Source organism: Microlunatus aurantiacus, from assembly GCF_039536605.1.
GTDB classification, from domain to species: domain Bacteria; phylum Actinomycetota; class Actinomycetes; order Propionibacteriales; family Propionibacteriaceae; genus Microlunatus; species Microlunatus aurantiacus.
Genome location: NZ_BAAAYX010000009.1, coordinates 159510 through 216732, shown reverse-complemented (window position 1 = coordinate 216732; position 57223 = coordinate 159510). Strand labels below are relative to the sequence as shown.

General features: G+C 72.1%; 55 protein-coding genes and 1 tRNA gene (1 of these 56 running past the window's edge). 25 read left to right on the top strand and 31 right to left on the bottom strand.

The window, feature by feature from the left end; genetic code table 11:
* From ABD714_RS12590 to ABD714_RS12550, 9 genes are all read right to left on the bottom strand, one after another.
* Positions 1-787 carry the 5' portion of an FAD-binding oxidoreductase gene (locus ABD714_RS12590; protein ID WP_344812699.1) on the bottom strand. 614 nt of this gene lie to the left of the window's left edge, so only the first 787 of its 1401 coding nucleotides appear in the window; its start codon is at positions 785-787; the stop codon falls past the left edge of the window.
* 140 nt (positions 788-927) lie between these two features.
* On the bottom strand, positions 928-2040 hold the full coding sequence (locus ABD714_RS12585) for an FAD-dependent monooxygenase (protein WP_344812698.1): 1113 nt from the start codon (positions 2038-2040) through the stop codon (positions 928-930).
* Positions 2041-2050: 10 nt separating this feature from the next.
* Positions 2051-4120 carry a LodA/GoxA family CTQ-dependent oxidase gene (locus ABD714_RS12580; protein WP_344812697.1) on the bottom strand — a complete coding sequence of 690 codons (2070 nt, stop codon included), beginning with the start codon at positions 4118-4120 and terminating at the stop codon, positions 2051-2053.
* A gap of 61 nt (positions 4121-4181) precedes the next feature.
* A complete protein-coding gene (locus tag ABD714_RS12575) occupies positions 4182-5141 on the bottom strand; it encodes a ferritin-like domain-containing protein (protein ID WP_344812696.1) in 960 nt (319 codons plus the stop codon).
* A gap of 262 nt (positions 5142-5403) precedes the next feature.
* Positions 5404-6024 carry a GNAT family N-acetyltransferase gene (locus tag ABD714_RS12570; protein WP_344812695.1) on the bottom strand — a complete coding sequence of 207 codons (621 nt, stop codon included), beginning with the start codon at positions 6022-6024 and terminating at the stop codon, positions 5404-5406.
* Positions 6025-6034: 10 nt separating this feature from the next.
* Entirely contained in the window at positions 6035-7000 is a 966-nt protein-coding gene (locus ABD714_RS12565) for a glycoside hydrolase family 130 protein (protein WP_344812694.1), read from the bottom strand.
* Entirely contained in the window at positions 6972-7982 is a 1011-nt protein-coding gene (locus ABD714_RS12560; RefSeq protein ID WP_344812693.1) for a glycosyltransferase family 4 protein, read from the bottom strand. Before ABD714_RS12560 ends, ABD714_RS12565 begins: the two co-directional genes overlap by 29 nt.
* A 19-nt stretch (positions 7983-8001) precedes the next feature.
* Positions 8002-10254: a glycosyltransferase gene (locus ABD714_RS12555; protein ID WP_344812692.1), complete on the bottom strand. Its 2253-nt coding sequence runs from the start codon at positions 10252-10254 to the stop codon at positions 8002-8004.
* Positions 10255-10470: 216 nt separating this feature from the next.
* Positions 10471-10543 (bottom strand) — tRNA-Ala (locus ABD714_RS12550).
* A gap of 235 nt (positions 10544-10778) precedes the next feature.
* On the opposite strand from ABD714_RS12550, the gene ABD714_RS12545 reads away from it, so the two are divergent.
* The 5 genes from ABD714_RS12545 to ABD714_RS12525 all read left to right on the top strand — a co-directional run bounded on the left by ABD714_RS12545 (position 10779) and on the right by ABD714_RS12525 (position 17123).
* Positions 10779-11198: a DUF5318 family protein gene (locus ABD714_RS12545; protein ID WP_344812691.1), complete on the top strand. Its 420-nt coding sequence runs from the start codon at positions 10779-10781 to the stop codon at positions 11196-11198.
* Positions 11191-13389, top strand: coding sequence for a transglycosylase domain-containing protein (locus ABD714_RS12540; RefSeq protein WP_344812690.1), 2199 nt, complete (start codon positions 11191-11193; stop codon positions 13387-13389). The genes ABD714_RS12545 and ABD714_RS12540 overlap by 8 nt, the downstream gene beginning before the upstream one ends.
* A 32-nt stretch (positions 13390-13421) precedes the next feature.
* A complete protein-coding gene (locus ABD714_RS12535) occupies positions 13422-15092 on the top strand; it encodes a glycosyltransferase family 87 protein (RefSeq protein WP_344812689.1) in 1671 nt (556 codons plus the stop codon).
* Entirely contained in the window at positions 15089-16225 is a 1137-nt protein-coding gene (locus tag ABD714_RS12530; protein ID WP_344812688.1) for a hypothetical protein, read from the top strand. The genes ABD714_RS12535 and ABD714_RS12530 overlap by 4 nt, the downstream gene beginning before the upstream one ends.
* 94 nt (positions 16226-16319) lie before the next feature.
* Positions 16320-17123, top strand: coding sequence for a tyrosine-protein phosphatase (locus ABD714_RS12525; protein ID WP_344812775.1), 804 nt, complete (start codon positions 16320-16322; stop codon positions 17121-17123).
* Positions 17124-17126: 3 nt separating this feature from the next.
* On the opposite strand, the gene ABD714_RS12520 is transcribed toward ABD714_RS12525, so the two are convergent.
* On the bottom strand, positions 17127-18194 hold the full coding sequence (locus ABD714_RS12520) for an alanine racemase (RefSeq protein WP_344812687.1): 1068 nt from the start codon (positions 18192-18194) through the stop codon (positions 17127-17129).
* Positions 18191-19303, bottom strand: a complete 1113-nt coding sequence (locus ABD714_RS12515; RefSeq protein ID WP_344812774.1) for a lipid II:glycine glycyltransferase FemX — start codon at positions 19301-19303, stop codon at positions 18191-18193. Before ABD714_RS12515 ends, ABD714_RS12520 begins: the two co-directional genes overlap by 4 nt.
* 183 nt (positions 19304-19486) lie before the next feature.
* Here ABD714_RS12515 and uraD point away from each other — a divergent pair, with 183 nt between their 5' ends.
* On the top strand, positions 19487-19987 hold the full coding sequence (gene uraD, locus ABD714_RS12510; protein WP_344812686.1) for a 2-oxo-4-hydroxy-4-carboxy-5-ureidoimidazoline decarboxylase: 501 nt from the start codon (positions 19487-19489) through the stop codon (positions 19985-19987).
* 367 nt (positions 19988-20354) lie between these two features.
* Here the strand turns inward: uraD and pucL are convergent, their stop codons facing one another.
* Positions 20355-21260: a factor-independent urate hydroxylase gene (gene pucL, locus ABD714_RS12505; protein ID WP_344812685.1), complete on the bottom strand. Its 906-nt coding sequence runs from the start codon at positions 21258-21260 to the stop codon at positions 20355-20357.
* A 34-nt stretch (positions 21261-21294) separates the two neighbouring features.
* The gene (locus tag ABD714_RS12500; RefSeq protein ID WP_344812684.1) at positions 21295-22431 is read right to left on the bottom strand and encodes an EamA family transporter; all 1137 of its coding nucleotides are present in this window, start codon (positions 22429-22431) and stop codon (positions 21295-21297) included.
* Positions 22432-22536: 105 nt separating this feature from the next.
* Between ABD714_RS12500 and ABD714_RS12495 the strand changes: the two genes are divergently transcribed.
* Positions 22537-23463: a LysR family transcriptional regulator gene (locus ABD714_RS12495; protein ID WP_344812683.1), complete on the top strand. Its 927-nt coding sequence runs from the start codon at positions 22537-22539 to the stop codon at positions 23461-23463.
* A gap of 123 nt (positions 23464-23586) precedes the next feature.
* On the opposite strand, the gene ABD714_RS12490 is transcribed toward ABD714_RS12495, so the two are convergent.
* Genes ABD714_RS12490 through ABD714_RS12465 form a run of 6 tightly spaced genes read right to left on the bottom strand, consistent with a single transcriptional unit; the run spans position 23587 to position 29444 of the window.
* Positions 23587-25260, bottom strand: a complete 1674-nt coding sequence (locus ABD714_RS12490; RefSeq protein ID WP_344812682.1) for an FAD-binding oxidoreductase — start codon at positions 25258-25260, stop codon at positions 23587-23589.
* Positions 25257-26003: a lysophospholipid acyltransferase family protein gene (locus tag ABD714_RS12485; RefSeq protein WP_425562392.1), complete on the bottom strand. Its 747-nt coding sequence runs from the start codon at positions 26001-26003 to the stop codon at positions 25257-25259. The genes ABD714_RS12490 and ABD714_RS12485 overlap by 4 nt, the downstream gene beginning before the upstream one ends.
* Positions 26004-26043: 40 nt before the next feature.
* Positions 26044-26811, bottom strand: coding sequence for an SDR family NAD(P)-dependent oxidoreductase (locus tag ABD714_RS12480; RefSeq protein WP_344812681.1), 768 nt, complete (start codon positions 26809-26811; stop codon positions 26044-26046).
* 52 nt (positions 26812-26863) lie between these two features.
* Complete coding sequence (locus ABD714_RS12475; RefSeq protein ID WP_344812680.1) at positions 26864-28246, bottom strand: sensor histidine kinase; 1383 nt, start codon at positions 28244-28246, stop codon at positions 26864-26866.
* Positions 28246-28956, bottom strand: coding sequence for a response regulator transcription factor (locus ABD714_RS12470; RefSeq protein ID WP_344812679.1), 711 nt, complete (start codon positions 28954-28956; stop codon positions 28246-28248). Before ABD714_RS12470 ends, ABD714_RS12475 begins: the two co-directional genes overlap by 1 nt.
* 26 nt (positions 28957-28982) lie before the next feature.
* The gene (locus ABD714_RS12465; RefSeq protein ID WP_344812678.1) at positions 28983-29444 is read right to left on the bottom strand and encodes a DUF2231 domain-containing protein; all 462 of its coding nucleotides are present in this window, start codon (positions 29442-29444) and stop codon (positions 28983-28985) included.
* A gap of 262 nt (positions 29445-29706) precedes the next feature.
* Between ABD714_RS12465 and ABD714_RS12460 the strand changes: the two genes are divergently transcribed.
* The 4 genes from ABD714_RS12460 to ABD714_RS12445 are packed head-to-tail and all read left to right on the top strand — an operon-like array spanning position 29707 to position 32915.
* Positions 29707-30189 (top strand): hypothetical protein, encoded by a 483-nt coding sequence (locus ABD714_RS12460; RefSeq protein WP_344812677.1) that lies wholly within the window; start codon positions 29707-29709, stop codon positions 30187-30189.
* Complete coding sequence (locus ABD714_RS12455) at positions 30186-31592, top strand: ferredoxin reductase family protein (protein WP_344812676.1); 1407 nt, start codon at positions 30186-30188, stop codon at positions 31590-31592. Before ABD714_RS12460 ends, ABD714_RS12455 begins: the two co-directional genes overlap by 4 nt.
* A gap of 4 nt (positions 31593-31596) precedes the next feature.
* Positions 31597-32109, top strand: coding sequence for an FMN-binding protein (locus tag ABD714_RS12450; protein WP_344812675.1), 513 nt, complete (start codon positions 31597-31599; stop codon positions 32107-32109).
* A complete protein-coding gene (locus tag ABD714_RS12445) occupies positions 32106-32915 on the top strand; it encodes an FAD:protein FMN transferase (protein WP_344812674.1) in 810 nt (269 codons plus the stop codon). The genes ABD714_RS12450 and ABD714_RS12445 overlap by 4 nt, the downstream gene beginning before the upstream one ends.
* A 59-nt stretch (positions 32916-32974) precedes the next feature.
* On the opposite strand, the gene ABD714_RS12440 is transcribed toward ABD714_RS12445, so the two are convergent.
* Both ABD714_RS12440 and ABD714_RS12435 read right to left on the bottom strand, forming a co-directional pair.
* On the bottom strand, positions 32975-33271 hold the full coding sequence (locus ABD714_RS12440) for a hypothetical protein (protein ID WP_344812673.1): 297 nt from the start codon (positions 33269-33271) through the stop codon (positions 32975-32977).
* A 13-nt stretch (positions 33272-33284) separates the two neighbouring features.
* Positions 33285-33710 (bottom strand): Hsp20/alpha crystallin family protein, encoded by a 426-nt coding sequence (locus ABD714_RS12435; protein ID WP_425562391.1) that lies wholly within the window; start codon positions 33708-33710, stop codon positions 33285-33287.
* Between the two features lie 151 nt (positions 33711-33861).
* Between ABD714_RS12435 and ABD714_RS12430 the strand changes: the two genes are divergently transcribed.
* Entirely contained in the window at positions 33862-34170 is a 309-nt protein-coding gene (locus ABD714_RS12430) for a MerR family transcriptional regulator (protein WP_344812672.1), read from the top strand.
* 131 nt (positions 34171-34301) lie between these two features.
* Entirely contained in the window at positions 34302-35483 is a 1182-nt protein-coding gene (gene lhgO / locus ABD714_RS12425; RefSeq protein ID WP_344812671.1) for an L-2-hydroxyglutarate oxidase, read from the top strand.
* A 104-nt stretch (positions 35484-35587) separates the two neighbouring features.
* Here the strand turns inward: lhgO and ABD714_RS12420 are convergent, their stop codons facing one another.
* The 4 genes from ABD714_RS12420 to pta are packed head-to-tail and all read right to left on the bottom strand — an operon-like array spanning position 35588 to position 40144.
* Complete coding sequence (locus tag ABD714_RS12420; protein WP_344812670.1) at positions 35588-36622, bottom strand: MFS transporter; 1035 nt, start codon at positions 36620-36622, stop codon at positions 35588-35590.
* On the bottom strand, positions 36598-36858 hold the full coding sequence (locus ABD714_RS12415) for a hypothetical protein (RefSeq protein ID WP_344812669.1): 261 nt from the start codon (positions 36856-36858) through the stop codon (positions 36598-36600). Before ABD714_RS12415 ends, ABD714_RS12420 begins: the two co-directional genes overlap by 25 nt.
* Positions 36855-38054, bottom strand: a complete 1200-nt coding sequence (locus tag ABD714_RS12410) for an acetate/propionate family kinase (protein ID WP_344812668.1) — start codon at positions 38052-38054, stop codon at positions 36855-36857. Before ABD714_RS12410 ends, ABD714_RS12415 begins: the two co-directional genes overlap by 4 nt.
* Complete coding sequence (pta, locus tag ABD714_RS12405) at positions 38051-40144, bottom strand: phosphate acetyltransferase (RefSeq protein WP_344812667.1); 2094 nt, start codon at positions 40142-40144, stop codon at positions 38051-38053. Before pta ends, ABD714_RS12410 begins: the two co-directional genes overlap by 4 nt.
* A gap of 134 nt (positions 40145-40278) precedes the next feature.
* Between pta and ABD714_RS12400 the strand changes: the two genes are divergently transcribed.
* Positions 40279-41958, top strand: a complete 1680-nt coding sequence (locus tag ABD714_RS12400; RefSeq protein WP_344812666.1) for a serine/threonine-protein kinase — start codon at positions 40279-40281, stop codon at positions 41956-41958.
* Between the two features lie 96 nt (positions 41959-42054).
* On the opposite strand, the gene ABD714_RS12395 is transcribed toward ABD714_RS12400, so the two are convergent.
* Positions 42055-42828 (bottom strand): TetR/AcrR family transcriptional regulator, encoded by a 774-nt coding sequence (locus tag ABD714_RS12395; protein ID WP_344812665.1) that lies wholly within the window; start codon positions 42826-42828, stop codon positions 42055-42057.
* A gap of 136 nt (positions 42829-42964) precedes the next feature.
* On the opposite strand from ABD714_RS12395, the gene ABD714_RS12390 reads away from it, so the two are divergent.
* The 9 genes from ABD714_RS12390 to mptB all read left to right on the top strand — a co-directional run bounded on the left by ABD714_RS12390 (position 42965) and on the right by mptB (position 52398).
* Positions 42965-43933, top strand: coding sequence for an ATP-binding cassette domain-containing protein (locus ABD714_RS12390; protein ID WP_344812664.1), 969 nt, complete (start codon positions 42965-42967; stop codon positions 43931-43933).
* Entirely contained in the window at positions 43930-44742 is an 813-nt protein-coding gene (locus tag ABD714_RS12385) for an ABC transporter permease (protein ID WP_344812663.1), read from the top strand. Before ABD714_RS12390 ends, ABD714_RS12385 begins: the two co-directional genes overlap by 4 nt.
* A 141-nt stretch (positions 44743-44883) precedes the next feature.
* Positions 44884-45747, top strand: coding sequence for an Fpg/Nei family DNA glycosylase (locus ABD714_RS12380; protein ID WP_344812662.1), 864 nt, complete (start codon positions 44884-44886; stop codon positions 45745-45747).
* 178 nt (positions 45748-45925) lie between these two features.
* Positions 45926-46234 (top strand): rhodanese-like domain-containing protein, encoded by a 309-nt coding sequence (locus ABD714_RS12375; RefSeq protein ID WP_344812661.1) that lies wholly within the window; start codon positions 45926-45928, stop codon positions 46232-46234.
* A gap of 278 nt (positions 46235-46512) precedes the next feature.
* Positions 46513-47859, top strand: a complete 1347-nt coding sequence (locus ABD714_RS12370; RefSeq protein WP_344812660.1) for a purine-cytosine permease family protein — start codon at positions 46513-46515, stop codon at positions 47857-47859.
* 35 nt (positions 47860-47894) lie between these two features.
* Positions 47895-49112: a lycopene cyclase family protein gene (locus tag ABD714_RS12365; RefSeq protein WP_344812659.1), complete on the top strand. Its 1218-nt coding sequence runs from the start codon at positions 47895-47897 to the stop codon at positions 49110-49112.
* Positions 49113-49133: 21 nt separating this feature from the next.
* The gene (locus ABD714_RS12360; protein WP_344812771.1) at positions 49134-49943 is read left to right on the top strand and encodes a glycerophosphodiester phosphodiesterase; all 810 of its coding nucleotides are present in this window, start codon (positions 49134-49136) and stop codon (positions 49941-49943) included.
* A gap of 17 nt (positions 49944-49960) precedes the next feature.
* On the top strand, positions 49961-50737 hold the full coding sequence (locus ABD714_RS12355) for a glycosyltransferase (protein ID WP_344812658.1): 777 nt from the start codon (positions 49961-49963) through the stop codon (positions 50735-50737).
* Positions 50734-52398 (top strand): polyprenol phosphomannose-dependent alpha 1,6 mannosyltransferase MptB, encoded by a 1665-nt coding sequence (gene mptB, locus ABD714_RS12350; protein ID WP_344812657.1) that lies wholly within the window; start codon positions 50734-50736, stop codon positions 52396-52398. Before ABD714_RS12355 ends, mptB begins: the two co-directional genes overlap by 4 nt.
* 21 nt (positions 52399-52419) lie before the next feature.
* On the opposite strand, the gene ABD714_RS12345 is transcribed toward mptB, so the two are convergent.
* Positions 52420-53466, bottom strand: a complete 1047-nt coding sequence (locus tag ABD714_RS12345; protein WP_344812656.1) for an adenosine deaminase — start codon at positions 53464-53466, stop codon at positions 52420-52422.
* A gap of 68 nt (positions 53467-53534) precedes the next feature.
* A complete protein-coding gene (locus ABD714_RS12340; protein WP_344812655.1) occupies positions 53535-54185 on the bottom strand; it encodes a MerR family transcriptional regulator in 651 nt (216 codons plus the stop codon).
* A 90-nt stretch (positions 54186-54275) separates the two neighbouring features.
* On the opposite strand from ABD714_RS12340, the gene ABD714_RS12335 reads away from it, so the two are divergent.
* Positions 54276-54767 carry a DUF4188 domain-containing protein gene (locus ABD714_RS12335; protein ID WP_344812654.1) on the top strand — a complete coding sequence of 164 codons (492 nt, stop codon included), beginning with the start codon at positions 54276-54278 and terminating at the stop codon, positions 54765-54767.
* Positions 54768-54882: 115 nt separating this feature from the next.
* On the opposite strand, the gene ABD714_RS12330 is transcribed toward ABD714_RS12335, so the two are convergent.
* Positions 54883-55701: an SDR family NAD(P)-dependent oxidoreductase gene (locus tag ABD714_RS12330; RefSeq protein ID WP_344812653.1), complete on the bottom strand. Its 819-nt coding sequence runs from the start codon at positions 55699-55701 to the stop codon at positions 54883-54885.
* 110 nt (positions 55702-55811) lie between these two features.
* Here ABD714_RS12330 and ABD714_RS12325 point away from each other — a divergent pair, with 110 nt between their 5' ends.
* Positions 55812-56372 (top strand): dihydrofolate reductase family protein, encoded by a 561-nt coding sequence (locus ABD714_RS12325; protein ID WP_344812652.1) that lies wholly within the window; start codon positions 55812-55814, stop codon positions 56370-56372.
* Positions 56373-56411: 39 nt separating this feature from the next.
* Here the strand turns inward: ABD714_RS12325 and ABD714_RS12320 are convergent, their stop codons facing one another.
* Together ABD714_RS12320 and ABD714_RS12315 are read right to left on the bottom strand one after the other, a co-directional pair.
* Positions 56412-56624, bottom strand: coding sequence for a heavy-metal-associated domain-containing protein (locus tag ABD714_RS12320; protein WP_344812651.1), 213 nt, complete (start codon positions 56622-56624; stop codon positions 56412-56414).
* Positions 56625-56660: 36 nt separating this feature from the next.
* Positions 56661-57017, bottom strand: coding sequence for a metal-sensitive transcriptional regulator (locus tag ABD714_RS12315; RefSeq protein ID WP_344812650.1), 357 nt, complete (start codon positions 57015-57017; stop codon positions 56661-56663).
* Positions 57018-57223: the final 206 nt, after the last annotated feature.

The window sequence follows — 57223 nt, the reverse complement described above, 5'->3', positions numbered from 1 at the left end:
GCCGCAGGTGCAGCTCTTCGGGGAACGGCGGGGCCGGCGGCACCTGGGTGTAGGCGAAGAAGCCGTTGAGCTCGCGGGGGGCGTTCGGGATGAAGTCCCGGTACGCCTCGAGGACGGCGTCGCCCTGCCCGACATCCCAGAACGTCGGTCCGCCGACGAACGCGGAGACGTCGTTCAGCCGGAACGTGAACGAGGTGACCACCCCGAAGTTGCCGCCGCCTCCGCGGAGGGCCCAGAACAGATCCGGTTCCTCGGTCGCGCTGGCCCGGACCTGGCGACCGTCGGCCAGCACGACCTCCGCCGCGAGCAGGTTGTCGATGGCCAGCCCGTACGTCCGCGTCAGGTGCCCGAGTCCGCCGCCGAGAGTCAGACCGCCGACGCCGGTGGTGGAGATGATCCCGCTCGGCACGGCGAGGCCGTGGGCGCCGGTGGCCGCGTCCACCTGGCCCCAGGTGGCGCCGCCGCCCACGCGGACGGTCTTCCCCTCGGCGTCCACCTCGACCGAGTCCAGGGCGGCGAGGTCGATCACCAGACCGTCGTCGCAGGTCCCGAGCCCGCCACCGTTGTGACCGCCGCCGCGCACGGCGAGCAGGACACCGTGATCGCGTGCCGCGTTGACCCCGGCGACCACGTCGGCCACCGTGTGCGCCTGGACGATCAGGGCGGGGGACTTGTCGATCATGGCGTTGTAGACGCGTCTGGCGGCGTCGTAGTCGGGGTCGGCGGGGGTGAAGGTCGGCCCGGTGAGGTCAGTCAGTGCCGCCTGCAGGGCGGCGGTGGGGGTCATCGCGGTGCTCCTTCCGAAGCTGTCGGAACGACCGTCGCTCCACTTGTCACGGTAGACATGACGGGCGGCGCCTGCCTCCTTCAGAGCCCGGACTTGAGTCGGACAGCCGGTCTGGTCGCGGCGATCGCACCCAGGTGGGGTTACGTCGCGGCAACGGGACGTGGCACCCGGGCTGCCCAGAACGCCTCCGCCGGCCAGCGCCGCTCGGCGGCGTACAGGGCGTCGCGGGTCTGCCGGTGGTTCTCGAACCGGGCTTCGACCCGGTCCTCGTAGCGCCACGGCGGTTGCCCGCCCGCACCGGTGGCGGCCGCGATCGTCCAGGCGGCGTCGGCCGCGTCCAGCAGGGCGTCGTGGATGCCGCAGCCGGTGATCGGATCGCGTTCGCTCGCCGCGTCGCCGACCGCGAGCCAGCCCGACCCGGTCACCCGGTCGAGCCGCGACACGGTGACGGGCCGGCAGCGCAGTGGCTCGCCCCGGAGGCGGACGCGAGCGAGCAGCGGCCCCAGCAGGGTGGTCGCCGCCAGCTCCTCGTGCCAGCGTCGGCCGCCCCCACGCAGCAGGTCGGCGGCCGCGCCCCGGTCGGCGACCAGGGCGGTCACGATCCGGGATCCCGGCAGCTTCGACCCGTACCACCATCCGGTCGGGGTGGCCTCGACCGCCGTCTGGGCGGTGAAGGTGCCGGCCTCGAGATCGGCGAGGCGCAGCACGGCGACCAGGCGGTCGCGCGTGTGCCGGACGGCGCCCTGTCGGCGGGCGAACCACGAGCCGCCCCCGGACGCGTCGACCACCCACGTCGGCCGCAGGGTGGTCGACCGACCCGCCGGGCCCCGCAGCCCGACAGTGGTCCGGCCACTCTCCTGGCCGGTCGTGACCACCCGGGTGCCGGTGCGCACGTCGACACCGACCTGGGCCGCTCTCGCCCGCAGCCGGGTCTCGAACCGCCGGCGGTCGAGGTGCCAGGCCGGGCCGCGGGGGTCCAGGAGGTGATCGCTGTGACCCGGCCGCGGACCGCCCCAGACGGAGATGCCGCCGGGACAGGACAGGTGACCGTCGGCGCGGAACGCGTCGGCCAGCCCGAGCCGGTCCAGCGCAGCCAGCGCGCCGGGGGTGAGGGTCTCACCGAACCGCTCGGTCGGCGACGTGCGGTCCTCGGCGACGACGACCGTGAGATCGGTCCTGGCGCGCAGTCCGATCGCGGTGGCCAACCCCGCCGGTCCGCCGCCGATCACCAGGACGTCGCAGGCGTCGACCACCGGTCCGGGCTCAGTCGCCGGGACCGCTGGGGTTGGCGTGGAACGGCCATGCGGCCACCACGTTCACCGACTGCCCCTCGGTCGGCGGCCGGCTCTCGGCCTCGAGGAAGAAGTCCGGCGGGTAGGTGCCGCCGCGGATCGCCGTCCCCTGCAGGATGATCCCGATCCGGTCCCACTGCTGCACCGACTGCAAGGCGCGTTGGAACGTCGCCGCGGTCTTGGGGTCGTTGGTCAGCGTGCCCGGGCCACGGATCGACCAGACCCTCTGCGGCAGCACGCCGTTGACCACGGCGGTCGCCGGGTAGACCGCGTCGGGTCGCTGCGACGGCCAGGACCAGTAGAGCGTCAACGGGTTGCCGGTGGCGGTGTTGGTGCCGGAGGTGTTGATGCTGGGCTGGTGGATCGAGCAGGAGTTGTAGTCGGTCTGCCAGGGGATCGACATGAACTTCGACAGGTCGCCGGGTTCCAGGCCGTCGGTCATCCCGTGCAGGGGGATCCAGCCGCCGGTCAGGAACGGGGCGGTCTTGGTCGCGGTCGCGTATGCCAGCGGCTTGTGCTTGACCCGGAACGGGCCGGAGCCCGACGTCCGCCAGTCGGTGTCGTACAGGTCGGGTTGGCGGACCGGGTAGCTGACCTCGATGCCGGGCACGTAGCGGCCGCCCAGGCAGTTGCTGAGGGAGGCCATGTCGAGGAACTCGCCGGGCCCCAGGGCCTGTCCTGCGCCGGGGTCGAAGTGGTTGCCGTCCCACTGCTCCAGGAAGAAGTACTGCGACTTGCTGACGGCCAGGAAGTCGGTTCCCGCTTCGCCGAGCGAGAGCGGCATCAGCGGCACGCCGACGCTCAGCTCCCCGGCCACGTTGGGATTCCGGACGTAGGCGAGTCCGGACATGATGGTGTGATCCGGGTCGTCGTCCGGACCGATCGACTCCACCGCCCGGTGGGCCCGCAGCGCCATCTCGGGCAGGTTGGCCGTCCACCGCTGCAGGGCGGCCGCCCGGAAGACCGGGAAGACCTGGGTCGGGAAGGACGGCCGGTAGGTCGGATCGAACTCCCCGCCCCGACACAGCTCCGGCTGCAGATCGAGCTCCCGCACCCATGCGTCGTACACGTCGTCCCAGACCGACACCACGTTGCGGATCTGCGGGGCGTACGCCGGGTCGCCGCAGACCACCCAGGCGCCGAACGCCTCCTCGGTGCTGCCGTCGGCGAAGACCACGGTGGCCGAGACCGGCCCGTCGGCGGCGTCGTCCCACCAACCGATGTTGTTGAGGTCGCCGGTGAGCGGCATCGGGTCGCCGTACTCGTCGTACTGGGCGGCGGTGCGGCCCCGGCCCGCCAGCACCAGGAGTCGACCCTGCTCGTCGGTGCGGAGCTCACCGAGGGTGTCGAGCGGGCCGCTGGGCTGGAAGAGCCGGCTGTTGGTGTCCTGGGGGAACGAGGTCGGGTACTGCGGTTGCGGGGTGATCGCGCCGGTCCCGTCGGAGCAGGACGGGGTCGTCGTGCGGTCGCAGGCGACCAGGTCGTCGGAGCCGGACCGGATCGCCCGGGGTCCGGGGTCGATCACCAGCTGGCGCAGTCGCAGCGGTGCGTCCACCGTGCCGTACACGCCGGGGTTGCGGAGCTGGGGGACCTGACCGTTCGCGAAGGCGTTCAGCCCGGCCGACGGGACCACGTTGAAGGCCGCCGACTTCTTGTTGGCCAGGTGCACGGTCCAGACGATCTCGGCGACCACCCGGCCGTCGGGCAGCGTGCTCCCCGGCAGGATCTCCACCCCACCACCGTCGGGATACCGGTCGGGTGAGGGGACGTCGTACGCGAACAGACGGAACCGGGCGGCCTGGCGGAGCAGGTTCCCGTCGTCGTCCCGCAGGTCGTCGCTGCTGATCGGCTCGGCTTCCGTCCCCCGGCGGATGGGCAGTCCACCCACGAGGTCGTCGTGACCGGGGACCGGCAGGCCGGCGCTGGTCTCCGGGGACAGGTAGAAGTCGTCGCTGGTCCCCACGCGGGCGAAGTTGATCGTGGGGTGCAGCCGGAGCACCGTACGGGCGGGGCCGGTCCCCTGGGCCGAGGTGGTGGCCATCGTGTCTCCTTCGGGTGCGGGTCCGGCGGTGTCGGTGGGTGGGGTGCTCAACCGACGCTGATCACTGGGTGAACTGCGGCGTCACGCCGCTCTTCCAGCAGGTCAGGATGTTCGAGCCGATCGTCACCATCAGCGCGGCGAACTCCGGCGGCTGACGACCGGCCAGCAGCTCGGTGATCGCGGCGGTGTAGCGGGTGAAGTTGCCGGTCAGGATCCCGCGCCGCTTCAGATCCTCGGGGCTGTAGCTCGACGGGTCCTTGACCGGGTAGGTCGGCGGGGTCCCGGAGCCGCGGATGGTGAGGAACTTCTGGTAGTGGCTCGCCTCGGGCTCGGAGTCGTCGGCGGTGTTGCGGTTCGGGGCCGCGATCGTGTCCGCCGCCTTGGCCGCCTCGCCCTGATCACGGATCACGTCGATCAGCAGGGAGACCTCGGCGAAGGCGTCGGCGCCGCTGCCCTGGACCGTCATGCTCGGCAGATCGCGGTAGAAGGCGGAGAACAGGTCGACCTGGTTGACGCCACCCCTGATGTGCGACGCGAGCTGGTGCGCGCCGCGCTCGAGGGCGTCGTAGAACGCGCCGATGCTGCCGTACTCGGAGATGCTCGTGCGGTAGGCGGGATGGGTGCCGGTGTCCCACTCCGGGTACTCGATCAGGCACATGGTGTTGATCCGCAGCTGGTCGAGCGGCCCGATCTCGGCGCTGTACGGGCTGTACGTGCGCGTCGGGTTGTCGGGGTCGAGGGCGAAGTCCAGGTGCGGGATCGTCGTTCCCTGGTAGGGGAACGCGACCGGGGTGATCACCGGCGTGTAGCCGTAGGCGTTGGCGATGTTGCCGACCAGCTGCAGGTGCAGCATCTCCTGGTTCACCACCGACTGGATGAGCTGGTAGGCCTCCGCAGACCGGTCGACGACCGAGAACATCGCCGACAGGTAGTAGGGGATCGTCCAGGCCTCCAGCTCGGCGGCCGCCTGCAGATGATCATGCAGGTGGCCGAGACTCCACTCGTCGGCGGTCAGTATCACGGGCAACGCTTCTTTGCGTGATCGAGCCGCCGGGCGCGCCGGGATGGCCGCTGCACGGGTGCTCTGGGGTCGGGGGAAGGCGTTCGGGAAGGGGCCGACGCCTGTGATCATGACCCTAACAGCGGGCCCGGAGAAGATAAATACCACTACCGTGTAAACCTTGGTCGAGTCGGCCGGCAGTCTCAGCGCCGGTGGTGATCAGACCTGGTGGGCGTCTCCCGAAGCGCTCGTCGGCCGGCCGCTGCCAGAGACCCGACGGCTCTCAGCTGACGGTGCCGACGTGGCCGTCCGGCTGACGACCAGCCAGCTCGCGTCGCATGATCACCCGGTTCGGCGTCGGTCGATCCAGGGGTCGGAAACCGAGGTCGGCGAAGACCTTCTCCCGGCCGACGAACTCCTCGCCCGGCGGGGGATCCGAGCCGGCCACCGGCCACCCCTCGATGGCGACGGCGTGGTGGTCGGCGGCCAGCGCGACGGCGGCCCGGACGAGCGCGTACGTGATCCCGGTGCCGCGGTGGTCGGGCCGGACGAACAGGCAGGGCGCCAGCCACACGCGGTCGTCCTCACTGCGCTCCATCACAGCGGTCAGGCTGTTCGCGGGGTCGGTGGCGACCGGGTAGCGCGAGCGCGGTCCGCAGGCCGCCCACCCGACCGGCTCGCCGTCCACGGTGGCGAGCACGCCCATCGGTTGCGGGTCGGCGGCTGCCACGGCCTCGAACTGGCGTCGGTTGCCGCCACCGAACCAACCGAGCGCCCACCGTGTACGCGAGGTGCAGAACGCCTGGCACCAGCAGTGCCGGGTGTTCCGGCTGCTCCGGAAGAGATCCGCCAGCACGGTGAGCTCGGCGGGCCCGACCGGGCGGGTCTCGACGTCGGCGGTCACGATCGGCCCGCTACTCGGGCTGCACCCCGTGCTCGAGCACGAAGGCGAGCACCTCCGACAGCGAGGCGGTGGCCATCGCGATGCAGGTGTCGGCCGCGCCGTAGTAGAGCCGGAGCTCGTCGGTCTCCGGCACGTGGACCAGACCGCAGGGGAAGACGACGCCGGGCACGTCGCCCATCAGCTCGTACGGCTCACTCGGTCCCAGCACCCACTCCTCGCAGCGGCGGATGACGCGGCTGGGGTCGTCCAGGTCGAGCAGCGCCAGCCCGGCTCGGTAGAGCGCGCCGGCCACCGTCTGCCGGACGCCGTGGTAGACCAGCAGCCACCCCTCGGGGGTCTCCATCGGCGGGGCGCCGATCCCGATCCGGGCCGAGTCCCACCAGCCACCTTCGCGGGCGGACAGCACCGGCTCGGGGGCGCTCCAGCTGTGCAGATCGGGTGAGCGCGACAGCCAGATGTCGGCGCGGGCGCTCATCGCCGTCACCGGTCGGTGGAACAGCACCCATTCGCCGTTGACCCGACGCGACAGCAGGGCGCCGTTCTTGTCCTCGGGCGCCCGGACCATCCCGAGCCGCTCCGCGGTCTGGAAGTCACGCGTCTTGGCCAGCGACAGGCTCGGTCCGCCGGGGCCGAACGAGGTGTACGCGATGATCCACGCGTCCAGCTCCTCGACCCGGGTCAGCCGGGCGTCCTCCAGGCCCCAGGACTCGTACCCGACACCGGGCGTCGGTGCGAGCAGCGGCGTGGTGTCGACCACCCAGTTGGAGAACCCGTCGTGCGACCGGGCCACCGTCAGGTCGCTGAAGCCGCGTCGGTCCTCGACCCGGCAGAGCAGCACCGTCTCGCCGTCGACCAGGGCCGCGCCGGCGTTCATCACGGCGTTGATCGTGTAGGGCCACCGCTGCGGCGTCAGCAGCGGGTTGCCGGCATGACGCCGGAAGAGACCGTCACTGAGGGCGCTGGAGGAGGGAGACATACGCCTCAACGTAGTCGTCGACCATCCGGTCTGCGCCGTAACGCGCTTCCGCCACGCGGCGGACCGTCGCCCGGTCCAGCTCGGCCACGCGGGCCACGGCGACCACGGCCCCGGCGACGTCGGAGACCCCGAACCCGGTGACGGCCTCGTCGATGACCTCGGGCATGGAGCCGAGCGCGAACGCCACCACCGGCGTACCCGTGGCCATCGCCTCCACCACGGACAGGCCGAACGGCTCGGCGAACGCGATCGGGTGCAGCAACGCGTACGCCGACCCGAGGACCTCTGCCCGCTGCTCGGGTCCCACCGAGCCGAGGTAGACCACCCGATCGCCGTCGACCAGGGGCTCGACCTCCTCGCGGAAGTAGCGCTCGTCGGCGACCAGTCCGGCGATCAGCAGCCGCCGGCCGGTGAGCGCGGCGATCCTGATGGCGTCGGCCGTCCCCTTGTCGGGATGGATCCGGCCCAGGATGACCAGATCGTCGCCACCGGCCGCCGAGAACGGCAGGGTGTCCAGGTCGATGCCGTGGTAGACGGTCCGGAGGTAGTCGAGCTCGGGCACCCGATCGGCGTCGGAGATGGACACGAAGGCCGACGAGGAGGCCCGGTACGCCGGCAGGATCGCCGGGTCGGAGAACCCGTGGATCGTGGTCAGCAGCGGGGCCCGGCAGTGAGCGGCGAAGGCGAGCGGCAGCCAGTCGAGGTGGTTGTGCACCAGGTCGAACTCCGCCGAGCGCGCGAGCGCGTGGGCGACGTGCATCGCCTCCCAGACGCGACCGTCCAGGCTCGGGTCCTCGGCGTACGGGTGCGGGATCACGCCGTCGAGCTCCGCCGTGGTGATCGAGTCGAGGCTGGCGAAGAGGGTGACCTCGTGACCCCTCGCCACCAGCCCCTCCGCCAGCAGGCCGGTGACCTGCTCCCACGGGCCGTAGTGCCGCGGCGGCGTCCGCCAGGCGATCGGTCCCAGCAGGGCGATCTTCATGAGCGGGCCCACACCGGAGTCACGGGATGGAGACGGAGAACTGCAACCCGGCCCCGTTGAGGGCGAGGAGCGCCTGCAGGAACGCCAGGGTGGATTCGGCGCCCTCGTTCTCGCTGACCCCGGTGGCCCCCAGTCCGTCATGGCAGCCGCCGGTGGCGAAGTCGTAGACGGCCAGCTCGTAGCGGTTGCGTCCCAGGAACCACTCGAAGGCCAGGACGGCCTGCGGTCCGTACCGGTGGTCCCCGGTGGACACCATGGCCTCGACCAGCGCCTCGACGAGGGCTGCGGCCTCCAGCGGCTGCTCGTCCCCGTCGTCGGTGACCGGCACCGGGTGCAGCCGAAGCCGCCACTGGTTGCCGATCAGGCGCACGTTGTCGGTCTCGATGCCGCACTGGACGGCGTACCAGTCGAGGGCCTCCAGGCCGGCCCGTTGCCACTCGGCCTGGTCCAACCGGTAACCGGCCGCGATCAGGGCCTGCGGCAGCCGGGCGTTGTCGTAGCTCAGCACGCCCTCGAACCAGCGCCAGTCGTCGCTGCGCACCCCGGCGTACCAGTCGTACAGGCGACCGGCCAGCACGCGGAGCAGGTTCTCCAGGGTGGAGGACAGGGACTGCGCGTCCAGGCGGGCCAGGCCCAGCACGGTGAACGCCACCTGACGGGGGCTGGTCGAGGACTCCAGAGCCGGGACCATGGCCTCGAGCAGACGCAGGCTCGGTGCCGCCTCCGGCCGCGCCGGGATGGCCCCGATGACCTCCCCCAGGGCCCACGCGGCGCGTCCCAGGTGGTCGCCGTGGTGCGCGTCGTCGACCCAGCGGCGGTCGTAGGTCATGAAGTTGTGCATCCCGCTCGGAGAGGAGTCCCAGGCGTGCTGCAGGAAGGCGAGCGCCGAGGACAGCATCCGGGCGTAGCGCGGTTCGCTGAGCTGGCGGTGCAGGCCCAGCGCGGCCACGGCCAGCCGGGCCACGTCGTCCACGCAGTAGCCGGTCGAGCGGTTGGCCACGATCCCGTTGGCGTGCTGGATGATGCCGACGTCGTCGACCAGGGTGAGCAGGTGGTCGGGACGGATCGCCGGAGCGCGCACGGCCGCCGGGGCCTTGGCCGTGCCGAGGACCGGGCCGAGCTCCGCGGCCTCGGCCAGCACCTTGAGAGTGGCCGCGCCGACCTGGGGCCAGGCGAGCTCGGAGCCGACCCGACGAGCCTCGGCCCTGGCCGCGTCCAGCTTGTCGGGGTGGTCGAGCAGGTCGAGGACCGCTGAGGACATGGCGGCCGCGTCGTCGAAGGGGACCAGCACGCCGGCCCCGGAGCCGAGCAGGTCCTCGGCGTAGTAGTAGGGGGTGGACACGACGGGGCAGCCGGCCGCGACGGCGAAGGTCAGGGCGCCGGAGACGATCTGCTCACGGGACCGGTACGGCGTCAGGTAGAGGTCGGTGGAGGAGAGCAGCACCGCGAGCTCCGCCTCGGTGAAGAACCGGTCGAGGAAGTGCACGTGCTCGGTCAGGTCCAGCTCGCGGACGAGCCGCTCCAGTCCCAGCCGGTAGCTCTCGCCCTCGGACTTGACCACCTCCGGGTGGGTCTGACCGGCGATCAGGTAGAGCACCTCGGGGTGGGCCGCGACCACCGCGGGCAGGGCCGAGATGGCCAGCTCGATCCCCTTGCCGGCCGAGATCAGTCCGAAGGTCGACAGCACCGTACGACCCTCGAGCCGTTCCAACGCCACCTGCGAGATCCGGTCGGTCGTCGCTCGGGCGGCGCTCGCATCCACCAGGACCGACGGCGCCCCGTGCGGCAGCACCCGGACCCGCTCCGGCGGCACGATCCGCGCCTCGACGATCATCCGGCGGGCGGTCTCGGTGAATACCGTCACCAGCGTCGCCCGGCGGCAGAGCGCCCGCAGCGTCTCGGCCTGCCGCACCGACGGCGCGGAGAGCACCGTGTGCAGGGTGACCACCAGCGGCTGCTCCAGCTCCTCGGCCAGCGACACGACGAACGCTCCGGCGTCGCCGCCGAAGATCCCGTACTCGTGCTCGATGAGCACCACGTCGGTGCCGCGGGACGTGAGGTCGGCGGCCACGGCCGCGTAGTCGCTGCGCACGTCCTGACGGATCGTGGCCACGACCTCGGGCTCGGCGACCTGCCTCGGGTCGCGCAGGATGGAGACGATCTCGACCGCCGCGGTCGGCTCGGCCTCGATCAGCGCGTCGCGCAGGTCGTGGGAGAACATCCCGATCCCGCACGGTCGCGGGGGATAGGTGGTGACGACAGCCACGCGCACGCGATCACCTCGTCTCTCCCTCTAGGGGTCGCAGTCTCGCACTGTCACCCCCCGCCCCGGACAGCGGGAGGGTGAGCGCTCGACAGCCCACCGTCGGGTTTGGTTCCCCGAATGTCGGCGGTCAAACAACCGGTCCGGCTGCCGAGGCCGACAGTGCTGCAGGTGGGGGCGGTTCGACGCCTGTGGCGCGAGGGCCCGGGGGTGGAGAGCAAGGGGTGGAGCCAAGGGGACTCGAACCCCTAACCCCCTGCTTGCAAAGCAGGTGCGCTACCAATTGCGCCATGGCCCCGCGGCCGAAACCGACGCCCGATCTTACGTCAGCGGGCCGGAGTGACGGAAACGCGCACCTCACGGGCGACACGCCGCGCGACACGCCGGGCGGAGGCGTTCGAGGAGCAGATCTCCGTCACTTCGGGCCGAGCAGGTGCTGCTCGCCGGGCTCGATCGACCCCCGGCGCGCACCGAGACAGAGGCCACGCGCGAGACCGTTCCCCCCACCGACGGTGGCGTCTACGCTGTTTGGCATGTGGTCCCAGCGCGAGGTCATCGACTACGCGCTGCAGCGACGCTCCACGTTGGAGGCGCTGCGGCGTCCGGGGCGGCAGCTCGCCCGGATGGAGGCGTGCGACGCCGACCCGATGCTGGTGCGGGCCGCCAAGCACCACGGCGAGAAGACGTCGACGACCTGCCCGGTGTGCGCCAAGTCGGAGCTGGTGAACCTCAGCTACGTGTTCGGTGAGCAGCTCGGTCAGTACTCGGGGCGGATCAAGCAGACCCCCGAGCTGGAGGAGATGGCCCACGAGTTCGGCGAGTTCAAGGTCGTCGTCGTCGAGGTGTGCCTGGACTGCCGCTGGAACCACATGATCCAGGCCTATCTCCTGGGCGACGGGGTGAAGCGCAAGCCACCACGTCGGCAGCAGACCGTCGAGGACATCTATGGCTGAGCCCCGCAACGGGCACTCGGCCAAGCAGAAGGAGACCTCCGGCAGGGCTGCTGCGCGTCCCGCGACGAAGGCGAGGCGCTCCTGGCCCAAGCGGGTCGCGCTGGCCCTGGTGGTGGTGCTCCTGGTCGGGGTGATCGGTGCGGCCGGACTCGTCGTCTACGGCTACACCACCACCCAGCGCCCGAACGCCAACGCCGACTTCCAGACCGCGACCACGTTCGTCTACTACGAGAACGGCAAGTCCCAGCTCGGCAGCTTCGCGGTCCAGAACCGGCAGCCGCTGACCTTCGAGGAGATCCCCCAGAACGTGAAGGACGGTGTGGTCGCGGCCGAGAACCGGGACTTCTGGACCGACCAGGGGATCTCCATCCGCGGCATGTTCCGGGCCGCCTGGGTGATCGTGCGTGGGGGAACCCTCCAGGGTGGCTCCACCATCACCCAGCAGTACATCAAGATCATGTACCTGAACTCCGAGCAGACGGTCACCCGCAAGTTCCGCGAGCTGTTCCTGGCGTACAAGATCAACAAGGAGATGTCGAAGGAGGAGATCCTCACCGACTACCTGAACACGATCTACTTCGGGCGCGGCGCCTACGGGATCCAGGCGGCCAGCAAGGCCTTCTTCGACGTGGACGCCGAGGACCTCAGCACCCAGCAGGCAGCGGTCCTGATCAGCGTCATCAACAACCCCAGCCTGTTCGATCCCGGCGTGGACGAGGCCAACATCCCGCGGCTGGAGGAGCGCTACAGCTACGTGCTGACCTCGATGGCCGAGACCGGCGCGATCACCCCGGCCGAAGCCGCGGAAGCCGCCGCGAGCCTGCCGAAGTTCCCCGAGGTCAAGGTCAACGAGCGCTACGGCGGACCCAAGGGCTTCCTGCTGAAGATGGTCGAGCGGGAGCTGGTCGGCGCCGGCTTCGACCCGAGCCAGATCAGCGGCGGCGGTCTCAAGATCACCACCACCTTCGACAAGTCGGCCCAGAACGCCGCCGTGGAGGCCGCCCAGAAGTACACCAAGCAGGCGGCCGACGCCCGCGACAAGAAGGCGGGCAACCTGCACGCGGCGGTGGCCTCCGTCAAGGTCGGCACCGGCGAGGTGCTGGCGCTCTACGGCGGTCCGGACTACGTGAAGAACTCCCGCAACTGGGCGACCACTGCCCGTCCGACCGCGTCCACGTTCAAGACGTACGCGCTGGCGGCCGGGCTGAAGGACGAGTTCAGTCTCTACTCCCGCTTCAACGGCAACACCTTCACCCCCGAGGGTGACAGCAGCACCGTGCGCAACGAGTTCAACTACGAGTACGGGTCCGGGGTCACCCTGCTCAAGGCGGCCACCGACTCGATCAACACCGCGTTCGTGGACATGACCACCCAGCTGGCCGACGGTCCGCAGCAGGTGGTCGACATGGCCGAGGCCGTCGGCGCGCCCAAGGGCGCCGGCTGGGACCTCAACTCCCGCATCGCGCTGGGCACCGCCGAGGTCAGCCCGCTCAACCAGGCGAACGCGTACGCGACGTTCGCCAACGACGGCACCTACGTCGCGCCCCACGTGGTCAAGGAGGTCGAGGACGCGAACGGGAAGGTGGTCTACAAGGCCGCTCCGGAGGAGAGGCGGGCCGTCGACAAGGACATCTCCCGGGACGTCACGTACGCGCTGTCCAACGTGGTCGAGCAGGGCACCGGCAGCACCGTCCGGACCCTCGACCGCCCGGTGGCCGGCAAGACCGGCACCAAGGACGTCGAGGACGACATCACCGCCGCCTGGTTCGTGGCCTACACCCCCCAGATCTCGACCGCCGTCATGTACGTGGCCGGCGACGACGGCAACGCCGATCTCGACGACTACGCCCGGCCCGGCGACTCGACCTTCTTCGGCGGCACCTACCCGGCGCTGACCTGGGTCGACTACATGCAGACCGCCGTCGAGGACCTGCCCGTCAAGCAGTTCGAGGACCCCGCGTACGTCAACCGCGACTCCGCCCCGCAGCAGAGCGCCACCTCCCGCCCCGAGCCCACCCGGACCCGGGAGACGACCGAGGCGCCGACGCAGGAGCCGACCACCGAGGCGCCGACGCAGGAGCCGACCACCGAGGCCCCCACCCAGGAACCGACCACCGAGCCCCCCACCCAGGAACCGACCACGGAGCAGCCGAGTCGTCAGCCGACCGACGAGCCCTCCGGCGGCGGCTGATGGCCGACGGGCCCCGACCCGCCATCGAGATCGTGGACACTGCCTCCGCGCGCGCCCGGCGCGGTCGGGGACCGGCCGCCGAGGCCTGGCTGGACGAGCGCACCGACGGTCCGGTGACCGGCAGCCCGGTGCCGCCGTCGTGGAGCGACCGTCTGGTGCGTGCGACCAGCCAACGGCTCGGTGGACCACTCGGCCGACGGGCCGACACCCTCGGCTCCTGGTGGACGGCGGGTCGGTGGGCCCTGCTGACCGCCACTGTCGTCTACCTGCTCGGCGTGCTGGTCCGGCTGCCCTGCCGGATCACCGAGGCCGGGCAGAGCCCGGACAGCTTCCGCTGGATGTGCTACTCCGACATCGGCATCCTCTACCAGCTGCGCGGGCTGATGCTGGGCAACGTCCCCTACCTCGACAGCGGCAGCTACCCCGTGCTCGAGTACCCGGTCCTCACCGGCTGGTTCCTGCAGCTGGAGCGGGTGATCAGCAGCGCTCTCGGCGCACCGACCGGGTCGCAGCTGACCGCCCAGCAGCAGGTCGACTCGACGTTGATCTTCACCGACGTCAACGTCGTCGTCCTGGGCGCGCTGCTCCTGGTCACCGTGTGGGCCCAGGTGGGTGCGGTGCCGCACCGGCCCTGGGACGCCCTGATGGTGGCCGCGTCGCCCTGCGTCGCCGCGACGGCATTGATCAACTGGGATCTGCTGCCGGTCGCGCTGACCGCGCTGGGGGTGCTCTGCTGGGCCCGCCGCCGGCCCGGCTGGGCCGGGGTGTTCTGGGGCCTGGGCATGGCGGCCAAGCTGTATCCGCTGTTCCTGCTCGGACCGCTGCTGTTCCTCTGTCTGCGTGCCGGCCGGCTGCGCGAGTTCGGCCGGATGCTCGCCGCCTTCGCGGTCGCCTGGCTGGTGATGAACCTGCCGGCGCTGTGGTTGGCCCCCGACAACTGGCTGAGCTTCTGGACCTTCAACTCCGACCGGTCCGGCGACCTCGGGTCGATCTGGTACGTCCTGTCGCTGGCCGGACACCCGGTCGACGGTCTCAACACGCTGGCGCTGGCGATCTTCGGACTGCTGTGCGTGGGGATCGCCGCCCTGATCCTGGTCGCCCCGCGCCGGCCCCGGCTCGGTCAGGTCCTGTTCCTGGTCGTCGCCGCCTTCCTGCTGACCAACAAGGTCTACTCGCCGCAGTACGTGCTGTGGCTGCTGCCGTTCGTCGTGCTCGCCCGGCCCGTCTGGCGTGACTGGCTGATCGTCACCGCCGGTGAGCTGGTCTACTTCGGCGCGATCTGGTGGCACCTCGGCGGCCTGCTCGCCCCCGGGTCCGACGGACCGGACAAGGTCTACTGGCTGGCCGTGATCGTCCGGATGGCCGCGCAGCTGTGGATCGTGGCGGTGGTCGTCCGCGACCTCTGGCGGCCCGAGCACGACGTCGTACGCCATCCGCCCGGGGTGACCCGGAGCTTCGACGACCCGACCGGCGGCGTGCTGGACCAGGCGCCGGACGTGGACTGGCTGCCACTGCGCCGAGCCCCCCTGACCCCCGGCGCCTCTCTGCCCACCGGTGCCCCTCTGCCCACCGGTGCCCCTCTGCCCACCGGTGCCCCTCTGCCCACCGGTGCCCCTCTGCCCACCGGTGACCCCGCCACGGCGGGCGCCCCCGCTACGGCGGGCGCCACCGGTGACCCACCCGACCGTGACGGCCACGCGTGACGGCCGTGCAGACCGCTCTCACTCCGGCGGCGACGGCCGCCACCAGCCGGCGTACGGTCACCCAGGCCTGGTTGGCCAGTCGGGGTCTGATCGTCCTGGTCGCGTTGCTGCTGGCGGTCTACCAGGGGCGCAGCCTGACCGACATGGTCGACCAGTGGGACGTCGAGCACTTCACCAACCTGGCCACCAACGGCTACCTGGGCCGGCCCGACGGCACCCTGATGGCCTTCTTCCCCGGGCTCCCCGTCCTGCTGCGCCTGGGGCTCGAGCTCGGGCTGCCGGTCTACCTGACCGGCGTGGTCGTCTCGGCGATCTGCTCCTACCTGGCCGCCACCGCCCTGGCCCGGCTCGGCGGTCCGGTCGCCGCCGTCGCCTGGTTGTTCGCCCCGACCGCGGTGTTCACCGTGGTGCCCTACACGGAGGCGCTGTTCTGCGCGGCCGCCTTCTGGGCCTGGGAGCGAGCGAGAGCGGACAGGTGGGCCGCCGCCGCCGGACTGGCCGCGCTGGCCTGCACCGTACGGGTGTCCGGGTTGTTCCTGGTCGGGGCGTTGGTCGTGCTCGCCCTCACCCTGCGGACACCGGCCGCGCCGACCTGGCGGGAACGGGGCCGGCGGCTGCGGTGGCTGCTGCTCCCCGTCGCGGTGCTCGGGGCGTTCGTGCTCTACCTGTACTCGCTCACCGGCAGCTGGACGGCCTGGTACCACGCCCAGTCCACCGGCTGGGCCCGGACGATGACCCCGCCGTGGGACGCGTTCTGGAACACGGTGGCGGCCACGGTCCCCAACGCCGACCACCCGCTGTGGCCGCCGGTGTTCACGGCCGAGATCGTGTCCATGGCGCTGGGGGTGCTGGTGGTCGGCTGGTGCCTCGGCCGGCGGCTGTGGGCGGAGGCGTCCTGGGTGGCCGTGCAGGTGCTGGCGTTCTCGATCTCGTACTGGTTCATGTCGGTGAACCGCGCCATCCTGCTCTGGTTCCCGTTGTGGATGATGGTCGCCGCCTGGGCCACCTGGCGGCCCGAGCGCACCGCGGTCCGGGTCGGTCACCGGGTGGTGGTCGGGCTCGTCTTCCTCGCCGGGGTCGTGGTGATGCTGGCCTGGAGCTGGCTCTACTTCACCGGCAACTGGGCCAGCTGATCCCGGGTGGCCGTGCACGCCGGTCCCCCGTTCGAGCGGCTCGGCACCCCGGGGAGGGCTCCGACGGACTGCGTAAACTCGGCCCGTGAGGCGAATGTGGATCGATCTGGAGGGCCTGGCCAACCTGCGTGACGTCGGGGGGATGCCGACGGGCGACGGCGGGGTGATCACGGCGGGACGACTGCTGCGGTCGGACAACCTGCAGGCTCTCACCCCCGGCGACATCGACCGGCTGCTCGGGCTCGGGCTCACCGACGTCGTCGACCTGCGCAGCGAGTACGAGGTGGAGCAGGAGGGTCCCGGTCCGCTGGCCCGGCACCCGCAGGTGAGGCTGCACCAGCACTCCCTGTTCCGGGAGTGGCGCGCTGGTGTCGGGGAGGACAAGCCCGTCGAGCTGATGCGCGACCGGCCCGAGGAGCTCCCCGACGAGGCGCTGCCCTGGGTCGACCTGACGCCGACCGTGCAGGTCGACCACGAGGTCGCCTCCTACTACCTGTCCTACCTCGTCGACCGGCCGGACTCGATCGTCGCCGCCCTGCGGCACATCGCCGAGGCCGACGGCGCGACCCTGGTGCACTGCGCGGCCGGCAAGGACCGTACGGGCACGGTGGTCGCCCTGGCCCTGTCGGTGGCGGGAGCCGACCGGGAGGCGATCGTCGCCGACTACGCGGCCAGCACCGAGCGGATGGAAGCCATCCTGGAGCGGCTGCTCGGCACCCAGACGTACGCCGCGAACCTGCGGGACCGACCGATGTCCTCCCACATCACCCACCCCGAGACCATGCAGGCGTTCCTGGACCACGTCGACGCCGAGTACGGCGGGGTCGAGCCGCTGCTGGCCCGGATCGGGTGGACCGGGTCCGACTCGGAGCGACTGCGGACCAAGCTGCGCGGCTGAGGCTCAGACCTCGACGACCTGGTCGACCAGGGCGGTGGTCAGCCGCAGCTCGACCGGCAGGTCGTCGCCGATCGTCGGCGCCGCCGTCGACCCGGTCAGCAGCACCAGGCTGGCCTGCATGTGGGGGGGCTCCAGGAACCAGCGCTTGGCCCCGTCGATCGTGTACGGACTCAGCGCCCGGCCGGTGGCCTGCAGACCGCCCTGGGCGAGGGCGACGAGCCGCTGCCGGGACGACACCGCGGCCGTGGGGGCCTCCATGCCGATGCCGTGCGCGGTGCCGCCGGCCATGATCACCAGCCACCCGTCGCGGCTGATCCGGCGCTGCCGGTAGCCCGCCCGATCGCCGCGGCGGACGGGGTGCACGTCCAGCACCGTGGCCACGGTCGCCAGGGCCCCCGGGTCGCCGAGCCACAGCCGGGTGCCGACCCGCAGCCGCAACGGCGCCGGGTCCTCTCCCGCACCGCCGAGCTGCTTGGCCAGCACGGTGGCCTCGGCCGCCGGCAGGTGCGAGATCCACAGGGTGGCGGGGGCGGTACTCAGGGCGGCCCGGGCCAGCCGTTCCGCCTCCACGTAGCGTCCCTGGTCCGACAACGGCAGGTGGATCGTCCAGCCCTGCAACGAGATCGCGGCGAGATGATCACTCACCCCGGCCAGGTCGGCGACGCGCAGCCCGTGTCGCTGCATGGAGGTCGCGAGCTCGATGATCACTCGCGGGGGTTGCTCGAGATCACCCGCCAGGGCGGCGATCGCGGCGAGATCCTCGACCCGCGACACCGTGGTGATCACCCGGGTGTCGGCGAGCAGGGCCCGGGCCAGGTCGTCGTCGGGACGCCAGGGCATCATGATCACGATGTCGCCGGCGAACGCCTCGCGCACCTGCGCGACCTCCGACGGCAGTCCGACCGCGATCGCCTCGGCACCGAGCCGCTCGGACTCCTCGGCCAGCCGGGTCAGACCGAAGCCGTACCCGTTGCCCTTGGCCACCGGCACGATCCCCGGGGTGGCCGCCGCCACGGTGGCCAGGTGCCGCCGCCAGCGGTCGATGTCCACCCGCAGCGAGACTCCGCTCACCCGCGTCGCCGCATGTAGATGTCGAAGGCCGCGTAGATCAGCGGGTTGAGCGGCAGGTCCCACTCGCCGACGTACTCCACCGCCTCGCCGCCCGTGCCGACCTTGAACTGGATCAGCCCGAGGTGCGGATCGTCGGACTCCAGCCCCTCGGTGATGCCGCGGAGGTCGTACACGGTGGCCTTCGCCGCGAGAGCGTCGGTGATCATCCGCCACTGGGTGGCGTTGGAGCCGCGCACGTCCCGCTTGGCCGTGGTGCTGGCGCCGTAGGTGTACCAGGCGTGCCCGCCGACCCGGACCCAGGTGGTGGCCGCGACCAGGTCGCCCTCGTGGTGGGCCAGGTAGAGCCGGATCCGGTCGTCGTCCTCGGCCAGCAGGGTGGCGAACATCTGCTCGAAGTAGTCCAGCGGTCGCGGGGTGAAGCCGTCCCGCTCGGCGGTCTCGACGTAGATGCGGTGGAACGCGGGCAGGTCGGCCACGGTCCCGCGGCTGACCGTGACACCGGCCTTGGCCGCCTTCTTGATGTTGCGGCGCCACAGCTGGTTCATCCCGGCCAGCAGCTCGTCGGGGGTCTTCCCGGCCAGCGGCAGCTGGAAGACGAACCGCGGCTGACCGGCGGCGAAGCCCTCGTCCTCGTTCGGCGGTCGCCAGCCGAGATCGCGGAGCCGGTTGCGGAGGCGGGTGGCGTCGTGGTTGGTCTCGTCGGGCAGCGCCTGGCTCAGCCGGGCGATCCGCTCGTCGGCGATCGCGGCCTTGATCGTCGGCGCGTGCCAGCGGCGGACCACCATCGGGCAGCCGATCCGGATGCCGAACGCGCCGGAAGACCGCAGGTGCTCGGCCAGCGGGTCCAGCCAGTCGCCGATGTCGTCGGCGGCCCAGTCGATCAGCGGACCCTCGGGCAGGTAGGCCAGGTAGCGCTTCACCTTGGGCAGCTGGCGGTAGAGCACCAGCCCGACCCCGACCAGCGTGTCGTCGGCGTCGAACCAGCCCAGGGACTCGTGCCGCCACTCACGCTTCACGGCGCCCCAGGCGGGGGTCTGCAGGAAGCTGGCCGACGGCAGGGTGCGGACGAAGCTCAGGTGCTGCTCGGAACCGATCGTCCGCACGGTCAACCGCGCCGACGGCACGGTCGCCACCCCGCCCGCCTCGACGGTCTGCTTGCGTCCCGAGATGCCCACCACACCCCGACCATAGTCACCCGGGCCAGATCCGCGCTCGTCCGGCTCGGCCGGACACCATGAGTTCATCCGTCCGGAGGCTGCGGTTCGGCCGAAGCGCCCCACTAGGGTGGCGCCATGTCGCCGTCGATCACCGAGCTGTCCGGGTCGGAGCTGCGGGAGGGGCTGGCGGTCTGCCTGCACGTGCCGCGCTGGGTGGACGACGTGGTGGACCGGGCCCCCTACTCCTCGCTGGCCGAGCTGGAGGAGATCGCCCGGGCGGCGGCCACGCCGTTGGCGCCCCCCGAGGTCGACCAGGCGCTGTCGACCCACCCCCGGATCGGGGAGAGGGCGAGTGGCGAGGGGGCAGCCGCCGCCCTGTCCAAGGCCGAGCAGTCGTCCAGCGCCTCGGACGACCCGGCGCTGGACCAGGCCCTGGCCGCCGGGAACCGGGCGTACGAGGAGACGTTCGGCCGGATCTTCCTGATCCGGGCGGCGGGCCGCTCCCGGACCCAGATCCTCGACGAGCTGAACCGCCGGCTGACGCTCGACCCGGACACCGAGCTCGCGGTGGTCGGGGAGGAACTGCGCGACATCGCCCTGCTCCGGATCCCCCAGGTGTTCGACGCTTATCGCTGAGTCGGGGCCGTCCCGCTTACCCCGCAGTGCGGTCCCGCTTGTGAGCGTCCTCTGAGGTCGCGCCGACCACGACTGGACGACTGAGCGAGCCGACACGCTTTTCGTCGGTGAGCGAACGAGGAAGGAGTGGTCCGAGGGCGCGACCGTTGCGCGAACAAGCCCCGAACAAGGTGGCCGCGAGGACCCGGGATAGACGTTCCGCACAGGGGATGGCCGCCCACGCGGGGAACGTGAGTGGCTGTGAATGCGTACGGCCTATCCCGGGCGTCGAAGAGCCCCCCGGCCCCACAAACGCTACTAGCGTGCGGCGCTTCGCGCGGGTGATTGGCGAAAGCGCATCCACAACCCTCCGCCGGTCACGGACCGCTCAGACCAGACCGGTGTACGCGTCCCAGGCCGGCCCGGCGGCAGGGGCGTCGTCGCGGAGCACCGACGCCTGGATCAACCCGTACGGCCGGTCGTCGGCGTGGAACACCTCGTTCGCGTTCTCCAGCCCGAAACGGCCCAGGTCGTAGAGGAAGTGGTGCTTGTTGGGGGCCGACAAGCGCACCTCGGCGATGAACCCGTACGCCTCCAGGACCCGCTTGCCCATCTGGAAGAGGGTCTGCTGCAGGGCGAGCGAGTGGACCTCGGCGAAGGTGCGGACCAGCACGTTCTTCACGCCGGCGTACGCGGCCTCCCAGTCCACGTCGAGGCTGCTGTAGTGCCAGGTGGCGACCAGGGAGGTGGCCATCACCCGGTCCGTGGTCGGCACGAGCGTCGTGTACGGGTCGGTCAGGAACCCGTGGAACTCCGAGCCGGTGGACTTGAGGATGACCAGGTCCTTCAGGCCGCCGGTCACCCAGGTCTGCTGCGCGTCGGCGGTGCCCTCGACCGTGACGGCGGCGAGCCGGACCTCCTGGCCGCGCCGGACCCAGGTGTGGTCGTGCTCGACGCCGTCGATGCTGACCCGTTCCCAGGCGAACTCCTCGATCTCGATGCGGGCACCCTGCACCGGCTCGACGTCGTCCACGTAGTGCCGGGCCAGGGCCAGTCCGTAGTCCTCGATCGAGGTCAGCCCCTGCTCCTTGGCGTACGCGTACGCGGTGTTCTTCTGGGTGTCGGTGGGCAGCACCGCGCTCTGGTCGCCCTCCAGGTGCGCGGCGGAGAAGTCCCCACGCAGGGCGCTGGAGACGTTGATGTCGCGGATCTCGTGCCGCGGGGTGTCGCGCTGGGTGCGCACCACCCGGTTCTCCGCCTTGCCGTACTGGTTCGGTCCGAGAACGATCGCCATGCGCCCATTCAATCCGCGGACCGTGACACCGGTGTTACGGCTGGCGTACGGGTGCTGTCACCCCGCACCCGCTGGGATCGCCCTCGAGCCCGGCTACGTCGTCGTCGTGCGGAGAGGAGAGTGCGCCCTCTCCTCTCTCCTCCTCAGCACGCCGGCGGGCGATCCCGGCCGCTCGCGCAGCCACCCCGCACTCGCTGGGATCGCCCTCGAGCCCGGCTACGTCGTCGTCGTTCGGAGAGGAGAGTGCGCCCTCTCCTCTCTCCTCCTCAGCACGCCGGCGGGCGATCCCGGCCGCTCGCGCTCGGGAGCGGAAGGGCAAGGACCCGACCAGCACCCCGCCGACCACCGCGACCCCGGCGGCCGCTTCCACCATGTCGATGCGCTCGCCGAACAGGGCCCAGGAGCTGAGGACGCCGACGATCGGGACCAGCATCGAGAACGGCGCCACAGCACTGGACGGGTAGCGGGACAGCAGGGTGTTCCAGATCCCGTAGCCGAGCAGGGTCGCCACCACCACGATGTAGAGCAGCCCGAGCACCGCCGGCAGCGCGTCGACGGTGAAGGCGGTCGACAGCGACCGACCGATGCGCTGTGGTCCTTCCACGGCCAGGGCCACGGCCAGCATGGGGATCGGCGGCACCACCGACATCCACAAAGTGAGGTGCAGCGGGTTGGGGGCGGCCGCCTTGCGGCTGCACACGTTGCCGATCGCCCAGCCCAACCCGCCGGCCAGCGTCAGCACGACCGGGAGCAGGGCCGCGGTCTCGCCGCGGTGGACCGCGATCACGGCGAGACCCGTGACGGCCAGGCCGATCCCGACGACCTGGCGCCGGGTGATCCGCTCGGCCAGGAAGATCCCGGCGAGCAGGACGGTGAACGGGGCCGAGGCCTGCAGGACCAGCGAGGCCAGACCGCTGGGCATCCCGGCGGCCATGCCGAGGTACAGGAACGCGAACTGCAGCACGCCGATCCCGAGCCCGGTCCCGATCAGCCAGCGCAGTCTCACCTGCGGACGCGGGACCAGCAGGATGGTCGGCACGGCCACCAGGGCGAACCGCAGCGCGACCATGAACAGCGGCGGGAAGTGCTCCAGGGCCAGCGCGGTGGCCGGGAAGTTGAGACCCCAGCAGACGGCCACGAGCAGCGCCAGGAGTCGGTCACGGGAGTTCACGCTGTCGATCCTCCCGACACCAACCGTGAAGCACAATCGACATGTGCTTCACTGACGGCGTAGTTGTGCTTAACAGTCGCCGCGAGCCGACCGAGGGAGACGTCGATGGGCTGGGAGTGGGGTCAGCTGCAGCTGATCCGCGAGCTCGCCGACCGCGGTTCGGTGACCGCCGTGGCGGCGGCGACCCACCGCACCCCGTCGGCGGTGTCCCAGCAGCTCAAGGCGATCCAGCGGCAGGCCGGGATCCCGCTGGTCGAGCACGTCGGCCGCGGACTGCGGTTGACCGACGCCGGGCGGGCCCTGGCAGCCAGCGCCGGCGGGGTGGCGACCGCGCTGGCCGAGGCGGACGCCACCTGGGACGCGTTCCTCGGTCGCACGGCGGGCACCGTGCGGCTGGCCTCCTTCTTCTCGGCCGGCGAGCTGCTGGTCCCGGGCCTGGTGGAGCGGCTGTCGGCCTACCCGGAGCTGACGGTGGAGACCTTCGACGAGGACGTGGCCACCGCCGACTTCGCCGCCCTGGTGGTCGACTACGACCTGGTGGTGGCGCACCGGCCGGACGACACCGAGCCCGCGACCGACACCGGCGTCCGGGTGACGCCGCTGCTGCGCGAGCCACTGGATGTCGCCGTGGCCCTCGACCACCGGCTGGCCGGGCGGGAGCAGGTGGAGCCCGCCGAGCTGGTGGGGGAGGCCTGGATCGCCCCGCCGCCGGAGTTCCCGATCGAGCAGGCGGTCCGCGCCCTGGCCGCCCGGGCCGGCGCCCCGGCCCGGATCGTCCGCCGCACCACGCACCTGCCGTTGATGGAGGGGCTGGTGGCGCGCGGGCAGGGGATCGCGCTGCTGCCGCGCTACTCGACCCAGGAGCACGCCTCCGGCCGGTTCGTGCTGGTCCCGGTGACGGGGATCCGGGCCGGCCGGCTGATCGAGGTGCTGTCCCGCCCCGAGCGGGCGGCGCGCCGGGCCGTCCGGGTGGTGCTGGCGGCGCTGCAGGACGAGGCGCACCGGATCGCCCGGGGTGGTGCGCCGGGCTGAGTGACGGAAATCTGCGTCTCGATCCCGACACGCCGGGCGACACGCCGCGCGCGGACCGTTGGGGGGCGCATCCCCGTCACTTCTCCGCGGGAACCCCACCCGGCCGGCGGGGCGCCCGGACAGTCAGTGCCCGGTGACCTTGCCGGGGTTGAGGTTGCGCCCCGGGTCGACGGTGCTGAAGAGGCCGTCGATCATCGCGACGCCGGGGGCGGAGATGTCCTCGGGCATCCAACGCGCGTGCTCCGTGCCGACCGCATGGTGGTGCGACAACGTGCCGCCGTGGTCGACGAAGCTCTGCTGGATGGCCGACTTCACCACGTCGTAGCCGACCAGCGGGTCCACGTCGTCGAGGGGGAAGGCGAACGTGAAGTATAGGCAGGCGCCGGAGTGGTAGCTGTGCGACAGGTGGCACATGATCCAGCCGCGGACCCCGATCTGGTCGAAGGCCCGGTTAGCCGCGGCAACCGTGTTGTCGTAGACCTCCATCAGCCGCGACCAGGGGGCCGCGGTCTCGGACACGTCGCCGCCGGCGCCGCGGTCGAGCAGGAAGTCCCGCAGGTACGGGGTGTCGAACTTCTTCTGGTCGTAGAGCCGACCCGGCCCGGTGCCGACCACGATGCCGCCGTGCTGGCCGACGATGGTCTTGACCAGCTTGCGCTCGTACGCCACGTGGCTCTTGGCGCCCTCGAAGCCGATGAACGACAGGCACACCTTCTCCAGGTCCCAGCCGCGCTTCTCCAGCACGGTCATCAGACCCTTCTGGATCTTGCCGGACAGGTTGAAACCGGGCTTGTGCTTGCCGGTGGCGAAGGAGAAGGCGGACTCGCGGGCGTCGGAGACCCGGGTGATCGTGGGGGCCGCGTCGGAGCTCGCGATGTCCTGCATGGCCGCCATCCCGGACTCCCAGGACGGGAACAGGTAGCCGAGGATGATCCGTTCCTCGGGCACCCGGTGCACCTGAACGGTGACCTCGGTGATGACGCCGAGCCGGCCCTCGCTGCCCAGGATCATCTCCCGGACGCTGGGACCGGTCGCCGTGCTCGGCAGCGGGCGGATGACCAGCACGTCGCCGGGGACCACGACCCGCAGACCGCGGGTCATGTCGGCGATGTCGCCGTACTTGTCCGACTGCATGCCCGACGACCGGGTCGCCACCCACCCGCCGAGGGTGGAGTGGGTGAACGAGTCGGGGAAGTGGCCCATGGTCCAGCCGCGGGCGCCCAGCTGCTCCTCGAGATCCGGCCCGAGGGTGCCGGCCTGGATCCGCGCCAGCCCGGACTCGGCGTCGATGTCGAGGACCTTGTTGAGCCGGCCGAGATCGACCGAGAGCACCGGTCGCGCCTCGTCGGGCGGCGGCTCGAGGCTGCCCGAGATGTTGGTGCCACCACCGAACGGGATGATCACCACGTCCTCGGCGACAGCCAGGTCGACGATCGCCCGCACCTGGTCCTCGTCGGCCGGATACAGCACGGCGTCCGGGATGCGGGGGATGATCGCCCGCCGCAGGCGGACCAGGTCGCGCAGGCTCTTGCCGTACGTGTGCACGATGCGGTCGAGCGTCTCGGTGTGGACGTGCTCCTCGCCGAGCAGCTCGGTCAGCTGGCCGAGGAAGGCGTCGGTCAGCTTCGGCACGGGCACGGGGAGCGACTCCAGCTCCGGCGGCACCACCGGGTCACCGGTGATGTCCAGTCCGACCTTCTCGGCGACGAAGGGACCGAAGGCGGGCTTGTCCTCGTGGTGGAAGCCGACGCCCTCGACGCCCCAGCCCCACCACTTCATGTGCTTCACGCCGCTCATCGCTGATCCCCTCCGAAGTCCTCAGTACGCTCCGTGGGCAGTGAGCGCCGGCCGTCGGCCAGTCGCTGCTGCTGCTCGCGGTAGTTCATCCCGTAGTCGACGAGGCCGCGGACCTCCTTGGCGATCCGGTCGGAGAAGACCGCCGCCTTCTCCCCGTCCTCGGGCCGCATCGGTGCACCGAAGACCACGTAGACCGGGGGCCGGCCCTTGACCGGCCAGCTGGCACCGCGCGGCATCGCGTCCGAGGCGCCGACCAGGGCCACCGGCACGCAGGGCACGTCGCGGCTGATGCACAGGGCCGCGGCGCCGGGCTTGAAGTTGCCCATCTCCCCGGTCCGGGACCGGGTGCCCTCGGGGAACAGCAGCAGCGGAACGCCGTCGTCGAGCAGGCTGGTCGCCATCCCGCGCTTGCCGCGCAGGCCCGTCCGATCCACCGGGAAGGCGTTGAAGAACAGCGCGGTCAGGCCCTTGCGCCACCACACGTCGAAGAAGTAGTCGGCGGCGGCGCCGGCGGCGACGTAGCGCGCCAACCTGCGGGGCAGGGCGCCGATCAGCAGCGGGGCGTCGAGGTGCGAGCTGTGGTTGGACACCATCACGAAGGGGCCGTCGAGGCCCTTGAGCTGTTCGCGACCGAGCACGGTCACGGTGGCCAGTCGCCAGATCAGCGGCTTGAGCATCCCTCGTTGCGCCACGAACCGCGCGCTCGCGTGGATCGGCGAGGTGTAGCGGCGACGGCTCGGCACATCGCCCACCGTATCGCGTCGGGGCCGGGGATCCCTCACGTCAGTGCCGTCCCGAGGACAGCTTCCGCGACACCGCCCGGATCGCCGTACGGGGTGCGAGCCGGGCCGCCAGGATCAGCGCCTGGTAGCGCTTGGACGGGATCGAGATGACCTTGTGCCGCTCGACGTCGGTCAGGCAGTCGGACACCAACCGCTCGGCGTCGAGCCACAGCTGATCGGGGATCTTGGAGGTCTTGATGTCCGCGCGCTGGTGGAACTCCGTCCGCACCCAGCCGGGGCAGAGTGCGGTGACCTGCACGCCGGTGCCCCGCAGCTCGTTGGCCAGTCCCTCGGAGTAGACCGTCACCCAGGCCTTGATCGCCGAGTAGCCGCCCATGGTGACGAAGCCGGCGGTGCTGGAGACGTTGATGATGGTGCCGCCGCCGCGTGCCTTCATGGTGCGGCCGGCGGCCCCACCCAGCACCAGCACGGCCCGGATCATCACGTCGATGGCGTGCTCGTGGGGGGTGGTGTCGGCGTTGGTCAGCGCGTACGGGACGCCGAACCCGGCGTTGTTGACCAGCAGGTCGACCGGCTGCTCGGTGCTGGCCAGCCGGTTCGCGACCCGCTGCACGTCGTCACGGTCGCCCAGGTCGGCCGACATCACCTCCACGTCGACGCCGTGGGCGGCGGTGAGCTCGGTGGCCATCTCGGCCAGCCGGCCCGCATCCCGGGCGACCAGCACCAGGTCGTCGCCCCGGCCGGCCAGTGCCCGGGCGAACGCGGCCCCGATCCCGGAGGTCCCGCCGGTCACCAACGCAGTCGTCATGGGACGACACCTTAGGCCGCGGGACCGGGCTCTGGCACGGTCGCGCCGGTGGTCACCGGTGCGGCAGCTCCAGGCGCAGGACGGCCCCAGTCCCGGGAGCCGCCCGGTTGGCGGCGGTGACGACCCCGCCGTGCCGGGTGGCGATCTCACTGACCAGGGCCAGGCCGAGTCCGTAGTGGCGTCGCGTGCTCGGGGCCGTGCTCTCCGGTCGGTCACCGGCGAACCGGGTGAACATCCGCGGCAGCACGTCGTCGCTGATGCCGGGGCCGTCGTCGCTGACCTCGATGACGACCATCCGGGCCCGGCGCTCGACCCCGACCTCCACCCGCGAGCGAGCGTGCCCGAGGGCGTTGTCGATCAGCGCGGTCACGCCCCGGCTCAGGGCCGTCGGGGCGCCGGCGGCCAGCGTGGTGTCGCCGGTGGTCGGGGTCAGCGTCAGGGTGAGTCCGGCCTCGGTCGCCGCCGCCTGCGCCGAGCTCACCGCCGCCGCCACCAACCCACCGAGGTCGACGGGATCCTGGGGCACCGGCGTGCGGGTGTCGGCGGCGAGCAGGAGCTCCTCCAGGATCGCGGTCAGAGCGGCGGAGTCGGCCACGATGCCTTCGGCGTCCCGACCGATCAGCTGATCCCGCGCGCTAAGCCCGGCGGCCCCGTGACCCCCGTGACCCCCGTGACCCCCGTGACCCCCGTGACCCCCGGGACCCCCGGGACCCCCGGGGGTCCCGGCGGACGGACCGACCGACGGCACGCGCCGGGCCAGCAGCTGGGCCCGGGTGCTGAGCAGCGTCAGCGGCGTGCGCAGCTCGTGGCCGGCGTCGGCCACGAACCGTCGCTGCGACTCCAGCGCCTGGGCCATCGGCGCGACGGCGCGCCGGGCCAGCACCACCGCCGCGAGGGTGGCCAGCACCAGGCCGGCCCCGCCGGCCAGCGCCAGCGCGCCGATGATCCGCTCGCGCTCCTGGTGCTGGTCGAGCAGGCTGACCACCGCCTGGACGACGACGTCGTCGTGCCGCACCGTGAGGATCTCGTACGGCCCGGTGGCGAGGTCGACGCGGCGGCGGTCCGTGACGCCGCCGGCGGCCACCTGCTCCATCACCGTGACGTCGGGCAGGCCGGGCGGCAGCTGCTCGGAGGTCACCACCTTCCCGTCGTGCAGCACGGCGGTGAAGGTGCCGCCCTCCAGGCGCAGCCGCAGCCGCCGGTCGTCGCCGTCGCCGTCCCCACCGCGGTCCGCACGGCCGGTGGCGGCGGCGGAGACCGCGTCGGTCAGGGTCTGGTTCAGCTGCTGCTCCTGGCTGCGGACCACCGCGACGTACGCGACAGTGCTCACCACCAGCAGGACGCCGATCAGCAGACCGGCCGTCTGCAGGCCGATGCGCCGCGCGGTGCGCCGGAGGTCGGTGCTCGGTGCGCCCCGCCCGCGACCGCCGACCACTAGTCGGACCCCAGCTGGTAGCCGAGGCCCCGGACGGTACGGATCGCGTTCCGGGAGAGCTTGCGACGCAGGTAGTGGACATAGGTGTCGACCACCCCGTCGTCGTCGGCGTCGGGGAACACGGCGGCGACCAGCTCGGACCGGGTGAAGACGCGGGCGGGGCGCCGGGCGAGCACCGCCAGCAGCGCGCACTCCCGCTCCGACAAGAACGTGCCCGCACCGTCGTCGGTGGTGACGGTCCTGGTCGACACCACCAACCGCCCGCCGGGCACCGGCAGGTCGTCGGCGCGGTCGTGATGGCGGCGCAGCAGAGCCCGGAGACGGGCCAGCAGCTCGTCGATGTCGAACGGCTTGCTGAGGTAGTCCTCGGCGCCGGCGTCCAGGCCGTCCACCCGGTCCCGGGCCAGCCCGAGGGCCGACAGCACCAGCACCGGGGTGAGCACCCCGCGGCTCCGCAGCCGACCGAGCAGGTCGAGGCCCTCGAGGGCGGGCAAACCGCGGTCCAGCACCATCACGTCGTAGCGGTGGCTCAGACCCAGGTGCAGCCCCAGCTGCCCGTCGTACGCGACCTCGACCGCGTAGCCCGCCGAGCCCAGGATCTCCTCCAGCATGCCGGCCAGCGTGCGGTCGTCCTCCACCAGCAGGATCCGGGGGGAGTCGGGCGCCGGCCTGCCGCCGTCCGCCGCCGCCGTCCGCGCCGCGCCGCTCACCTGCTCAGGATGCCGCACCGGCGTGCTCACGACACGTCGGACCAGGCCGCCGTCGCCCCGCTGTGGCCGATCCGCACCACCTGGACCAACGTGCCGAGCGCACCGACCACCACGATCGCGACGACGAGCAGCGTCAGCCAGCGGGGACGATCGGGCAGGCCCGTCAGCAGTCGCGTGATCAGCGGCCAGCTCAGCCCCAGGGCGCCCACGGCCAGCACGATCACCCAGGGCAGCAGCTGGTCACCGAGACGGGCGTGCGCCTCGACCAGCTCGGAGTGCGGCAGCGTGTGCTCCAGCGACTCGCCGCTGGAGGTGGTGATCGGCACCAGAACCACCGACAGCAGCGCCAGGGCCAGCGGGCCCCAGGACGCCCAGCGACGGAACCGCGGCCAGAACGTCGCGAGCAGCACGGCCAGTGCGGCGGTCGGCACGACCACCACCGTGGCGTGGACGATCAACGGGTGCAGCGGCAGGCCGAACACGGTCATGGGGTGGAACCTCTCGACGCGGGACGAGACCGCGGAGCGCTGAGCGCGCATCGGGAACACGGTCACGGCGCGAGCGTGACGCAGCCGGATCAGTGAATTCTTAGAGCGTCACAGGTGCGCCCCAGATCCCAGCCAGGCCGGTCCCAGCAGACAGGGGACAGCCGGACCTGCCGCCCGGGCGGCAGGATCGGCGCGCGCACTGATCCCGGTCTAAGAAAGCTCGGGTGGACTCGTTCCAGCAGAACAGAACGAGAGGACCACCGTGAGCCACGACCAACCGGCGCAGCACAGCGGTTCCCGCTGGGAACCACCCGCCGCCACCGACCCGACCGCTGGCCGGGCCGGCCCCGCCCCGGTGTCCGGAGCGGACTCAGCGGCCCCTCCGGACCTCGGTGCCCCAGGGGTGGGGGCCCCGGACGACCGAAGGAGTCGCCGCCGACGCGGTCCGCTGCTGGCGGCGCTCGCCGCCGTCCTCACCCTCGGTGCCTCGGCGGCCGGCCTCGCCTACGTGCAGGCGGCGCAGGAGCCCGGCTCGAACGAGCCGGCCGCCGTGAGCGATGCCGCGCCGGACCCCGGTCTCGGCCGCGGGGCCCGGGGCGACGAGGCGGGCCCGCAGGTCCCTCGCCTCGGTGATGGCGACGACGCCGACGGCGACGGCCGGCATCACCGTGACGGCGCCGACGGCGCCGGCTCGCCCGACACGGCTCTCCAGGGCGGCGCCGACGACTCCGAGCAGTCGTCGTGACGGCGCTGCTCACCCGACCGGCGGTCGGGGTTCCCACGATCGAGCGGCTGGGCGTCGACGCCGGTCGCGACCGACGGGTGCGGGTGGCCACCGGGGTCGCCCTGTGGCTGAGTCTGCTGCTGGTCACCTACTGGTGGATCACCGACGGCGGCGGCACCGACCTGACCACCGGCTGGGAGACCGGACTCACGTCGGTCGGTCGACTGAGTGGACTGTGGTCCGCGGATCTGCTGCTGGTGCAGGTGATCATGATGTCGCGGCTGCCTCCGCTGGAGAACGCCTTCGGCCGGGACGAGCTCACCCGCAGCCACCGGGTCATCGGCTTCCTGTCGTTCGACCTGATGCTCCTGCACGTGATCACGATCCTCGCCGGTTACGCCGGCGCGCGGTGGTCGCTGGTGCCGAGCACCACCTGGGACCTGATCACCACCGGCGGCGGGATCCTGCTCTCGGTGGCCGGGATGGTCTGCCTGATCATGGTCGCCACCACCAGCATCAAGAAGGCCCGTGGCCGGCTCCGCTACGAGTCCTGGCACCTCATCCACCTGTACGCCTACCTCGGCGTGGGGCTCGCCCTGCCGCACCAGCTCTGGACGGGCCAGCAGCTCCTCTCCTCGCCGGGACGCACCGCGTTCTGGTGGACGCTGTGGGGGTGCGCCGCCGGTGCCATCGTGATCTGGCGGCTGGTGCTGCCGCTGACCCGGAGCCTGCGGCACGGGCTGCGGGTCACCTCGGTGCACCGCGAGGCCTCCGACGTGGTCTCGGTCTACCTCACCGGCCGCCGGCTGGACCGGCTGCCCGTCCGGGCCGGTCAGTTCCTCACCGTACGTTTCCTCGACGGTGCCGGCTGGAGCCGGGCCAACCCGTTCTCGCTGTCAGCCGCCCCCGACGGTCGCAGCCTGCGGATCACGGCCAAGGCGCTCGGCGCCGGCAGCGCCCGGTTGGCCCACCTCCGTCCGGGCACCCGGGTGCTCTTCGAGGGTCCGTACGGGCGGCTGAGCGACCGGGTCCGGACCCGGCCCAAGGTCCTGCTCGCCGGCGCCGGGGTCGGCATCACCCCGCTGCGGGCGCTCGCCGAGGGACTGGCGTACGCGCCGGGTGACGCCGTGCTGCTCGACCGCTTCACGGCCGAGCCGCTGTTCGTTCCCGAGCTGCAGGCTCTGACCACCGAACGCGGTCTCAGGGTGATCGGGCTGCCCGGACCTCGCCGACGCCCGGACTCGGTCCTCGGACCGATGGCCGGCGACGACGAGCTGGCCACGCTGCGGCACTGGATCCCGGACCTCGCCGAGCACGACGTCTACCTCTGTGGTCCCACGGCCTGGACCGCCGGTTTCGCCCGCCTCGCGGTCGCCGCCGGCGTACCGCCCACCCACATCCACACCGAGAGCTTTGGTTGGTGAACCCATGAAACGCATAGTCCTCTGGCTGGCCTCGACCGTGACCGTCGTGGTGCTGCTGTTCGGCTACCACACGTCGACCAACTCGCCGGCGGCGACGTCGGCGTCGTCACAGACGTCCGCCACGTCGACCGGCAGCGGGGCCGGGTCGGCCGCGCCCCCCGATCCGTCCAGTGAACCGACGGATCCGTCCAGTGAACCGACGGATCCGTCCAGTCAACCGACGGCGGCCGGGTCCTCGGCCGCCCAGACGTACCAGGGGTCCACGGTGCAGACGCGCTGGGGCCCGGTGCAGGTGCAGATCACCGTCAAGAGCGGGAGGATCACCGCCGTCGACGTCCTGCAGCACCCGAGCGAGAACCCCAAGGACGCTGAGATCAACGACTACGCGCTGCCGGTGCTGGTGCAGGACACCCTGAAGGCCCAGAGCGCGAAGATCGACATGGTCAGCGGCGCGACGGTGACGAGCGACGGCTACGTGCAGTCGCTCCAGTCGGCGCTGGACAAGGCGGGGCTGTGACCGCCACGGCCCGGGACCGCCACGAACCGGTGGCGTCCCCGCCCGTCCGCCGTCGGGTCGTCCAGCTGATGGGGATGCCGATCAGCCTGGCGCTGCGCGGACGCCACGCCGACACCGCGCAGGGGGAGCGTGCCTGGGACGAGGTGGTCGCCGAGCTCGACTGGGTCGACCGGGTGTTCAGCACCTACCGCGACGACTCGGTGATCAGCCGTCTGGGCCGGGGGGAGATCGACCTCGCGGACTGCCCACCGGAGGTACGGGAGGTGCTGGCGCTGGGCCAGCAGGCGGAGGAGCAGTCCGGTGGCGCGTTCTCGGTTCGGCTGCCGAGGTCGGGTGGGGGCGCCGTCGACGGTCGACGGCTCGACCCGTCCGGAGTGGTGAAGGGGTGGGCCGTCCAGCGGGCCTCCCGCCGGCTCACCGCGCTGGACGACACCGACGTCTGCCTGTCAGCGGGTGGTGACCTGGTCTGCCGGGTCGCCGATCCCCGCCGGCCGTCCTGGCAGATCGGCATCGAGCACCCCCTCGATCCGACCCGGCTGATCGCCACCGTCCCGGTGCGCCGGGGCGCGGTGGCGACGTCCGGGACCGCGCGACGGGGCACCCACCTGTACGACGCCCGGACCGGCCGACCGGTCGAGGGCGTCGCGTCGGTGACGGTGATCGGTCCCGACCTCACCTGGGCCGACATCGATGCGACGGCGGCGTTCGCGCAGGGTGCCGGCGCCGCCGACTGGCTGCGAGGTCGGGTGGGTCGCACGGGCCTGGTGGTCTGGGCCGACGGGTCCACGACCACCGTGTCGGGGTAGTCCTCGGCACGGAGCCGGGGTGCTGCCGGTCCCGGACCTCTCCGGGACCGGCCGTTCACTCAGGACCCGAGCACCGCCCCGGGCGGCGAGCGCTGCCGTGGTCGCCCGTCCTCCGCGCTCCGACGACCAACCGGCACCCGGCAGCCGGCCGCGGCCGGGCACCGCTCCCGCCCGCCGGGGTGGGGGACCCCGGGGATCCCGCGACGGGGCGGACGTCCCGGCCGATCCGGCCACACGTCGGCCACGAGGGCGTCGAACTCGGCGCGCAGCAGATCGGGGTCGGCCAGCAGCAGCGTCCAGAAGTCGGTCCGCCGGTCGGTGTCGGCGGGGCTGGGAGAGCGAGCGGGCGAGGACATCACGGGCCCCGGGTCAGGCGTTGATGGCCTGCTGGTCGTCGTGCTCGCGCGTGATCGAGATCTTGCGCGGCTTGGCCTTCTCGGCCACCGGGATCCGGAGCGTCAGCACCCCGGACCGGTAGTTCGCGCCGATCCGCTGCGTGTCCAGGTTGTCCCCCAGCACCAGCTGGCGGCTGAACACCCCGCGGGGCCGCTCGGCGGCGAGCAGCTCGGCGTCGCTGGCCCGGTTCGGTCGCTCGGCCCTGACGGTGATCACGTTGCGTTCGACGTCGAGGTCGATCGAGTCGACGTCCACGCCGGGGAGGTCGAACTCCACCAGGAAGGTGTCGCCCTCCCGCCAGGCGTCCATCGGCATGGCCGAGGGGCGGGCCTGAGTGCCGTCGGCGCCGAAGACCTGCTGGGCCAGGCGGTCGAGATCTCGGAAGGGGTCAGTGCGCATCAGCATCATCATCACCTCCGTCTGCTGTCACGATGCTCCGGATGGGCCACCGATCGCCGTCTGCGATCTATGGCATGCGCTATAGGTATTTTGTAGCGCAGATGGCAGGATGAGGCAAGCAGCTGCCGCGAGATTCTCGAGGAGCACGTCGGTGACCACATCGTCCGGACCCGATCGCCACCGCGGCGTCTACGGGATCTCCGTGGCCGCGGACCTGGTCGGCATGGGTGTGCAGAACCTGCGGGCGTACGAGGCCCGGGGGCTGCTGGAGCCGGACCGCACCGAGGGGGGCACCCGCCGCTACAGCGCCGACGACCTCGACCGGCTGCGCCGCATCGGTGACCTGCTCGATGCCGGTCTGAACCTGGCCGGGATCGGGATGGTGCTCGACCTCGAGGACGAGAACAGCGAGCTGCGGCAGCAGGCCGAGGAGCGCGCGGACGGCTCTACCCCCGACTGACCGCCGACTGACCGCCCGCACCGAGAGCCGGCAGGCGCCCCCTGCGGGCCGGAGCTCTGCGGGCCACGGGCCGCGCGCCACGCCGGTCGCCTACGGTGTCCTCGCAAGCGTCCAGAGCGGAGGCGGGGAACGTGGCCGAGATCGTGGTGGCCGGTGCGGGCATCGTCGGACTGGCCACCGCGCGCGAGCTGACCACGCGGGGTCACCGGGTGACCGTGCTGGAGAAGGAGCCGGAGATCGCGCGGCACCAGACCGGCCGCAACTCCGGGGTCATCCACTCCGGCCTGTACTACGCGCCGGGGAGCCTCAAGGCGACGCTGGGCACCGCCGGGGCGGCCTCGATGCGTGACTTCGCCCGCGAGCACGGCATCCCCGTCGACATCTGCGGCAAGCTCGTGGTCGCCACCCGGCCCGAGCAGCTGGCCGCACTGAGCCGCCTCCACGATCGCGGTCGGGCCAACGGCGTCCCGGTGTGCCGGGTCGACCCCGACGAGGCCCGCGAGCTCGAGCCGTACGTCTCCTGCGTGGCGGGTCTCCGGGTCGAGTCCACCGGCATCGTCGACTACTCACGTGTCTGCCGGACCCTGGACAGCCTGATCACCGCGGGTGGCGGGCAGGTGCTCACGGGCGAGGAGATCGTCGCCGTCGACACCCGCGGCGACGGCGTCATCGTGACCACCCGGTCCGGGGAGCACCGGGCCGAGCGCTTCGTGAACTGCGCCGGGCTGCAGTCCGACCGGTTGGCGCGGCTGGCCGGGTTGGAGCCGGACGTGCGGATCGTCCCGTTCCGCGGGGAGTACTTCGAGCTGAAGCCCGCGTACGAGCACCTGGTCACCGGGCTGATCTACCCGGTGCCGGACCCGACGCTGCCGTTCCTCGGGGTGCACCTGACCACGATGATCAACGGCGGGGTGCACGCCGGCCCGAACGCCGTGCTGGCCCTGGCCCGGGAGGGCTACTCCTGGACCACGGTGAAGCCGGCCGACGTTGCGGACTACCTCCGCTGGCCCGGCTCGTGGCGCCTCGGCCGCCGGTACTGGAAGACCGGCCTCGGCGAGATCCGGCGGTCGCTGTCCCCCGCGCGCTTCCTGGCCAGCCTGCGCGAGCTGGTCCCGGCCCTGCCGGACGACAGCCTGGTGCCGGCCCCAGCGGGCGTGCGGGCCCAGGCGCTGCGCCGGGACGGGACGATGGTGGACGACTTCGCGTACGTCCGGGCGCCCCGCCAGATCCACGTGCTGAACGCCCCGTCCCCGGCCGCGACCGCCTCCCTGGAGATCGGCCGGGTCATCGCCGACGAGGTCGACCGGCTCTGAGGTCGGCCGGTTCTGAGGTCGGCCGGCTCTGAGGTCGGCTGCCGCCCCCTTTCGCTGACTCACGCCCCCACTGCAGCGGGGGCGTCGATGAACGAAAGGGGGCGTCAGCGGGAAACAGGCTGCGGCTCGCGGGCGGCGGGGGCGCACAACCCGGCCAGGACGGCCAGCACGCCGACCACCCAGAACGCGTTCAGCAGCCCGACCTGCTCGCCCAGCAGACCGATCAGCGGCGGGCCGATCAGGAACGCGAAGTAGCCGATGGTGGCCACCGCCGCCACGCTCGCCGTCGCGGTCCGCGGGTCGTCCGCCGCCGCCGACATCCCCACCGGGAAGCCGAGTGAGGCGCCCAGACCCCAGAGCACGGTCCCGACGGCGGCCACGCCGATGTTCGGGCCCAGGATGACCAGCAGCAGGCCGGCCACGGCCAGCACCGCCGTCCCGCGCAGCACCGGGATCCGACCGAAGCGGTCCAAGACCCTGCCGCCCAGCAGCCGACCGACGGTCATGGCCGTGACGAAGACACCGAACATCGCCGCGCCGCCGGCGTTGGTGAGGCCGTACCCGTCGACCATCGACAGACTCAGCCAGTCGTTGGCCGAGCCCTCGGCGAAGGCCATCCCGAGCACGATCACCCCGATCAGCAGGATCCGGGGGTCCCGCCAGACGGCCAGCCGGGACCGCCACCCGGCCGGGTCGGGGGTGTCGGACAACGGGTCGGCCATGGTGTCGACGCCGGTCGCGCCGGCCCCGGCCGCCGCGGGCTCCTCGACGTGCTCGGCGGGCTGCAGGAACCGGACGGAGACCTGCGCCGCCACCAACCCGAGCACCCCGACGCCGACCAGGTGCACGCCGATCGGCACCGACAGGTGCTCCATCAGGGCGCCCACCCCGGCACCGATCATGGTCCCGACGCTGAACAGCGCGTGGAAGACGGGCATCAGCGTGCGGCCGATCCGCCGCTCGTTGGCTGCGCCGCTGAGGTTCATGGCCACGTCGCAGATCGAGTAGCCGACACCGAAGGCCATCAGCGCCACGAACAAGATCACCAGACTCGGCGCGACCTCCGCCAGCACGCCGATGCCGACCATCCCGGCCGACGCCAGCGACAGGCAGATCAGCAGCGTCCGGCTCGCGCCCAACCGGGCGATCCGTGGCTGGAGGCGAAGAGACCGAGCACCGACCCGGCGGCCAGCCCGAAGATCAGCAGACCCATCTGGCTGGTGGTGGCGCCGAGGATGTCGCGGACCGTCGGCACCCGGGAGGCCCAGCTGGCGAACAGGAAACCGCACAGCCAGAAGATCACGAAGACGGCGTTGCGCCAGCTCCGCAGCACCGGCTCGGTCGCGGTCCGACCCGCGCCGGCGGCGGAGCTCATCCGACCAGCTGCTCGGCCTTGCGGGCGATCGCCAGCTCCTCGTCGGTGGGCACGACCATGATCGTCACCGGTGAGTCGGTGGCGGAGACGACCCGGGCCGACCGGGAGCGCTCCGTGTTGCGCGCCTCGTCCAGCACCAGGCCGAAGTGCTCCAGGTCCGCGGTGGCCGCCGCTCGCACCCGGGCGTTGTTCTCCCCGACACCGGCGGTGAACACCACCGCGTCCAGCCGGCCGAGCGCGAAGGCGTACGCGCCCAGGTAGGTCCGCAGCCGGTGCACGTAGACGGCGAACGCCCGCTCCGCGGCCTCGTCGCCGTCGGCGATCCGGCGGTCCAGCACCCGGAAGTCGTTGTCCCCGCAGAGTCCCTTGAGCCCGGACCTCTTGTTCAGCAGGGTGTCGATCTCGGGGATGGACAGCCCGGCGGCGTCGTGCAGGTACGGGTAGATGCTGGGGTCGATGTCGCCGGAGCGGGTGCCCATCACCAGGCCCTGCAACGGCGTCAGACCCATCGACGTCTCGATCGCCGCGCCGCCGCGGACGGCCGACACCGACGCGCCGTTGCCGAGGTGGAAGACGATCACCCGGAAGTCCTCGGTCGACCGACCCAGCACCTCGGCCGCGCGCCGCGACACGAACTCGTGGGAGGTGCCGTGGAAGCCGTACTTCTTGATCGCGTGCTCGGCGGCCAGCTCGGCCGGGATGGCGTACGTGCTCGCCGCCGCCGGCAGACCGGCGAAGAAGGCGGTGTCGAAGACCGCCACGTGCGGGACGGCGAACCGCTCGCGGGCGGCCCGGATGCCGGCCAGCGCGGCCGGGTTGTGCAGCGGGGCCAGCGGCGACAGCTTCTCGATCTCCACCAGCACGTCGTCGTCGATGACCACCGGGTCGCTGAACCGGGACCCGCCGTGCACCACCCGGTGCCCGACCGCGGTGATGCCGACGCCGTCCAGATCGGGTCCGTGGGCCGCGAACTGCTCCCGGAGCAGGGTGAGGGCGGCGCCGTGGTCGGCGACCGGGTCCTCCCGGGTCCAGGACTGCTCCCCGGTGGAGTGGGAGATCCGACCGGACGACTCGCCGATCTGCTCGATCAACCCCGACGCCAGCACCTCGGCGGTGTCCGGCACGACCAGCTGGTACTTCAGCGACGACGACCCGGAGTTGATCACCAGCACCGGGCCCGCGGCGGTCCAGCTCACGCCGCGCCCCCGCCCGGGGCGCTGGCCGCGGCGTCGTTGCCGGCCGCCTGGACCGCGGTGATCGCCACGGTGTTCACGATGTCGTCCACCAGGGCTCCTCGGGACAGGTCGTTCACGGGCTTGCGCAGACCCTGCAGGACCGGGCCGATGGCGACGGCGTGCGCGCTGCGCTGGACCGCCTTGTAGGTGTTGTTGCCGGTGTTCAGGTCCGGGAAGATGAACACCGTCGCCCGGCCGGCCACGGCCGAGTCGGGCAGCTTGGTCCGGGCGACGTCCAGGTCGACCGCGGCGTCGTACTGGATCGGACCCTCCAGCGGCAGGTCCGGCCGGCGCTCGGCGACCAGCGCGGTGGCCGCGCGCACCTTCTCCACGTCGGCGCCCGACCCCGACGACCCGGTGGAGTACGACAGCATCGCCACCCGCGGTTCGATCCCGAACTGGTCAGCGGTCTCGGCCGACGAGGCGGCGATGTCGGCCAGCTGCTCGGCGGTCGGGTCGGGCACCACGGCACAGTCGCCGTAGACCAGCACCCGGTCGGCCAGGCACATCAGGAAGACGCTGGAGACGGTGGCCACCCCGGGCTTGGTCTTGATGAACTCCAGGGCCGGGCGGATGGTGTGCGCGGTGGTGTTGACCGCCCCGGAGACCATGCCGTCGGCCAGTCCGAGGTGGACCATCATCGTGCCGAAGTAGGAGACGTCGGTGACGACCTCGCGGGCCCGCTCGATCGTCATCCCCTTGTGCGCCCGGGCCCGGGCGTACTCGGCGGCGAACCGCTCCACCAGCTCGGGGTCGGTGGGGGAGACGACGGTGACGTCCTCCAGGTCGAGGGCGAGCTCGGACGCCCGGGCGCGGACGAGCTTCTCGTCCCCCAGCAGGGTCAGCCGGGCCACGCCGCGCCGGAGCAGGATGGAGGCGGCCTCGAGGATCCGGTCATCCGTGCTCTCCGGCAGCACGATGTGCTTGTTGGCCTCGCGGGCCCGCTCCATCAGCTGGTACTCGAACATCAGCGGGGTGCGCACCTCGGAGGCGGACACGTTGATCGCCTTCATCAGCGCCTCGGCGTCGACCCGCTCGGAGAACAGCCGACGGGCTACCTCCAGCTTGCGGGTGGACTCCTTGGACATCGGTCCGCGGACACCCGACAGCTGGGCCGCGGCGGTGAAGGTGCCGAGCTCGGTGGAGACGATGGGCAGGTTGTGCGGGACGCCCTCGACCAGCCGCTGGACCGGTTCGGGGATCGGGTAGCCGCCGGTCAGCACGATCCCGGCCAGCGAGGGGAAGGTCCCCGACTGGTGGGCCATCAGGAGCCCGGGCAGCAGCTCGCCCCGGTCGCCGGGGGCGATCACGGTGACATCGGGCCGCAGCCGGTCGAGCACGTTGGGCAGGCTCATCGCCGCCACGATCAGCCCCTGCGACTCGCGGTCCAGCCAGGAGTCGGTGCCCAGCACCAGCTCGGCGTCGACGGCGGCCGCCTGCGCCCGTACGGTCGGGGCGGACAGCATGGGGCTCTCCGGGACCGTCGCGACCACCACGCCCGGCAGCTGGGCCAGGGCTGTCTGGGTCTCGGCCAGCTGGTCGGCCGCCGTCCGGTTGGCGATCACCGCGACGGTGTGGGCGTGGTGCAGCCGGAGCTCGGCGATGGCCACCTCGGCGGTGGAGCGCACCTCGTCGGGGGTGCGGTCGCGGCCGTGCACGACCAGCACGACCGGCGCCCCGAGGTTGGCCGCGATCCGGGCGTTGACGGTCAGCTCGGTGCCGGTGGAGATGTCGGTGTAGTCCGAGCCGAGCACCAGCACGACGTCGAAGGTCTCCGCCAACCGACCGAACCGCTCGACGATGACGTGCATCGCCTCGTCCGGGTTCTCGCGGGCCTCGTCGTAGGTGACCCCGATGGCGTCGTCGTAGCTCTGCGTGATGCCGGGTTGGTTCACCAGCATGTCGGCGAGCATGTCGTGGTGCCCGTGCACGAGAGGGCGGAACACCGCGACCGAACCGACCTCGCGGGTCAGAGTGTCGATCAGCCCGATGGCGATGGCTGACTTCCCGGTGAGGCCCTCGGGCGAGGCGATGTAGACGCTCCGAGTCATGGTCGTGACCCTAGTGGTCACGACCGGAGGTCCGTCAGGGTGTCTGGCGTCGAGCCTGCCGCACCCGTCCGGCCGGCAGCGGTCGTTCGTCGCGGCGCCCGCCGGAGGGGCATCGTCCGAGTACCGTGAACCCGGTGGTGACCGCGCACCCCGAGATCAAGGGGCTCTCCGACTGGCGACCCCTCGCCCGAGGGGGCTTCGCCGCGGTCTGGCAGGCGCGTCAGGACTCGCTCGGCCGCCAGGTAGCGGTCAAGGTCGACTTCCGTCCCCTGGACGAGGACAAGCAGCGACGCCGCTTCCTGCGCGAGGCCGGGGCGGCCGGCCGGTTGTCGGGTCACCCGGGGATCGTCACGGTGCACGACGCCGGCATCCTGCCCGACGACCGCCCGTACCTGGTCCTGGAGCTGTGTCCGGGCGGGTCGCTGTCGGCCTGGTTGACCCCGGAGAAGCGACCCGAGGTCGCCCGGGTCCGCGACGTCGGGGTCCGGATCGCCGACGCCCTGGCCGCCGCGCACGCGCGGGGGGTGATCCACCGGGACGTGAAGCCGGCGAACATCCTGATCGACGCGTACGGGCACGCCGGGCTGACCGACTTCGGGCTGGCCGCGATGCCGGAACCCGGGTCGGAGCCGTCGGTGACGATGGAGGCACTGACCCCGGCGTACGCGCCGCCGGAGATGTTCCACTCCCACCCCGCCACCGAGTTCGGTGACGTCTACTCCCTGGCGGCCACCCTGTACGCGCTGCTGGCCGGCCACCCGCCGCGTTGGCCGACCGACGGGCACACCCCGACCCTGCCGGAGCTGATCGAGCTGCACGCGGAGCCGGCGGCGACGCTGCCCCACGTGCCGCAGGCGCTGACGGACGTGCTCGCCGGCGCCCTGGCGCAGGAGGCCTCCGAGCGACCCACCGCCGCGCAGTTCCGTGACCAGCTGGCCGGGGTCGACCTCGGACCGGGGGCCACCGTGGACCGGCGGGCGCTGGGGCTCGGCGGAGCAGCGGGCACCCAGGGAGTGGCGACCGACCCGGGCGGGTCCGTGGCCCAGGCGTCGGCGGCGGCGTCGGCGGAGTCGGGGGGTGGCCGGTCGGCGAGCGACGGGCCCCCGGACGGCGCGTCGGGGGGCGGGCCCTCGGGTGGGGTGTCGGGGGACGTCGACCCGGACCGGGAGACCACCGGCGAGCGGAGCACCCGACGTCGGGACCGGACGCTGCTGGTCGCCGTGCTGGTCCTGGTCGTGGCGCTGGTGGGGGCGGGCGCGCTCTACTTCGGTCTCACCGGCCGGGAGACCGGCGCGACCACCCCTCCGGTGGGCGCCGCGACGCCGTCGACCGGCACGACCGGTCCCACGGCCGACGGGCCGAGCCCGGACGGCTCGAGTGCCTCCGCCTCGGCCTCGGGGTCGCCGAGCGGTTCGCCGAGCCCGCCCGACGGGTTCGTCCCGTGCGCGCAGCTCGGCGAGGGCGCCCTGTGCCCCGTCGAGCCGGAGTGCTGGGCCGGGCTGCAGAACTTCGGCGACGTCCCGCTGCTGGCCACCCCCGCCGAGTGCACCGACACCCACGCCTACCAGACCTTCGTCGCGGTGCAGCTGCCCGAGACCCCCCGGACGCAGTCGGAGCTGGAGAACGACCCGCGGATCAAGGAGCTGTGCACCAAGGACGTGCTCAACCGCCGGCTGGCCTCCGGTCGCGCCGGTGTCCTCTGGGACATCGAGGCGGTCCCGTACCGGGTCTTCCCGGCCCCGGACGAGCTCAGCCGCTGCGTGGTGACCACGGGCAAGGAGCGGACCGCCCCCCTGCCGTTCAAGCCGGTCTGACGCCCTTCCCCGTGCTCGGCGGACCCGACGGCCTGACCGGCCTGCCGCCCCTGTCCGCCCTGACGCCCCTGTCCGCCTCGGCGCCCCTGGTCGCGCTCAGGCGTCGGGGAGGCTCGCCTCCAGGGCGTCGAGCAGCCGGGCCAGCAGCCGGTCGAAGGCGTACGCCTGGTCGTCGTCGAAGCCGCCGGCCTCCCACACGGCCGCCATGGTGGGATAGCGGCCCTCGTCGAAGTACGTCGACCAGAAGCTGGCCCGAGACTCCCAGTAGGCCTCGGCCGAGGTGCCGGTCCGCCGGGCCTGGTCGGAGTCGGTGATCTGGGAGCGGGCCGCCCCGAGCAGCTGCCAGAGGATCAGGTTGCTGGAGGAGACCACGTCGGTGCCCCGCAGCCCTGCCCGCTGGAGCGCGGCGTAGAGAGCCTCGTCGGCGTCCAGCACGTGGGGGCCGACCGGCAGCCGAGCCGTGTTCAGGTCCAGCAGCCAGGGGTGCCGCTCGTACATCCGCCAGCGCTCACCCACCTGGTGCTCCACCTCGGCCCGCCAGGACAACCCGCCGGCGGACGGCCCCAGCTCGGCGTGCACGCGGTTCACCATCAGCTCGAGCAGCTCGTCGCGTCCGGGCACGTACGTGTAGAGCGACATCGCCCCGACCCCGAGTCGCGCGGCGACCCTGCGCATCGAGAGCTGGGCCAGCGCATCGGCGTCGGCGATCGCCACTCCGGCGTCGACCACGTCCTCGAGGGTGAGCTTCGGTTTGGGCCCCCGGCTCGGCGCGGCCGGTGCGGGCTCCCAGAGCAGCCGGAGGATCCGGCGTCCCTGCTCGGTCCCGAGCTCGTCGGCCGAGGGGCCGTCCGGGTGCGCGGGATCGGTCATCGGTGGTCCTCCCGGATCGGGGGCGAGGCAGTGTCAGTACGACTCCGTACAGTGTATGGTGTTCTTACTCGGTACGGCGTACGGAGATGAGCACGGGTCGCGCCGAGATCCGATCGACGAGGGGGAGGACCCAGGCGTGATCCACACGCGCGGGCTGCGGAAGCAGTTCAGGAGCAGGAAAGAGACGGTCGAGGCCGTCAAGGGTGTCGACATCGACATCGAGGCGGGGGAGCTGGTGGCCTTCCTCGGTCCAAACGGCGCCGGCAAGACGACCACCCTGCGGATGCTGACCACGCTGCTGCCGCCGACCTCGGGCACGGCCGAGGTGGCGGGCGCCGACATCGTGGCGCAGCCGGCGCTGGTGCGCTCCCGGATCGGCTACATCGGCCAGGGCAACGGCGGCGGTCACAGCTTCCGGGTGCTGGACGAGCTGCGCTCGCAGGGTCGGTTCTACGGGCTCGACAACGCCGCAGCGGCGGCCCGGGCCGCCGAGCTGGTCGGCAGCCTCGACCTGACCGGGCTGGAGAGGCGGACCGTCGGTTCCCTGTCCGGAGGACAGCGGCGTCGGCTGGACGTGGCGCTCGGTCTGGTCAACTCGCCCAGGCTGCTGTTCCTCGACGAGCCGTCGACCGGGATGGACCCGCAGAACCGGGCCAACCTGTGGGCGCACATCCGTCGGCTGCGGGTCGAGCTCGGCACCACGATCGTGCTGACCACCCACTACCTGGAGGAGGCCGACGCCGAGGCGGAGCGGGTGGTGGTCATCGACCACGGCGAGATCATCGCCGACGACACCGCCCAGCACCTGAAGAGCCGGCTGGCCGGGGATCGCCTGACGGTCGTCGTCGAGCCGGCGGACGTGGAGCGGGCCCGCGCGGTGCTGGGGCGGCGGGCCCTCGGGCTGGAGGAGTCGCCGGACGCGGACGGGGTGGCCGTCAGCGCCCGGGTCGACCAGGGCCGGCAGCTGCTGCCGGTGGTGCTGCGGGAGCTGGACGCCGACCGGGTGCCGGTGCGGGCGGCCGACGTCCGGGTGCCGACGCTGGACGACGTGTTCCTGAGTCTGACCGGGCGCAGTCTGCGCGAAGACGTGGAGGTGGCGGCATGACCGCGGTGGCGACGGCGGGTGCCGGCCCGCTGCAGGATCGACGGAGCTCGCTGGTCGGGGACGTGGTCGCGGTCTTCTGGCGGGAGATGTTCCTGGTGCTGCGGGACCCGTTCTCGCTCATCTTCTCCCTGGTCCAGCCGCTGGTCTTCCTGGCGCTGTTCGGCCCGCTGCTCGGGGGTTCCATCGACCCGGCGGCGCTGGGAGGGCAGTCCCCGCTGCAGTGGTTCCTGCCCGGCGTGATCGTGATGATCTGCCTGTTCGGCACCGGGGCGGCCGGCTCCAACCTGCTGTTCGAGATCTCGCTCGGGTCGTACGAGCGGGTGCTGGCCAGCCCGCTGCGGCGGTCGGCCATCCTGATCGGCCGAGCCCTGAAGGAGCTCGCCCCCCTGGTGGTCCAGGCCGCGCTGATCGTGGTCGTCTCGATCCCGTTCGGCTTCGTGCTCCATCCCCTGCACGTCATCGTCGGGCTGGTGCTGCTCGGGGTGTTCGGGGTCGGCATGGGCGCGTTCTCGTACGCGCTCGCGATCGCCGCCCGGAAGCGGGAGTGGATGTTCTGGGCGGTGCAGCAGTCGCTGCTGTTCCCGCTGCTGATCCTGTCCGGGATGATGCTGCCGCTGGAGAACGGGCCGCGCTGGATGCAGGTGATCGGCGCCTTCAACCCGCTCACCTGGATCGTCAACGCGGAGCGGGCGCTGTTCTCGGGCTCCTTCGCCGACCCGGCCATCGGCTGGGCCGTCCTCGCCGCCGTGCTCACCTGCGCCGCCGGGCTCTGGGTGGGCGTCAGGCAGGTGCACCGCAGCACCAGCTGAGTCTGGACAGCGCCGGTCGCGCGTGGCCCACCCTGGTTCTGCTCGGGTTTGTCGGACCTGCTCGATCTATAGACCGAGCAACACCGACAAACCCGAGCAGAACCCACGGCGCGACCATCCAGGGCCGCCGCATAATGGGGCATGCCCGAGATGCCCGAGGTGGAGTCGCTGCGGGTCTTCCTCACCGACAAGCTGGTCGGCCGGACGATCACCCGCCTCGACGTGGTGGCCTTCAGCGCCCTCAAGACCTACGACCCACCGCCGACCGCGCTGTACGGCCTCGAGATCGACGGGGTGACCCGGCACGGGAAGTTCCTCGACGTCTCGGCCCAGGGGATGCACCTGGTCTTCCACCTGGCCCGGGCGGGCTGGTTGCGCTGGAAGGACACCCAGCCCACCGCGCCGCCCAAGGCGGGCCGCAATCCGTTGGCCGTCCGGCTGCACCTCGACGACGGCTCCGGCTTCGACCTCACCGAGGGCGGCACCCAGCGCAAGCTCGCGGTGTACGTGGTCGCCGACCCGGCGCAGATCCCGCACGTGGCCACCCTCGGTCCGGACCCGCTGGCCGACGACTTCGACCGGGCCGCCCTGGCCGCCCTGCTGGCCAAAGCCGGCCGCTCCCAGCTCAAGGGCGTGCTCAAGGACCAGCGGGTGATCGCCGGCATCGGCAACGCCTACTCCGACGAGATCCTGCACGTGGCCCGGATGAGCCCGTTCAAGCCGGCCAGCTCGCTGTCCGACGACGAGCTCACCACCCTCTACGACGCCATCCGGGACGAGCTGGCGGGGGCGATCCGCCGGGCCGAGGGGTTGGCGGCCAAGGACCTGAAGGGCGAGAAGAAGTCCGGGATGCGGGTGCACGGACGCAAGGGTGAGGCGTGCCCGGTGTGCGGCGACACGATCGCGGAGGTGTCGTTCGCCGACTCGTCCCTGCAGTACTGCCCGACCTGCCAGACCGGTGGCAAGAAGCTGGCCGACCGCCGGATGTCCCGGCTGCTCAAGTAGCTCTGCACGTCGTCACTCGCTACTCACTGCGCGCTCAGGAATCGATCTTCCCTGCTCGCGAGCAGACGGTGAAGCGTGTCTGCACGCTCGTCAGTCCAGATCGATTCGGCGCTTCGTTCGTGGCCGCTCGCGACGTGACGTCAGTGAGTCGGGGTGAACCCGCACTAACCTCGACCGCATGGTCGACCCGATTCCCACCATCACCCCCGACGACGTCTACCGGCACCGCACAGAGGGCTGGACGCTGCTCGACGTCCGCACCGACGAGGAGTGGTCCCAGGGCCGCATCGACGGCTCCGTCCACATCCCGATGGACCAGGTGGTGGCCCGTCTCGACGAGATCCCCGAGCGGGTCGTCTGCATCTGCGCCGTCGGCGGCCGCTCCGAGCGGGTGGCGCAGTACCTGGCCCAGCAGGGCCACGAGGCGGTCAACCTGGTCGGCGGTGTCCAGCGTTGGGCCGCCGAAGGCAAGCCGGTCGTCGCCTGACCCTGCGTCGAACGCAGCTCGACCTGGTCGAAAAGACCGCGACACGCCGCGCAGCGGTCAGGTCGAGCTGACGTCGACGCAGTCGCGTCCGTCCACCGGCACCAGGACAGCAGTCCGGCCTGGCGCCGGACGCGCTAGGTTGGATCCAAACGACACACATCGGGAGCTCACACCACGTGGTGGGCTGAGAGGGCGGAGTGCCGGTCCGAGAGGACCGCGGGTCCGCCGACCGACCGAACCTGACCGGGTAATGCCGGCGTAGGGAGGGTTTACCGCTGATGGCCACGTCCACCTCCGCACCGACCACCGTCGAGGGCTCGTCGGCTCCGGGCCGCCGGCCCGAGGCGCCGATCGTCCTCACCACCGAACCGCCCCGACCGCTGCGGTTCCTCGACCAGTTCGCCATGTGGGCGAACCTCGGCATCAGCCTGTTCGGCCCGCTGACCGGGGCCCTGATCGCCGCCACCACCGGCTCGGTCTGGCTCGCCATCGGCGCCATCGTGGTCGGCTGCACCCTGGGCGCCGGTCTGCTCGGCACCTCGGCTCTGTTCGGCGCCACCACCGGCGCCCCGGCCATGGTCTCCCTGCGCGGACTGCTCGGGCGGCGGGGCTCGATCGCCCCCACGGTGCTCAACATCGGCCAGAACATCGGCTGGGCCACGATGGAGATCATCGTCATCGCCACCGCGGCGTCGGCGATCCTCGGTGACCAGTGGCGGTGGCCGTTCGTGCTGGTCGCCGGAGCCGTGGCCACCCTGATGGCGGTCAAGCCGCTCGGCAGCGTACGGCTGCTGCGCAAGGTGATGGTCTGGCTCGTGCTCATCGCCTCGGTGGTGCTGTTCGTCCAGGTGCTGTCGCAGCCGCGGCAGGCGATCCCGCAGGACGCCGTGCTCGGCTTCTGGCCGGCGGTCGACCTGGCCGTGGCCGGCGTGGTCTCCTTCGCCCCGCTGGCCGCGGACTACAGCCGGCACTCGCAGACCCGCAAGGCCGCCTTCTGGGGATCCTCACTGGGCTACGGACTGGCCGCCGTCGCCTACTACACGCTCGGGGTGCTGGCCGTGGCCCACCTCGGCGCGACCGACGTGATCGCCGCCCTGGTCGCGTTGCCGGCCGGGGCGATCGCCCTGGGCATCCTGCTCACCGACGAGGTGGACGAGGCCTTCGCCAACATCTACTCCACCACCATGTCGGTGCAGAACATCGCCCCGAACCTCGACCGCCGGATCGTGGCCGTGGCCATCGGGGTGATCGCGACACTGCTGGCCGGCTTCCTGGACTTCGGTCAGTACCAGTCGTTCCTGTTCCTGATCGGCTCGGTCTTCGTCCCGCTGTTCGCCGTGGCCGCCGCCGACTTCCTGCTGGTCAGCGGGCAGCGCTGGGACGTCAGCCCGACCGCCCGGCTGCGCTGGGCCCCGCCGGTGGCCTGGGCCGCCGGCTTCGTCGCCTACCAGCTCGTCTACCCCGGCACGGTGCCGGTGTGGGCGGACTTCTGGTACGCCGTGGACGCCGCCATCGGCTTCACCCCGCCCACCTGGCTGGGTTCCTCGGTCGCCGCCATCGCGGTCTCCGCGGTGTTGATGGTGGTGCTCGGTCGGCTCTCCCGCCGCCGGATCGCCGGCGCCTGAGCCCTCGTCGTCCAGCCGTACGGCAGGCTGGGGCCGTGACGAACACGGCCTCGGCCCGTCGGACCGTCGAGGTCCTGGTGCTGGGTCTCGGCCCCTCCGGCCGGTCCCTGCTGTCCCGGCTGACTGCTCGCGGAGTGAACGCGATCGGGATCGACCCGGCGCCGGAGCGACCCTGGACAGCCACGTACGCGCTCTGGTCCTACGAGCTGCCGGCCTGGCTGCCGGCGGGGGTGGTGGCCGGCACCGACACCGTCAGCGCCTTCGCCCGCACCGAGCACGTGATCGCCGACCGGTACGTGGTGCTGGACCCCGCCCGCCTGCACGCCGCGCTCGCCGTGGACGGGGACCGGCTGCTGGCCGGGCGGGTGGACACCGTCGTGGACCCGCACACCGTCCGGTTGGCCGACGGACGCCACCTCTCGGCGGACGTCGTGGTGGACGCGCGCGGCAGCCGGCTGTCCCCGGCCAAGGCCCAGCAGACCGCCGTAGGTGTGGTGCTGCCCCGGGACCGTACGGGGGCGATCTCCGGCTCCTGGTTCATGGACTGGCGGCACGACAACGGCGCCCCGGCCGACGCCCCGCCGTCCTTCCTGTACGTGGTCCCGGTCGGCGACGACCGGGTGCTGGTCGAGGAGACCTGCCTGGTCGGCCGCCCTCCGCTGGGCTACCGCGAGCTGCGCACCCGGCTGGCGGCGCGGCTCGCCCACCGCGGTGTCCGGCTGAGCGGCGACGAGCCCGAGGAGCACGTGCGGTTCGCGGTGGAGCCCGAGCACCTGAGCCGCAGCGGGCGGGCCGGGCCCCTGGTCATCGGGGCGCGGGGCGGGATCATGCACCCGGCCACCGGGTACAGCGTGGCCCCGTCGCTCCGGCTGGCCGACGACCTCGCCGTCCTGATCGCCGCCGGGGTGCCGGCCGACGCCGCCGATCTGCTCCGCAGCCGCCGGCGCCAGGTGGTCCGGCTGCTGCGCGGCGCGGGTCTGGCCACCCTGCTCCGGCTGCCTCCGGACGGTGTGCCTGCCTTCTTCGAGGCGTTCTTCCGGCTGCCACCGGACCGGCAGCGCGCGTACCTCACCGGGCACGACCAGCCGGGCGGGGTGGCCGCCGCGATGGCCCAGATGGTCAGCACCCTCGACCCCCGGCTCACCGCGCTCGCGATCGGCTCGACCGTCGGCTCCACCCTGGGTTCGCTGACCCGCCCGGTGGTCCGGGCGAACCGCAGCGAGCCCGTCCGGAGAGGGGCTGAGCGGCCGTAGGGCAGGCTGGCCGACGTGGTGATGATCTACGCCCACCGCGGTTACGCGGCGAAGGAACCGGAGATGACCCGGGCCGCCTACCTGTCCGCCATCGCCTGGGCCGAACGGACCGGGGTCCCCCTGGGGCTGGAGACCGACGTCCACTTCAGCGCCGACGGCCAGCTGATCTGCCTGCACGACCTGACCGTGGACCGCACCTCGACCACCTCCGGGCCGGCGTACGCGCGGACCGTGGCCGAGCTGCAGACGCTGGACTTCGGCTCCTGGAAGCGTCGCCGGCCGGACGTCGACCGGCGCACCCTGATCACCCTGGCCGAGCTGATCGAGCTGACCGCGGCGGCCCGGGCCCGCGGGGTGGACGTGAGCCTGGCCATCGAGACCAAGCACCCGAACCCGCGGACCACCGAGGTGGAGGAGGGGGTCGCGGCCCTGCTCGACCCGTACGGCTGGACCGTCGCCGGAGCGCCGGTGCGGATCATCTCCTTCTTCCTGCCCGGGTTGCAGCGGGCGGCGGAGGTGCTGCCCGCGCTACCCCGGACCCTGTTGATCGAACGCGACCTGGGGGAGTGGCGGGACGGGCACCTGCCGGAGGGGATCGGCACCGTGGGACCGGACCACCTGCTGCTGCGGCAGGACCCCGCCTACATCGCCCGGGTGCTCGCCCACGGCCACGAGGTGCACGTCTGGACGGTGAACCGGGCTCGGGACATCGCCTGGTGCCTGGACCGGGGGGTCACCGGTCTGACCACCGACGACCCGGCGGTGGCGGCGGCAGCCCTGACCCGGTGGCAGGGCCGGCAGCCACCTGGCGACGGGGGCGTTCCCCGATGATCGCCTAAGGTTTTCCCGTGAGTCTCGCCCGCGTCGCCTGCATCATCCCGGCCAGGGACGTGGCGGACCGGATCCAGGCCACCGTCACCGCCGCCCGCGCCGTCCCGGGCGTCGAGGTGGTCATCGTCGTCGACGACGGCAGCAGCGACCCGACCGGGGACTACGCCGCCGCCTCGGGCGCCATCGTCGTCACCCACCAGCGCGGCCGCGGACGCGCCGCCGCCGTCGAGTCCGGGGTGAACGCCCTCGGCGTGCTCGAGCAGCGTGACAAGCGGCCCGAGTGCGGGACCGTCCTGCTGCTGGACGCCGACCTCGGCGCCGCCGCCACCCGGGCCGCGCACCTGATCGGTCCGGTCGTCACCGAGCGCGCGGACCTGACCATCGCCGTTCCCACGGACGCCGGAGGGGACTCCGGCGCCGGCTTCGACCTGGTCGAGACCACCGCCGCCCGCGGACTGACCGAGCTGGCCGACTTCACCTCCCGGTCCCCGCTGGCCACCAACCGCTGCCTGACCCGCAAGGCGTACGAGCTGGCCAGCCCGCTGGCCGCCGGCGACGGCGCGGACCTCGGCATGACCATCGACCTGCTCCGCGCAGGGTTGCGGGTACGGGAGGTCGAGCTCGATCTCGTCGGTGCCGATCCGGCGACCGGCCTGGCCGCGCAGCTGGACCGGGCGTTGACCCTGAAGGACGTGACCCGGGCGCTGACCGCCCGGGGTCTGGTGCGGCACGGCCTCGACGGGCTGAAGGAGTCCGGCGGGGTCCGCGGTCTGATCGACAAGCTCCGCGGATGAGCCGCGCCTCCGGGCACGGGCGCGGCAGATCCGGCCGCCCGGGGAGCGGCGACGGACCCCGCCCCCACCACCACGTCGCCGGCCGCAACCCCGCGCACCCACCGATCCAGCGCTACGCGCCGAGCGTGTGGCACCGCGACCACCGGTACGGCATGGGCCTGATCATCACCGCCACCGTGGTCACCCTGATCACCGGCTTCCTCGGCCCGTCGGTGGTCACCTTGATGCTCGGCCCGCGGGACAGCCTGCTGCCACCGTGGTATCTCCCCAGCGGCGTGGTCCAGCCGAACGAGTGGCTGGTCACGGCGCTGGTCTGGGTGATCATCGTGGCCGGTGCGCTCGGTCTGTGGATCGCCATGCGGGCGCTGGCGGGCGGCTGGCTGCCCAACCCGCGGAAGATCTTCGGGCTGGGCACGGGACTGAGTCTGGTCACGATCCTGGTGCCGCCGCTGACCAGCGCGGACATCCTGATGTACGCGGGGTACGGCCGGTTGCAGATGATCGGCCGCAACCCGTACGAGATCACGCCGGCCGAGGTGTTCCGCGGAGGGTTCGACCCGGTCCTGAAGTGGACCGAGCAGCCGTGGCAGGACACCCCGAGCGTCTACGGGCCGATCACGTCCTGGCTGCAGTGGTTCGCCAACTACCTCGGCGGCGAGAACATGCACGACATCGTGTTCTGGCTGCAGGTGATCACTGTGGTGCCGTTCATCATCGCCTGCGCCGGCATCGTCCAGCTGGCCCACGGCGACAAGCGCCGGCAGGCCCGCGCGGCCCTGCTCACCGTCTGCAACCCGATGCTGATCTGGGCGGTCGTGGCCGCCGCCCACAACGAGGCCCTGTCGGTGATGTTCGCGGTGGCGGGGATCATGTTGATGCGCAAGAGCCCGTTCGGCGCGGGTCTGGGGATCGGGCTCGCCGGCTGCGCCAAGCTCAGCATCGGCATCTGGGGACTGGCCATGCTGTGGGCGTACCGGCGTGAACCCAAGAAGGCCGTCCTGCTCTGCCTCGGCACGGTCATCCCGATGGGCCTGGCCTACGTGGTGTGGCAGCCGACAGCCTTCTTCCAGGTGCTCCGCAACGGCTCGTACGTGTCGGTCGGGTCCTGGGCCAACCCCGTCTTCCTGTTCCTCGACCTGTTCCTCGCCGACTGGGTCGCCAAGATCATCGTCGGCGTCATCTCGTACGGCGGTCTGGTGGTGATCGCCTGGATGCTGTCCAAGGTGGTGCCGTGGACCGCGGCGCCGGGACTCGCCCGGGGGACCGACCCGCGGCTGGACCCGCTCACCGTGGCCCTGCGCACCTCGCTGGTGCTGTCGGTGGCCTGGCTGGTGACCGCCATGTACACGCTGTCCTGGTACGACCTGATCGCCTGGTTGCCGTTGGCGGTGCTGGCGGCCAGCAAGCTCGACCGGATGATGCTGATGCGGATCACGCTGCTGTCGCTGTCGTACGTGCCCGGGCGCGCGGTGGAGATGAGCCTGCCGCTGGACGTGGTCTCGGGCGTGTTCCGCTACGGCATCTCGCCGCTGGTGCAGGTGGCCGTGCTGGTGGCCATCGTGCTGTGGTGGCGCAAGCCGGACCGGGAGGAGCTGTTCCCCTTCGGCCCGCCCAAGGCGATCCGCCAGCTGCAACCGATCGGCTCCCGCCACCGCCTCTGACCGCCGGCGGCGCTCGGAGGGCTAGGCGGACGCCGCCACGTAGTCGCCGATCTCGGTCAGCAGCCGGTCCTGCAGGGAGCGGTCGGCGAACGAGGCGCGGACCGCGGCCTTGGCCAGGTTGCCCACCCCGATGTCGTCCAGCCCGAGCAGCCGGGCGGCGACGCCGTACTCGTCGTTCAGCGTGGTGGCGAACATGGGCGGGTCGTCGCTGTTGATGGTGACCCGGACCCCCGCCTCGACCATGGCGATGATCGGGTGCGTGCTCAGATCGGTGACCGCCCCGGTGGCCAGGTTCGAGGTGGGGCAGACCTCGACCGGGATCTGGTGCTCGGCCAGGTACGCCAGCAGCTCGGGATCCTGGGCCGCGGAGGTGCCGTGCCCGATCCGCTCGGCCCCGAGCTCGTGCAGGGCGTCCCAGATGGTCTCCGGCCCGGTCGTCTCCCCGGCGTGCGGGACGCTGTGCAGACCGGCCGCCCGGGCGGCGTCGAAGTGGGGCTTGAACTGCGGCCGCGGCACGCCGATCTCGGGGCCGCCGAGCCCGAACCCGACCAGGCTCGACGGCCCGTGGTCCTGGGCGAACCGCAGGGTGCCGTCGGCGCCCTCCAGACCGAGCTCGCCGGGGATGTCGAAGATCCAGCGCAGCACGATGCCGAGATCACGCTCGGCGGCCACCCGGGCGTCCTCGATCGCCTCCACGAACGCCTCGGCCGCGATGCCGCGCACCAGCGAGGTGTACGGGGTCACCGTCAGCTCGGCGTACCGGATGTTCTGGGCGGCCATCTCCGCGGCCACCTCGTAGGTCAGCAGTCGTACGTCCTCGCCGGTCCTGATCAGGTCCACCACCGAGAGGTAGATCTCCACGAAGTGGGCGAAGTCGCGGAACCGGAAGTAGTCGGCCAACCGCTCGGGCTCGCTCGGCACCGTGCCCGGGTGCCGCTCCGCCAACCGGGCCACGATCGCCGGCGACGCCGACCCGACGTGGTGCACGTGCAGCTCGGCCTTGGGCAGCCCGGCGATGAACGCCCGGCCGGGATCGTTGAGCGCGGTGAGGACGGAGTCGGTCGTCATGGCCCCAGTCTGGCTAGCGTCCTCCGCGACTTCTGCACCGCTATCCACGTCAGGCGTGGGTTTCGCTCCTAGACGTGGGGAGCGGCCGGCGGGAAGCGGGCCACCGACGCCTCGCGCTGCGCCAGGCGGCGGAGGGCGAGCAGCACCGGTTCGACCAGGACGGTGCCCAGCACCACGTAGCGGACGGCGGCGCTCGGGGTCTCGGTCGGCAGATCGTCGATCTCCGCCCGGGCCACCCGCATCATCGCCTCGGCGTAGGTGTCCATCCGGTCCGGTTCCACCACGAAGCCGGCATCGTCCAGCGCGGCCAGGGCCACGGCCAGACCGGCGACCCCCAGATCGATCCCGTCGCCGCTCGTGCCCTCGACCGGGTCGACGCACGAGCTCCAGCCCCAACGCCGCACCAGCGCGACAGCCGGGGTGACGTCGACGTCGTCGGGGAGCTCGGGGGCGACGGCCTGGTGCGCGGCGCCGAGCAGGTCGAGGGTCGGCTGCGCGGGCTCGTCGATGTGGCCGAGCACCTCCCTGGTGGCGGCGATGGACAGTCCACCGACCCCGACCAGGGCGCGCACCAGCCGCAGTCGCTGGACGTGGGCGTCGTCGTACTGGGCCTGGTTCGGCGACGTCCGTACGCCCTCGGGCACCAGTCCTTCCCGCAGGTAGAACTTGATCGTCGCGACGGGGACGCCGGTGGCGCGGGACAGCTCCGAGATGCGCATCGCACTCCTCTCCGTGAAGCACTTGACAACGGACAGTAGCACTATCTAATAATAGAGAGCAGAGAGCGCGACTATCTATCAGGAGCAACGATGGCGAAGATCGAGACCGGGCGGATGACCCACGACCACGGCGGCGAGCTCGTCGTGTTCCTGATCGGCATGCGGATCAACAGCTGGTGGCGGCCGGACCAGTGGCTGCCCGTGTTCAACGCGATGCCGCCGATGCTGACCGAGCTGGCGAAGGATCCCGATTCCGGCATGCTCGGGTTCCGAGTCACCCTGGGGGAGGGCGGACCGGTGATGATCATGTACTGGGACAGCCACGAGAAGCTCTACGCCTACGCCTCCCGCCCCGAGGCCGCCCACCGGCCGGCGTGGACGCGCTTCAACCGGCGGGCCCGCAAGGCGCCCGGTGCGGTGGGGATCTGGCACGAGACGTTCCAGGTCGCGGTGGCCGAGTCGATCTACGCCGGGATGCCCGTCAGCGGTCTGGCCAAGGCCACCGGCGCCATCCCGGTGGGTCGCCGGGGCGAGCGGGCCGGGGAGCGCTACCGGGCGGGCGGGACCGGGGTGGCGGCCTGAACCGTGACAAACCCGGGGCTCAACGTCGTTCCGCCCGCGACACGCCGTGTTCGCGCCGTTGAGCCGGCCCTCTGTCGCGCCGACCGGTCACACTCCGGTTCCTCACGCCGACCGGTCAGGCCGGCTCGGGCGCGCCGGTGAGCTCCAGGCTGACCCGCCAGAGCCGTTCGCGGACGGCCGGGTCGTAGGCGTCGGCCACGTGGGCACGGGCCTCGGCCAGCTGGTCGAAGAACCGCCCGGTCACCCCGTCCAGGGCGGGGTCGGTGATCAGTCGAGTGGTGGCCTCCACCCCGGACGCAGTCGTGTGCACCGGCGGGATCCCCTTGTCCAGCACCATCTTGGTGGGCATGTAGGTCCCCGGGTGGAGGCTGTTCACGGTCACCCCGCCCAGTCGCTCGGCCAGGGTGAAGCCCCAGGTGATCATGGCCAGCTTGGACTGGTTGTACTCCAACCACGGCTCATGATCGCCGGCCAGGGTGAGGTCGTCGAACTGGATCGGGGCCTGGCCGAGGGAGGCCACGTTGACGACCCGGCCCCCGTCGTCGGTGATCATGGGCAGTAACCGGTGGGTGAGGTCGAACGGGGCCAGGTAGTTGACGGCGAAGCAGAGCTCGTTGCCGTCGACGGTCAGCCGACCTGGATGCCCGTTCTCGCCGGGTCCGACGCCCGCGTTGTTGACGAGCACGTCGACCCGGTCGGTGACCCGGGCGATCTGCTCGGGCAGCGTACGCACCTGCGCCAGCTCCGCCAGATCGGCCTGCACGGTCGCAGGGTCGGTGCCGCCCGCCGCGGCCACCTCGTCCCGGACCTCCTGCAGGGCGTCCGGGCGACGGCCGTGCAGGATCAGCCGGTGCCCCTGGGCGGCCAGGGCCTTGGCGACCTCGCGTCCGAGTCCGTCGGTGGCGCCGGTGAGGACGATCGTCTTCGTGACCATGGACCGACCGTAGCGCCGTCACGACCCGACCGGAGTCCGCCCGCTGCCGGATCCGCCGGCCGGTGCCGGTGCTGCTTGGCGGTGTCGGTGCCGGGTGACAGGCTGCCGCGATGACGCGCACCCAGTACTACACCGCCACCAGCATCGACGGGTTCATCGCGGACGCCGACAACTCGCTCGGTTGGCTGTTCACCTTGCGCCAGACCGAGGCCTCGAAGCAGGAGTATCCGGACTTCATCGCCGAGGTCGGGGCGCTGGCCATGGGCTCCACCACGTACGAGTGGATCCTCGACCACGAAGGGCTGGTGGAGCGACCGGGCAGCTGGCCGTACCCGCAGCCGACCTGGGTCTTCACCAGCCGCGAGCTGCCCGTGGTGCCCGGGGCCGACATCCGGTTCGTCTCCGGCGAGGTCGCACCGGTGCACGCCGAGATGGTGGCGGCTGCGGCGGGTCGGAACGTCTGGGTGGTGGGCGGGGGTGACCTGGTGGGCCAGTTCGCCGACGCCGGGCTGCTGGACGACCTCATCCTCGGGGTCGGTTCGGTGTTCCTCGGCGGCGGTGCGCCGCTGCTGCCGCGCCGGATCACCCCGCCCCGGCTGCGGCTCGTCAGCGCGACGGCGCACGGGGAGGACTTCGCCACCCTGCGCTACGAGCTCACGGGTCCAGCCTGACCGAGCGCCGGTCGCGGCTCGCGCGACGAGCGACCGGAGTCAGGCCGGCGCGACCGTGTAGCCGGCCTCGTCGACGGCCCGCTCGATCTCGCTGAACGGCAGGTCGGTGTCGCTCACGACGGTGAGTGCGCCGCTGGTCAGGTCCACGGCGACGTCGGTGACGCCGGTCAGTCCGGTCACCTCCTCGGTGACGGCCTTGACGCAGTGGGCGCAGGTCATGCCGGTGACGACGTACTCGGTGGTGGTGCTCATCGGATCAGCTCTCTGTGGCGGGACGGTGGTGGGAGATCAGGAGCGGACCAGGCGCGCGATGGCCTGCGAGGCCTCGTGCAGCTTGGTCTCGGCCTCCTCGCCGCCCTCGGCGGCGGCGCGGACCACGCAGTGCTGCAGGTGCTCGTCCAGCAGGCCGAGAGCGACCGAACGCAGCGCGCTGGTCATGGCGGAGACCTGGGTGAGGATGTCGATGCAGTACTTCTCCTCCTCGACCATCCGCTGCAGCCCACGGGCCTGCCCCTCGATCCGCCGCAGGCGCTTCAGGTAGTCCTCCTTCTGGCCGATGTAGCCGTGGGGGGCATGACCCTCTCCCTCCGGCGGGCCGAGGACGTGCGACGCGGGGTCCACCTCGGCGGACTGGGTCTGGGACATCGGGGCTCCTCACAGAGCGGGCCCAAGGCGGCCCGGGATGGATACCCCCCTAGAGTATGTGGATTCGGGCGTCTGCCCAAGTCGGGCGGGGAAACGACAAGGAAACGCACGATGGCCGACAGGGGGCTCCGGCAGCCGGTCCTGCGCAGGTCGACTGTGCACAAGTGCTGTGGATCCCACGAAGGTCACCCCTTTGTCAAGGCCGC

Coding starts and splice junctions, on each gene's coding strand:
- ABD714_RS12580 (WP_344812697.1), bottom strand. CDS start 4,120: ATGGCCACCACCTCGGCCCAGGGGACCGGCCCCGCCCGTACGGTGCTC.
- ABD714_RS12565 (WP_344812694.1), bottom strand. CDS start 7,000: ATGTCTCCCTCCTCCAGCGCCCTCAGTGACGGTCTCTTCCGGCGTCAT.
- ABD714_RS12560 (WP_344812693.1), bottom strand. CDS start 7,982: ATGAAGATCGCCCTGCTGGGACCGATCGCCTGGCGGACGCCGCCGCGG.
- ABD714_RS12545 (WP_344812691.1), top strand. CDS start 10,779: ATGTGGTCCCAGCGCGAGGTCATCGACTACGCGCTGCAGCGACGCTCC.
- ABD714_RS12540 (WP_344812690.1), top strand. CDS start 11,191: ATGGCTGAGCCCCGCAACGGGCACTCGGCCAAGCAGAAGGAGACCTCC.
- ABD714_RS12525 (WP_344812775.1), top strand. CDS start 16,320: ATGTGGATCGATCTGGAGGGCCTGGCCAACCTGCGTGACGTCGGGGGG.
- uraD (WP_344812686.1), top strand. CDS start 19,487: ATGTCGCCGTCGATCACCGAGCTGTCCGGGTCGGAGCTGCGGGAGGGG.
- pucL (WP_344812685.1), bottom strand. CDS start 21,260: ATGGCGATCGTTCTCGGACCGAACCAGTACGGCAAGGCGGAGAACCGG.
- ABD714_RS12495 (WP_344812683.1), top strand. CDS start 22,537: ATGGGCTGGGAGTGGGGTCAGCTGCAGCTGATCCGCGAGCTCGCCGAC.
- ABD714_RS12490 (WP_344812682.1), bottom strand. CDS start 25,260: ATGAGCGGCGTGAAGCACATGAAGTGGTGGGGCTGGGGCGTCGAGGGC.
- ABD714_RS12480 (WP_344812681.1), bottom strand. CDS start 26,811: ATGACGACTGCGTTGGTGACCGGCGGGACCTCCGGGATCGGGGCCGCG.
- ABD714_RS12465 (WP_344812678.1), bottom strand. CDS start 29,444: ATGACCGTGTTCGGCCTGCCGCTGCACCCGTTGATCGTCCACGCCACG.
- ABD714_RS12450 (WP_344812675.1), top strand. CDS start 31,597: ATGAAACGCATAGTCCTCTGGCTGGCCTCGACCGTGACCGTCGTGGTG.
- ABD714_RS12440 (WP_344812673.1), bottom strand. CDS start 33,271: ATGTCCTCGCCCGCTCGCTCTCCCAGCCCCGCCGACACCGACCGGCGG.
- ABD714_RS12435 (WP_425562391.1), bottom strand. CDS start 33,710: ATGCGCACTGACCCCTTCCGAGATCTCGACCGCCTGGCCCAGCAGGTC.
- ABD714_RS12415 (WP_344812669.1), bottom strand. CDS start 36,858: ATGAGCTCCGCCGCCGGCGCGGGTCGGACCGCGACCGAGCCGGTGCTG.
- pta (WP_344812667.1), bottom strand. CDS start 40,144: ATGACTCGGAGCGTCTACATCGCCTCGCCCGAGGGCCTCACCGGGAAG.
- ABD714_RS12395 (WP_344812665.1), bottom strand. CDS start 42,828: ATGACCGATCCCGCGCACCCGGACGGCCCCTCGGCCGACGAGCTCGGG.
- ABD714_RS12385 (WP_344812663.1), top strand. CDS start 43,930: ATGACCGCGGTGGCGACGGCGGGTGCCGGCCCGCTGCAGGATCGACGG.
- ABD714_RS12380 (WP_344812662.1), top strand. CDS start 44,884: ATGCCCGAGATGCCCGAGGTGGAGTCGCTGCGGGTCTTCCTCACCGAC.
- ABD714_RS12375 (WP_344812661.1), top strand. CDS start 45,926: ATGGTCGACCCGATTCCCACCATCACCCCCGACGACGTCTACCGGCAC.
- ABD714_RS12370 (WP_344812660.1), top strand. CDS start 46,513: ATGGCCACGTCCACCTCCGCACCGACCACCGTCGAGGGCTCGTCGGCT.
- ABD714_RS12360 (WP_344812771.1), top strand. CDS start 49,134: ATGATCTACGCCCACCGCGGTTACGCGGCGAAGGAACCGGAGATGACC.
- mptB (WP_344812657.1), top strand. CDS start 50,734: ATGAGCCGCGCCTCCGGGCACGGGCGCGGCAGATCCGGCCGCCCGGGG.
- ABD714_RS12345 (WP_344812656.1), bottom strand. CDS start 53,466: ATGACGACCGACTCCGTCCTCACCGCGCTCAACGATCCCGGCCGGGCG.
- ABD714_RS12340 (WP_344812655.1), bottom strand. CDS start 54,185: ATGCGCATCTCGGAGCTGTCCCGCGCCACCGGCGTCCCCGTCGCGACG.
- ABD714_RS12335 (WP_344812654.1), top strand. CDS start 54,276: ATGGCGAAGATCGAGACCGGGCGGATGACCCACGACCACGGCGGCGAG.
- ABD714_RS12330 (WP_344812653.1), bottom strand. CDS start 55,701: ATGGTCACGAAGACGATCGTCCTCACCGGCGCCACCGACGGACTCGGA.
- ABD714_RS12325 (WP_344812652.1), top strand. CDS start 55,812: ATGACGCGCACCCAGTACTACACCGCCACCAGCATCGACGGGTTCATC.
- ABD714_RS12320 (WP_344812651.1), bottom strand. CDS start 56,624: ATGAGCACCACCACCGAGTACGTCGTCACCGGCATGACCTGCGCCCAC.
- ABD714_RS12315 (WP_344812650.1), bottom strand. CDS start 57,017: ATGTCCCAGACCCAGTCCGCCGAGGTGGACCCCGCGTCGCACGTCCTC.